This window comes from Arthrobacter pityocampae (assembly GCF_002927275.1).
In the GTDB taxonomy this organism is placed as follows: domain Bacteria; phylum Actinomycetota; class Actinomycetes; order Actinomycetales; family Micrococcaceae; genus Arthrobacter_D; species Arthrobacter_D pityocampae.
Genome location: NZ_PRKW01000002.1, coordinates 53,750 through 110,876, shown reverse-complemented (window position 1 = coordinate 110,876; position 57,127 = coordinate 53,750). Strand labels below are relative to the sequence as shown.

General features: G+C 70.0%; 51 protein-coding genes (2 of these 51 cut by a window edge). 20 read left to right on the top strand and 31 right to left on the bottom strand.

The genetic code is table 11. The annotated features are described in order from the left end of the window. Positions 1-211 carry the 5' portion of a DUF998 domain-containing protein gene (locus C4K88_RS04410; RefSeq protein ID WP_104120432.1) on the bottom strand. It extends 1,013 nt beyond the left edge of the window, so only the first 211 of its 1,224 coding nucleotides appear in the window; its start codon is at positions 209-211; its stop codon lies beyond the left edge, outside the window. 307 nt (positions 212-518) lie between these two features. Here C4K88_RS04410 and glsA point away from each other — a divergent pair, with 307 nt between their 5' ends. From glsA to C4K88_RS04395, 3 genes are all read left to right on the top strand, one after another. After that, the gene (glsA, locus tag C4K88_RS04405; protein ID WP_104120431.1) at positions 519-1,625 is read left to right on the top strand and encodes a glutaminase A; all 1,107 of its coding nucleotides are present in this window, start codon (positions 519-521) and stop codon (positions 1,623-1,625) included. Between the two features lie 265 nt (positions 1,626-1,890). Further along, positions 1,891-2,349, top strand: coding sequence for a DUF3054 domain-containing protein (locus C4K88_RS04400; RefSeq protein WP_104120430.1), 459 nt, complete (start codon positions 1,891-1,893; stop codon positions 2,347-2,349). 30 nt (positions 2,350-2,379) lie between these two features. Then, positions 2,380-2,661, top strand: a complete 282-nt coding sequence (locus C4K88_RS04395; protein WP_104120429.1) for an Lrp/AsnC family transcriptional regulator — start codon at positions 2,380-2,382, stop codon at positions 2,659-2,661. 27 nt (positions 2,662-2,688) lie between these two features. Here C4K88_RS04395 and trpD read toward each other — a convergent pair whose 3' ends face one another. Further along, the gene (gene trpD / locus C4K88_RS04390; RefSeq protein WP_104120428.1) at positions 2,689-3,750 is read right to left on the bottom strand and encodes an anthranilate phosphoribosyltransferase; all 1,062 of its coding nucleotides are present in this window, start codon (positions 3,748-3,750) and stop codon (positions 2,689-2,691) included. A 147-nt stretch (positions 3,751-3,897) separates the two neighbouring features. Here trpD and ctaE point away from each other — a divergent pair, with 147 nt between their 5' ends. The 5 genes from ctaE (at position 3,898) to C4K88_RS04365 (ending at position 8,918) form a co-directional block, all read left to right on the top strand. Beyond that, on the top strand, positions 3,898-4,536 hold the full coding sequence (gene ctaE / locus C4K88_RS04385; protein WP_104120427.1) for an aa3-type cytochrome oxidase subunit III: 639 nt from the start codon (positions 3,898-3,900) through the stop codon (positions 4,534-4,536). Between the two features lie 84 nt (positions 4,537-4,620). Continuing rightward, a complete protein-coding gene (qcrC, locus tag C4K88_RS04380; protein ID WP_104120426.1) occupies positions 4,621-5,412 on the top strand; it encodes a cytochrome bc1 complex diheme cytochrome c subunit in 792 nt (263 codons plus the stop codon). Between the two features lie 69 nt (positions 5,413-5,481). Beyond that, a complete protein-coding gene (gene qcrA, locus C4K88_RS04375) occupies positions 5,482-6,504 on the top strand; it encodes a cytochrome bc1 complex Rieske iron-sulfur subunit (protein ID WP_104120425.1) in 1,023 nt (340 codons plus the stop codon). Position 6,505: 1 nt separating this feature from the next. Then, entirely contained in the window at positions 6,506-8,191 is a 1,686-nt protein-coding gene (gene qcrB, locus C4K88_RS04370; RefSeq protein ID WP_104120424.1) for a cytochrome bc1 complex cytochrome b subunit, read from the top strand. A 109-nt stretch (positions 8,192-8,300) separates the two neighbouring features. Then, positions 8,301-8,918, top strand: a complete 618-nt coding sequence (locus tag C4K88_RS04365) for a phosphatase PAP2 family protein (protein ID WP_241521704.1) — start codon at positions 8,301-8,303, stop codon at positions 8,916-8,918. A gap of 98 nt (positions 8,919-9,016) precedes the next feature. On the opposite strand, the gene C4K88_RS04360 is transcribed toward C4K88_RS04365, so the two are convergent. The 6 genes from C4K88_RS04360 to C4K88_RS04335 form a co-directional block, all read right to left on the bottom strand. Further along, positions 9,017-9,808, bottom strand: a complete 792-nt coding sequence (locus C4K88_RS04360; RefSeq protein ID WP_104120789.1) for a GntR family transcriptional regulator — start codon at positions 9,806-9,808, stop codon at positions 9,017-9,019. A gap of 121 nt (positions 9,809-9,929) precedes the next feature. Next, complete coding sequence (locus C4K88_RS04355; protein ID WP_104120423.1) at positions 9,930-10,331, bottom strand: cytochrome c oxidase subunit 4; 402 nt, start codon at positions 10,329-10,331, stop codon at positions 9,930-9,932. Then, positions 10,328-12,055: an aa3-type cytochrome oxidase subunit I gene (gene ctaD / locus C4K88_RS04350; protein WP_104120422.1), complete on the bottom strand. Its 1,728-nt coding sequence runs from the start codon at positions 12,053-12,055 to the stop codon at positions 10,328-10,330. The genes C4K88_RS04355 and ctaD overlap by 4 nt, the downstream gene beginning before the upstream one ends. Next, positions 12,055-12,927, bottom strand: a complete 873-nt coding sequence (gene ctaC / locus C4K88_RS04345) for an aa3-type cytochrome oxidase subunit II (RefSeq protein ID WP_104120421.1) — start codon at positions 12,925-12,927, stop codon at positions 12,055-12,057. The genes ctaD and ctaC overlap by 1 nt, the downstream gene beginning before the upstream one ends. Positions 12,928-13,108: 181 nt before the next feature. Then, positions 13,109-13,489 carry a HesB/IscA family protein gene (locus C4K88_RS04340; protein ID WP_104120420.1) on the bottom strand — a complete coding sequence of 127 codons (381 nt, stop codon included), beginning with the start codon at positions 13,487-13,489 and terminating at the stop codon, positions 13,109-13,111. A 148-nt stretch (positions 13,490-13,637) separates the two neighbouring features. After that, positions 13,638-15,062 carry a dipeptidase gene (locus C4K88_RS04335; protein WP_104120419.1) on the bottom strand — a complete coding sequence of 475 codons (1,425 nt, stop codon included), beginning with the start codon at positions 15,060-15,062 and terminating at the stop codon, positions 13,638-13,640. A gap of 103 nt (positions 15,063-15,165) precedes the next feature. Here C4K88_RS04335 and C4K88_RS04330 point away from each other — a divergent pair, with 103 nt between their 5' ends. Then, the gene (locus C4K88_RS04330) at positions 15,166-15,756 is read left to right on the top strand and encodes a DUF3043 domain-containing protein (protein WP_104120788.1); all 591 of its coding nucleotides are present in this window, start codon (positions 15,166-15,168) and stop codon (positions 15,754-15,756) included. Between the two features lie 87 nt (positions 15,757-15,843). Here the strand turns inward: C4K88_RS04330 and C4K88_RS04325 are convergent, their stop codons facing one another. After that, the gene (locus C4K88_RS04325) at positions 15,844-16,926 is read right to left on the bottom strand and encodes a quinone-dependent dihydroorotate dehydrogenase (RefSeq protein WP_104120418.1); all 1,083 of its coding nucleotides are present in this window, start codon (positions 16,924-16,926) and stop codon (positions 15,844-15,846) included. A gap of 102 nt (positions 16,927-17,028) precedes the next feature. Between C4K88_RS04325 and C4K88_RS04320 the strand changes: the two genes are divergently transcribed. Continuing rightward, entirely contained in the window at positions 17,029-18,078 is a 1,050-nt protein-coding gene (locus C4K88_RS04320; RefSeq protein ID WP_104120417.1) for an alpha/beta hydrolase, read from the top strand. On the opposite strand, the gene C4K88_RS04315 is transcribed toward C4K88_RS04320, so the two are convergent. From C4K88_RS04315 to leuA, 3 genes are all read right to left on the bottom strand, one after another. Next, positions 18,075-18,875, bottom strand: a complete 801-nt coding sequence (locus C4K88_RS04315) for an isoprenyl transferase (RefSeq protein ID WP_104120416.1) — start codon at positions 18,873-18,875, stop codon at positions 18,075-18,077. The genes C4K88_RS04320 and C4K88_RS04315 overlap by 4 nt on opposite strands. After that, a complete protein-coding gene (gene recO, locus C4K88_RS04310; protein ID WP_104120415.1) occupies positions 18,872-19,618 on the bottom strand; it encodes a DNA repair protein RecO in 747 nt (248 codons plus the stop codon). Before recO ends, C4K88_RS04315 begins: the two co-directional genes overlap by 4 nt. Before the next feature lie 74 nt (positions 19,619-19,692). Continuing rightward, on the bottom strand, positions 19,693-21,435 hold the full coding sequence (gene leuA, locus C4K88_RS04305; protein ID WP_104120414.1) for a 2-isopropylmalate synthase: 1,743 nt from the start codon (positions 21,433-21,435) through the stop codon (positions 19,693-19,695). 230 nt (positions 21,436-21,665) lie between these two features. On the opposite strand from leuA, the gene C4K88_RS04300 reads away from it, so the two are divergent. After that, complete coding sequence (locus C4K88_RS04300; protein ID WP_104120413.1) at positions 21,666-23,624, top strand: M13 family metallopeptidase; 1,959 nt, start codon at positions 21,666-21,668, stop codon at positions 23,622-23,624. Between the two features lie 25 nt (positions 23,625-23,649). Here C4K88_RS04300 and C4K88_RS04295 read toward each other — a convergent pair whose 3' ends face one another. From C4K88_RS04295 to C4K88_RS04275, 5 genes are all read right to left on the bottom strand, one after another. Next, positions 23,650-25,251 (bottom strand): LCP family protein, encoded by a 1,602-nt coding sequence (locus tag C4K88_RS04295; protein ID WP_104120412.1) that lies wholly within the window; start codon positions 25,249-25,251, stop codon positions 23,650-23,652. Positions 25,252-25,418: 167 nt separating this feature from the next. Then, positions 25,419-26,348, bottom strand: coding sequence for a GTPase Era (gene era, locus C4K88_RS04290; RefSeq protein WP_104120411.1), 930 nt, complete (start codon positions 26,346-26,348; stop codon positions 25,419-25,421). Next, positions 26,335-27,645 (bottom strand): hemolysin family protein, encoded by a 1,311-nt coding sequence (locus C4K88_RS04285; RefSeq protein WP_104120410.1) that lies wholly within the window; start codon positions 27,643-27,645, stop codon positions 26,335-26,337. The genes era and C4K88_RS04285 overlap by 14 nt, the downstream gene beginning before the upstream one ends. After that, positions 27,642-28,115 carry an rRNA maturation RNase YbeY gene (ybeY, locus tag C4K88_RS04280; RefSeq protein ID WP_104120409.1) on the bottom strand — a complete coding sequence of 158 codons (474 nt, stop codon included), beginning with the start codon at positions 28,113-28,115 and terminating at the stop codon, positions 27,642-27,644. Before ybeY ends, C4K88_RS04285 begins: the two co-directional genes overlap by 4 nt. Further along, positions 28,112-29,146 carry a PhoH family protein gene (locus C4K88_RS04275; protein ID WP_104120408.1) on the bottom strand — a complete coding sequence of 345 codons (1,035 nt, stop codon included), beginning with the start codon at positions 29,144-29,146 and terminating at the stop codon, positions 28,112-28,114. Before C4K88_RS04275 ends, ybeY begins: the two co-directional genes overlap by 4 nt. Positions 29,147-29,600: 454 nt before the next feature. On the opposite strand from C4K88_RS04275, the gene C4K88_RS04270 reads away from it, so the two are divergent. Next, positions 29,601-30,599: a GerMN domain-containing protein gene (locus C4K88_RS04270; RefSeq protein WP_104120407.1), complete on the top strand. Its 999-nt coding sequence runs from the start codon at positions 29,601-29,603 to the stop codon at positions 30,597-30,599. A 26-nt stretch (positions 30,600-30,625) separates the two neighbouring features. On the opposite strand, the gene C4K88_RS04265 is transcribed toward C4K88_RS04270, so the two are convergent. The 3 genes from C4K88_RS04265 to hrcA all read right to left on the bottom strand — a co-directional run bounded on the left by C4K88_RS04265 (position 30,626) and on the right by hrcA (position 33,658). Then, positions 30,626-31,390 (bottom strand): 16S rRNA (uracil(1498)-N(3))-methyltransferase, encoded by a 765-nt coding sequence (locus tag C4K88_RS04265; RefSeq protein WP_104120406.1) that lies wholly within the window; start codon positions 31,388-31,390, stop codon positions 30,626-30,628. A 2-nt stretch (positions 31,391-31,392) separates the two neighbouring features. Further along, positions 31,393-32,526: a molecular chaperone DnaJ gene (gene dnaJ / locus C4K88_RS04260; RefSeq protein WP_104120405.1), complete on the bottom strand. Its 1,134-nt coding sequence runs from the start codon at positions 32,524-32,526 to the stop codon at positions 31,393-31,395. Positions 32,527-32,644: 118 nt separating this feature from the next. Beyond that, a complete protein-coding gene (gene hrcA / locus C4K88_RS04255; protein ID WP_104120404.1) occupies positions 32,645-33,658 on the bottom strand; it encodes a heat-inducible transcriptional repressor HrcA in 1,014 nt (337 codons plus the stop codon). Positions 33,659-33,832: 174 nt separating this feature from the next. Between hrcA and C4K88_RS04250 the strand changes: the two genes are divergently transcribed. Together C4K88_RS04250 and C4K88_RS04245 are read left to right on the top strand one after the other, a co-directional pair. Then, positions 33,833-34,687: a DUF3097 family protein gene (locus C4K88_RS04250; RefSeq protein ID WP_104120403.1), complete on the top strand. Its 855-nt coding sequence runs from the start codon at positions 33,833-33,835 to the stop codon at positions 34,685-34,687. A 79-nt stretch (positions 34,688-34,766) separates the two neighbouring features. Beyond that, a complete protein-coding gene (locus C4K88_RS04245; protein WP_241521703.1) occupies positions 34,767-35,183 on the top strand; it encodes a DUF4870 domain-containing protein in 417 nt (138 codons plus the stop codon). Between the two features lie 39 nt (positions 35,184-35,222). Here C4K88_RS04245 and hemW read toward each other — a convergent pair whose 3' ends face one another. Continuing rightward, complete coding sequence (hemW, locus tag C4K88_RS04240; protein ID WP_104120401.1) at positions 35,223-36,452, bottom strand: radical SAM family heme chaperone HemW; 1,230 nt, start codon at positions 36,450-36,452, stop codon at positions 35,223-35,225. Between the two features lie 21 nt (positions 36,453-36,473). After that, on the bottom strand, positions 36,474-38,327 hold the full coding sequence (gene lepA / locus C4K88_RS04235; protein ID WP_174705208.1) for a translation elongation factor 4: 1,854 nt from the start codon (positions 38,325-38,327) through the stop codon (positions 36,474-36,476). A 221-nt stretch (positions 38,328-38,548) separates the two neighbouring features. On the opposite strand from lepA, the gene C4K88_RS04230 reads away from it, so the two are divergent. Next, positions 38,549-39,079, top strand: coding sequence for a type II toxin-antitoxin system PemK/MazF family toxin (locus tag C4K88_RS04230; protein ID WP_104120399.1), 531 nt, complete (start codon positions 38,549-38,551; stop codon positions 39,077-39,079). Between the two features lie 211 nt (positions 39,080-39,290). Beyond that, entirely contained in the window at positions 39,291-39,551 is a 261-nt protein-coding gene (rpsT, locus tag C4K88_RS04225) for a 30S ribosomal protein S20 (RefSeq protein WP_104120398.1), read from the top strand. Between the two features lie 269 nt (positions 39,552-39,820). On the opposite strand, the gene holA is transcribed toward rpsT, so the two are convergent. The 8 genes from holA to C4K88_RS04185 all read right to left on the bottom strand — a co-directional run bounded on the left by holA (position 39,821) and on the right by C4K88_RS04185 (position 52,509). Continuing rightward, positions 39,821-40,834, bottom strand: a complete 1,014-nt coding sequence (gene holA, locus C4K88_RS04220) for a DNA polymerase III subunit delta (RefSeq protein WP_241521702.1) — start codon at positions 40,832-40,834, stop codon at positions 39,821-39,823. Positions 40,835-40,922: 88 nt separating this feature from the next. After that, positions 40,923-43,427, bottom strand: a complete 2,505-nt coding sequence (locus C4K88_RS04215) for a ComEC/Rec2 family competence protein (RefSeq protein ID WP_104120397.1) — start codon at positions 43,425-43,427, stop codon at positions 40,923-40,925. 116 nt (positions 43,428-43,543) lie between these two features. Beyond that, positions 43,544-44,503, bottom strand: coding sequence for a ComEA family DNA-binding protein (locus tag C4K88_RS04210; protein WP_104120396.1), 960 nt, complete (start codon positions 44,501-44,503; stop codon positions 43,544-43,546). Positions 44,504-44,567: 64 nt separating this feature from the next. Next, positions 44,568-45,437: a DegV family protein gene (locus C4K88_RS04205; RefSeq protein WP_104120395.1), complete on the bottom strand. Its 870-nt coding sequence runs from the start codon at positions 45,435-45,437 to the stop codon at positions 44,568-44,570. Positions 45,438-45,491: 54 nt separating this feature from the next. Further along, complete coding sequence (leuS, locus tag C4K88_RS04200) at positions 45,492-47,990, bottom strand: leucine--tRNA ligase (protein WP_104120394.1); 2,499 nt, start codon at positions 47,988-47,990, stop codon at positions 45,492-45,494. A 301-nt stretch (positions 47,991-48,291) separates the two neighbouring features. Beyond that, positions 48,292-49,809 (bottom strand): glycerol kinase GlpK, encoded by a 1,518-nt coding sequence (gene glpK, locus C4K88_RS04195; RefSeq protein ID WP_104120393.1) that lies wholly within the window; start codon positions 49,807-49,809, stop codon positions 48,292-48,294. 68 nt (positions 49,810-49,877) lie between these two features. Continuing rightward, complete coding sequence (locus tag C4K88_RS04190) at positions 49,878-50,630, bottom strand: MIP/aquaporin family protein (RefSeq protein WP_104120392.1); 753 nt, start codon at positions 50,628-50,630, stop codon at positions 49,878-49,880. Between the two features lie 139 nt (positions 50,631-50,769). Further along, positions 50,770-52,509, bottom strand: a complete 1,740-nt coding sequence (locus C4K88_RS04185; protein ID WP_104120786.1) for a glycerol-3-phosphate dehydrogenase/oxidase — start codon at positions 52,507-52,509, stop codon at positions 50,770-50,772. Positions 52,510-52,631: 122 nt separating this feature from the next. Between C4K88_RS04185 and C4K88_RS04180 the strand changes: the two genes are divergently transcribed. Further along, positions 52,632-53,633, top strand: coding sequence for a sugar-binding transcriptional regulator (locus C4K88_RS04180; RefSeq protein ID WP_104120391.1), 1,002 nt, complete (start codon positions 52,632-52,634; stop codon positions 53,631-53,633). Between the two features lie 36 nt (positions 53,634-53,669). Here C4K88_RS04180 and C4K88_RS04175 read toward each other — a convergent pair whose 3' ends face one another. After that, the gene (locus tag C4K88_RS04175) at positions 53,670-54,701 is read right to left on the bottom strand and encodes an NAD(P)-dependent alcohol dehydrogenase (protein ID WP_241521701.1); all 1,032 of its coding nucleotides are present in this window, start codon (positions 54,699-54,701) and stop codon (positions 53,670-53,672) included. Positions 54,702-54,786: 85 nt separating this feature from the next. Between C4K88_RS04175 and C4K88_RS04170 the strand changes: the two genes are divergently transcribed. The 3 genes in view from C4K88_RS04170 to C4K88_RS04160 are tightly spaced (at most 22 nt apart) and all read left to right on the top strand, a layout consistent with a single transcriptional unit that may run on beyond the window. Then, positions 54,787-55,443, top strand: a complete 657-nt coding sequence (locus tag C4K88_RS04170; RefSeq protein ID WP_104120390.1) for a TetR/AcrR family transcriptional regulator — start codon at positions 54,787-54,789, stop codon at positions 55,441-55,443. 22 nt (positions 55,444-55,465) lie between these two features. Beyond that, positions 55,466-56,293, top strand: coding sequence for an aldo/keto reductase (locus C4K88_RS04165; RefSeq protein WP_104120389.1), 828 nt, complete (start codon positions 55,466-55,468; stop codon positions 56,291-56,293). Then, positions 56,293-57,127 carry the 5' portion of an alpha/beta fold hydrolase gene (locus C4K88_RS04160; protein ID WP_104120388.1) on the top strand. Its footprint extends 38 nt past the window's final position, so the window shows 835 of its 873 coding nt (coding positions 1-835); its start codon is at positions 56,293-56,295; its stop codon lies beyond the right edge, outside the window. Before C4K88_RS04165 ends, C4K88_RS04160 begins: the two co-directional genes overlap by 1 nt.

Here is a 57,127-nt window from a genome sequence, read left to right as displayed (position 1 = left end):
CGACGAGTCCGGCTCCGAAGGCTGCCGCGGCCGTGGCGGCACCGATCGAGTTGCCGCCCCAGAGCGGGGCGGGGCTGCCGTCGAAGAAGACCGCTGCCGCGAGGGTGCCGACCACCGTCACCGCTGCTGCGACGACGGCGGCTTCCGTCTCGACGCCCACGGGCGACACCGGCACGGCAGGCGCCCGTCCGGAGGTACTGCCGACATCCATGGGAGTGCTCCTGACCTCGCGCGGGACGCCGTCCGTGGTCCACACCCCCGCCAGTGAGCCGCACGACGACTCCGGCCAGCTTCGGCCACCGGGTCGGCAGGTCCCACACCCGGCACGGGTGATTCACGCCGGTACGAGGCATGATCTGCGTCCGGAGGGGACCGGCGCACCACGCGACGGGACATACTGGGAGCCGGTCGGCCCGGCGAGCCGACGAGGCCACGACCCGTCAGGACGAGGGATCCGGCCGCCGGAGGCGGCGCAGCACGGACTGCACGGCAGACGCCGGAGAGCCCGAAGGAGAACGATGGACCGCAACGCAAGCATCCTGGCGCACTCCGCCGGCGGCCGGGACAGCGGCGACCTCGACCTGCTCAGCCCGGGGCGCGCCGCCGACCCGTCCGGGGATGCGCCGTTCACCTCGACGGGGCACCTCCCGCCCCGCCGCACGGTGAGCGGCCTGCTGCGCAGCGCCCATGCAACCTACGCCACGCTCGACGACGGCACCGTGGCCGACTACATCCCCTCGCTCGCGGCCGCCGACCCGGGCCGGTTCGGGATCAGTGTCTGCGGGGTGGACGGCAACTCGTTCTCGATAGGCGACGCACAGGACGCCTTCTCCCTCCAGTCGATCTCGAAGGCCTTCACCTTCGCGCTGGTGTGCGACGCCATCGGTCACACCACTGTGCGGCAGGCCGTCGGGGTCAACAACACGGGACTGGCCTTCGATTCCGTCATGGCGCTCGAGCTCAACGGGGGCAGCCCCAGGAACCCGATGGTGAACGCAGGGGCGCTCGTCATGATCAGCCTCACCCCCGGGGACTCCGCCGCCGCCAAGTGGCAGTACCTGCAGGAGGGCATGTCCCGTTTCGCCGGCCGGAGGCTCCAGCTCGACGCGCAGGTCTATGACTCGGAGGCTGCTACCAACCACCGGAACCGTGCGCTCGCCGCACTGCTCAGGAGCTACGGGCACATGTCCTACGATCCCCTGCTCACCACGGACATCTACACCCGGCAGTGCTCGCTCCTCGTCACTGCCAGGGGCCTCGCGGTGATGGGCGCCACCCTGGCCGACGGCGGGGTCAACCCCCTGACCCACGAGCGGGTCGTCGGTCCGTCCGTCTGCCGGGACACCCTCGCCGTCATGGCCACCTCCGGCATGTACCAGCGCTCGGGCGACTGGCTCTACGAGGTCGGGCTGCCGGGCAAGAGCGGGGTGTCCGGGGGCATCGTCACTGTGGCCCCGGGCAAGGGCGCGATGGCCACCTACTCGCCCCGGCTCGACGCCGCGGGTACCAGCGTCCGCGGGCAGCACGCCACGCGGAGCCTGTCCCGGAGTCTCGGCCTCGATCTCTTCGCCTCCGCCCCGGAACCCGATGCAGCAAGCCCGGGCACACCGGAGCACGCCACCTGAGCGCGGGGCCGGGATGTCGGCCCCACCCGATGAAAGGCTTCCGTACCCCACCACCACCGTGACGGACCCGCGTGTGGCACGGCTTCCCCGAGGCTGTGCGTGCGCTGTGCGGTCCGGAACCGGAGGTAGGGTCCCGATCCCGGTGGACCGTGCACCACCGGTGCCGCGCTCCCTTGCGCAGTGGATCACCCGCCCCCCGGTCCACGGGCACGACGACGGGCACGACGACGGCATCCACCTGGTCCGGGGCAACTAGGCTGGTGCCATGCCCAGCAGCACCTCCCCCCATCCCGCCCGTGCGACGTCGTCCCCGGCAGGTCGAGCAGTGTCGGGCCGCGCAGTGTCGGGTCGCGCCCCGGCGGCCCCGGTCGGCTGGGGTTTCGCCGACGTCGTCCTGATCCTCGTGTTCGCCGCCTCTGGGCGGCGCACGCACGAGCACGGCGTCACCGTCGCCGGCGTGGCCGAGACCGCCTGGCCGTTCCTCCTCGCCTACACCGCCGCGGCCCTGGCCGTACGCGCCTGGCGGTCCCCCGGCACACCCTGGCCCACCGGGGTGGTCCTGTGGCTGGGGACCGTCGCCGGCGGCCTGGCCGTGCGCGCGCTGTCCGGCGCCGGGGTCGCACTCAGCTTCCAGGTCGTCACGCTGATCGTCCTCGGTGTGTTCCTGCTGCTCCCGCGCGTCGTCCACCACGTGGTCCGGCGGCGACGCCGGCCGGTAGCGTAGGTCCGAATCCACCTTCCCGAAAGGCATGCCATGATCACAGCATTCGTCCTCATCCAGACCGACGCCTCCCGCATCCCCGAGAGCGCGCAGGCAATTTCCGAGATCGCCGGAATCAGCGAGGTGTACTCGGTGACGGGCGAGTGGGATCTCATCGCCGTCGCCCGCGTGAGCCGCCACGAGGACCTGGCCGACGTCATCGCCGACCGCCTCTCGAAGATCGAGGGCATCCGCTCGACGACGACGCAGATCGCCTTCCGCTCCTACTCGCAGCACGACCTCGACGCGGCCTTCTCCCTGGGCTTCGAGAGCTGAGAGCCCCCGCGGCGCCCGCAGGAACGGTCAGTAGGAGCGGCTGACCTCGACCCAGCGCTCCAGGACGGCCGCAGCGGCGCCGGAATCGATCGACGTGCGCGCGCGCTGCATGGCCGCCGTGATGCGGTCCACGAGGCTTCCCTCCGCGGCCGGCTCCAGTGCCACGAGGCCCGCGGCGGCGTTGAGGACGACGGCGTCCCGTACGGGTCCGGTCCCGCCGCCCAGCACGGAGCGGACCACGGCCGCGTTGCCGGCGGCGTCGGTACCGCGCAGCGCATCGACGGGCACGACGTCGAGCCCGAAGTCCCCGGGGTGCACCTCCTGGGTCCGCACCTGCCCGTCGCGGACCTCCCATACCGTGGAGGAGCCGCTGGTGGTCAGCTTGTCCCGACCGTCGTCGCCCCGGAAGACGAGGGCGCGGATCCCCCGGGCCGCGAGGACGCCGGCCATCAGGGGCGCCATCCTCGCATCGGCGCAGCCGAGCGCCTGCGCTCCGACCCCGGCCGGGTTGCTCAACGGCCCCAGGAAGTTGAAGGCCGTGGGGATCCCGAGTTCACGGCGCGGCACGGCGACGTGCTTCATGGACGGGTGGAAGACCTGCGCGAAGCAGAACGTGATCCCGGCCCGTTCGGCCGTCCGGGCGACGTCGGCCGGCAGCAGATCGAGCCGCACCCCGAGCTCCTCGATCACGTCCGCGGCGCCGGAGGCGGAGGAGGCCCCCCGATTGCCGTGCTTGACGACCCTCGCACCCGCACCCACGGCCACCAGCGAGGCCATGGTGGAGATGTTGAGCGTGCCCAGCCCGTCGCCGCCGGTCCCGACGATGTCGAGCGTGGGACCGGCCACCCGGATGCGGTGTGCCCTGCCGAGCATCGCCTCGACCAGTCCTGTGAGCTCGTCGACGGACTCCCCCTTGGCCCGCAGGGCGACCAGGAAGCCTGCGATCTGGGCGTGGCTCGCCTCGCCCGCCATGATCGTGTCCATCGCCCAGCGGCTCTGCTCCACGCTCAGATCGGTGCCCGCGAGGAGGGACGAGAAGATCGACGGCCAGGTGGGCTGCACCGTGGCAGGGCTTGTTGTCAGGCTCACCGTCCAAGATTATCTACGAATTGTAGAAAGTCATCTCGGGGAAGTTCCGCGGAATCACGGGCGTCACACCCCTCCCGGCGCGCAACCGCCCGTGCAACGGCGGTTTCGCGTTGGTGGTCGCGCTGATCTTGGGGACATAATGAGTCTGTGACATCCGCGACCCAAGCCCCCAGCGCCGCCCCGCATCCCGCCCTGAACCGCCCCAACATGGTCTCCGTCGGAACCGTGGTGTGGCTGTCCAGCGAGTTGATGTTCTTCGCCGGCCTCTTTGCCATGTACTTCACCCTGCGCTCCACTTCGGGCGAGCTGTGGGCGATGGAGACCGAGAAGCTGAACGTGCCCTTCGCGCTCGTGAACACCGTCATCCTGGTGTCGAGCTCGTTCAGCTGCCAGTTCGGCGTCTTCGCCGCCGAGCGCCTCCAGCCCCGCAGGACGGGCGGCCTCTTCCAGCTCGCACGCTGGGGCATGGTCGAGTGGTTCCTGCTCACCTTCGTCATGGGCGCGATCTTCGTGTCCGTGCAGGCCTACGAGTACGCGGAGCTCGTCGCCGAGGGCATCGCGCTGAACTCCAACGCCTTCGGCTCGGCCTTCTACATAACCACCGGCTTCCACGGGCTCCACGTGATCGGCGGTCTCGTCGCGTTCCTGCTCATCATCGGGCGCGCCTTCATCGCCCGTCAGTTCGGGCACTTCGAAGCCACCTCGGCCATCGTGACGTCCTACTACTGGCACTTCGTCGACGTCGTCTGGATCGGCCTGTTCATCATCATCTACTTCCTCAAGTGACTCCTCCTGTAGTCTCTTCTACTAGAGGTAGAATTCAGTGAAGAATCTCCGCAGCGCTCGCATCGAAAAGGCAGGAACCACCCCGTGAAGGCACTCTCCCAGAGGCGGCGTCACCCCCTCGCAGCGCTGGCGCTGCTGCTGATGGCGCTCCTCTTTACCGGCAGTCTCTACGCTGCCGCCAGTTCCGCCAACCAGGCGCAGGCACAGACCACCACCGCCAGCGAGGACGAGGTCGAAGAGGGCAACAAGCTCTTCGTGGCCAACTGCGCCTCGTGCCACGGCATCGGGGCCACGGGCTCGGACGCCGCGCCGTCGCTGGTCGGCGTCGGAGCAGCCTCCGTCGACTTCCAGGTCGGCACCGGCCGCATGCCCATGCAGATGGACGGCCCGCAGGCGCAGGCCAAGCCCGTCCAGTTCACCGACGAGCAGGTCGGCCAGCTGGCGGCGTACGTCGCGTCGCTCGGCGCCGGTCCCGCCATCCCCTCCGAGGAGATCACCGACGCCTCCCAGGGCGATCCGGCCCACGGCGGCGAGCTGTTCCGGGTCAACTGCGCCATGTGCCACAACGCGGCAGCAGCCGGCGGCGCCCTCACCCGCGGCAAGTACGCCCCGGGCCTGGCCGACGTGAGCGAGAAGCACATCTACGAAGCCATGGTCACCGGCCCGCAGAACATGCCCGTCTTCAACGACGCGAACGTCACCCCCGAGGACAAGCAGGACATCATCGCCTTCCTGAAGACGATCGAGGAGCAGGGTTCCCCCGGCGGAGCCGATCTCGGTTCGCTCGGCCCCGTCTCGGAGGGCCTGTTCATCTGGGTCGCCGGCCTCGGTGTCATCATCGCCTTCACCGTGTGGCTCACGTCGCGGTCCTCCTGACCATCCGGGAGCGCCTCGTGAACGAATCACTTACAGACTCGCAGTACCTAATGAAAGATATGAGGGATCATGGCCGACTCTAGCCACGGCGCTCCCGGAAGCTCGGTCACCGTTGCAACGCCGGGGCGGACTCCGGAGCAGTTCGAGAACCCGGGCCTCCCGCCCCACCGCCCGCGTCTCGCCGACCGTGACCCGCGCGCCGAGAAGCGTGCCGAGCGCCAGGTCGCCCTGCTGTTCTTCATCTCGATCCTCGGCACCCTGCTCTTCTTCGCGGGCTACTTCTTCGTGGAGCTCGATCAGACGATCGCACGGCTTCGTCTCCAGAACCTGCTGCTCGGTCTCGGTACGGCGTTCGCCATGCTGGGCATCGGCGTCGGCATCGTCCACTGGGCCAAGACGCTCATGCCAGACCACGAGGTCACCGAGAGTCGCCACGAGATCCGCCCGGAGCAGGACCGCCGCGACGCCGAGAAGATCGTCAACGACATCCTCGACGAGTCCGGGATCAAGCGCCGCCCGCTGATCCGGAACACCCTCCTCGGGGCCGCACTCCTCGCTCCGCTCCCGGCGATCGCCATCTTCCGCGACCTGGGCCCCCTGCCCGGCGACGTGCTGAGGCAGACCATGTGGGACACCGGCGTCCGCCTGACCCGGGACCCGAGCGGTACGCCCATCCGCGCCTCGGACGTTACCATCGGGTCGGCGTTCCACGTCATCCCCGAGGGGCTGAACGAGGCGGAGCACAAGCTCGAGGAGAAGGCCAAGGCCGTCGTCCTCCTCATGCGGCTGGACCCCGAGGAGCTCAACCCCTCCCCCGGCCGCGAGGACTGGGCATACGACGGCATCGTCGCGTACTCGAAGATCTGCACGCACGTCGGCTGCCCGGTGGCACTGTACGAGCAGCAGACGCATCACCTGCTGTGCCCGTGCCACCAGTCCACGTTCGACCTCGAGCAGGAGTGCAAGGTGATCTTCGGGCCGGCCGCACGTCCCCTGCCGCAGCTGCCCATCGAGGTCGACAGCGAAGGCTACCTGGTCGCGTCGAGCGATTTCCAAGAACCCGTAGGACCTAGTTTCTGGGAGCGAGGCTGACATGAGCAGTACCACTGCAGCAAAACCCTACGTGCCGAAGACGCGCGTGGGTAAGGTCACCGACTATGTCGACTCCCGGGTCGGCGGCTCGGGGATCGTCAAGGAGTTCGGCCGGAAGATCTTCCCCGACCACTGGACGTTCATGTTCGGCGAGGTGGCACTGTACACCTTCGTCATCCTGCTGATCTCCGGGACGTTCCTCACCTTCTTCTACGACCCCTCGATGGCCGAGACGAACTACGACGGCAGCTACCTGCCGCTGCGTGGCGTCGAGATGTCCGTCGCCTACGCCTCGTCGCTGGACATCTCCTTCGACATCCGCGGCGGCCTGTTCATGCGGCAGATCCACCACTGGGCGGCCCTCCTGTTCGTGGCCTCCGTGGCCGTGCACATGCTCCGAGTCTTCTTCACCGGCGCCTTCCGCCGCCCCCGCGAGTTCAACTGGGTCGTCGGCTGCGTCCTCCTCATCCTGAGCCTGGCCGCCGGCTTCACCGGCTACTCGCTCCCCGACGACCTGCTCTCCGGCAACGGACTGCGCATCATCGACGGCGTCATGAAGGCCATCCCCGTGGTGGGCACGTACCTGAGCTTCTTCCTCTTCGGCGGCGAGTTCCCGGGCACGATGATCATCGGTCGCCTGTACGTGCTGCACATCCTCCTGATCCCCGCGGTGATCCTGCTGCTGATCGGTATCCACCTGTTCATGGTCGTGCTGCACAAGCACTCCCAGTTCCCCGGCCCCGGCCGGACCAACACGAACGTCGTCGGCTACCCCGTCGGCCCCGTGTACGCGGCGAAGGCCGGTGGCTTCTTCTTCATCGTGTTCGGTGTCCTGGCCGCGATCGCCGCCGCCTTCACCATCAACCCGATCTGGAACTACGGCCCGTACGATCCCTCGCCCGTGTCCGCCGGCACCCAGCCGGACTGGTACATCGGCTGGGTCGACGGCGCCCTCCGCCTGATGCCCGGGACGCTCGGCGACAACTTCACCTTCGAGTTCCTGCTCCCCTTCCCCTGGGGTGTCAACACGCTCTCGCTGAACGTCCTGATCCCTGCGCTGGTCCCCGCGATGATCGTGTTCACCGCGATGTTCGCCTGGCCCTGGATCGAAGCCTGGGTCACGAAGGACAAGCGGGAGCACCACCTGCTCAACCGCCCCCGCAACGCGCCGACCCGCACGGCGATCGGCGTCGCAGGCGTCACGTTCTACTGCGTGATGTGGGCAGCCGCCAGCTCCGACCTCATCGCGACCCACTTCATGGTGTCGCTGAACGACGTCACCTACTGGCTGCGCTTCCTGGTGATCTTCGGTCCGATCGCCGCGTTCATGGTGTCGCGCCGCATCTCCCTGGCCCTGCAGCGCAAGGACCGTGAGATCGCCCTCCACGGCCGCGAGACCGGACGCATCGTCCGCCTGCCGCACGGTGAGTTCATCGAGGTCCACGAGCAGGTCGACGACTACAGCCGCTACAAGCTGGTGGCCTTCGAGTCGCCCGAGGTCATGGTCCCGAAGCCCGATGCGGACGGCAAGGTCTCGCGTCTGGACAAGGTCCACGGCCGCGTCTCACGGTTCTTCTTCGAGGACCGCGTCGCACCTGTCACGCCGCGGGAGATCGAGGCATCGCACGGTGACCACCACGAAGAGGTCGCCGGTGCGAAGGACCGCGAGGCCATCACCAGCCGCTAGGGACGAACTCCCGATCAGCTGACCAGGAGGGGCCCGGACGGACAGTCCGGGCCCCTCCTGCATCCCCGTGCAGGTCGAGGACCCGCACCCATCGACGAAGGAGCCCACCATGACCGCCACGCGCACCGCGCCCACGCGCCGCTCCCGGGCGCACAGGATTGCCGCCGCGATCAGTGAGCTCTGCGCCCCTGCCGTGCTGGTCACCCTCTTCCTCGTCGCTACGGCCATCGGCGCCGCCGGCTGGCCCGGGGGCGCCCTCCAGGCGGGAGTCGCGGCGACCTTCACGACCGTCCTCCCCCTCGCGGCGGTGCTCGTGCTCGTGCGCGCCGGACGCCTGACCGACCACCACATCAGTGAACGACGCCAGCGCGCCCCGGTGCTGGCGGGAACACTCCTCTCCATCGGCGTCGGACTCTGCATCCTCGCGCTCCTCGACGCCCCGTGGGCGCTCGTCGCGGCCGTCTGGTGCACCGTGGCCGGCGTGGCCCTCGTGCTCGTCGTGAATCTCTGGTGGAAGCTCTCCGCCCATTCCGCCGTCGCCGTGTTCGTCACGTGCGGGGCCGTCACCATCGCCGGACCGGCCGCCCTCCTGCTGCTGCCCATGCCGGTGGCCGTCGGCTGGTCGCGGGTCCGCCTCGGCGCCCACACGGCGGGGCAGGTGGCGGCCGGTTTCCTCGTCGGGGGCGTGATCGGCCTCGCCTTCGCCGCGGTCGTCGGAAACCGCTGACGACCCACACCCCGCGGCGGCGATCCGCGCCTACGACCGGTCGCCGGGCACCCTGGCGCCCTGAGGAGTACCCGGAGGCGCCAAGAGGGCGCCTGAGCCTAGCGGAGGCGTGTGGCGCTGTACGCGCGGGGGGTCCGGACGCCGGGCCGCTGCAGGGGCACCCACAGCTTGTAGCGGTCGGCGCGATAGTAGGAGACGGAGTAGTCGATCATGCTGCGGGCCACGTACGCGTGCCGCTGGATCTTGAGCAGGGGCGCGTTCATCTCCACATTGAGCAGGCGCGCGATCGACGGCGACGCCGCGGTCGCCTCGATGGTGTCCTCGCCCCATTCCATGACCAGGCCGTACTTCTCGCTCAGCACGTTGTAGAGCGACGTCGGCGGCGGCTCGTCGAGGATGCCGGGAACGCGGTGCGCCGGGATGAAGTTCTCGTCGACGCTCATGGGCTCACCGTCGGCGAGGAGCTGGCGGCGGAACCGCACCACGGGCTGGCCGAGGTCTATCTGGAGTTCCCGAGCGACAAGGGGTGAGGCCCCCTGCTGCTCGAAGCTGAGAACCCGCGCGTCGGGGACCATTCCCCGGCGGATCATCTCCTCGGTGTAGGACGTCATCTTCATGTGGAGATCCATCTTGCTCCGTGCGACAAAGGTTCCCAGGCCCACGATGCGCTCGAGCACCTCCTCCGCCACGAGGGCGTCGATGGCATGGCGGACGGTCATGCGGGCCACGCCGTAGTAGCCGCCCAGCTGCCGCTCGGACGGTATCCCGGCCCCGGGCTCACCGAACTGGCGGATGTAGCGGCGCAGGCTCTCGCGGAGCTGCACGTGCTTCGGTGTCGCCGATGCGTCGTCGAGCGGTTCGGCATCGAAGCGACGGGGCACCACGGTCATCGATTCCATCTCCTGCGATCGGGGCGTCGGAGGACACCGGGTCTCCCGATCGTACGGCGCCGGACGAACGACAGGGAGCCCGCACGCGGCGGACTCCCTGTCGGATGGTGGGCAGTTCGGATCAGTGGGCGTGGTACCCGCGGCTGTACTCGTAGACCCAGCCGATCAGGGCGATCGCGGCAAGCCCGACGCCGATATAGGTGATCCAGAAGCCGACCGCCAGACCCGCGAAGCAGGTCGCGGCCGAGAGGCCGAGCACCAGGGGCCACCAGCTCCAGGGGCTGAAGTGCCCCTGCTCGCCGGATCCCTCGTGGATCTCCGCATCGAGGCGATCCTCGGGGCGGTCGCCCACGCGCTTCCCGGTGAAGCCGAGGTAGAACCCGATCATCCCCGAGAGGCCGGCCGTGAGGTAGAGCGCCAGGAACCCGACGGGTTCCATCCAGTCCACGAGGAACCCGTAGACGGTTCCCACCAGCAGGAAGAACGGCGTCAGATAGGTGAAGAGCTTCGTCTCGATCCTCATGCGTTGGCGTCCTTCCGGTCTGCGGCACCCATGAAGCTGGCGGCACTGTCATCGGGCGTGTGGGTCTGCTGCAGCTCGGGGTGGTGCAGGTCGAGTGCGGGGCGCTCGGACCGGATGCGCGGCAGGGAGGTGAAGTTGTGCCGCGGCGGCGGGCAGGACGTCGCCCACTCGAGCGAGGCGCCGAAGCCCCACGGGTCGTCGACCTCCACCTTCTTGCCGGTACGCCACGTGATGTACACGTTCCAGAAGAAGGGGATCAGCGAGGCACCGAGCACGAAGGACCCGATGGTGGAGAACTGGTTCATGGCCGTGAAACCGTCCTCCGGCAGGTAGTCCGCGTAACGGCGGGGCATGCCCTCGACGCCGAGCCAGTGCTGGATGAGGAAGGTGGCGTGGAAGCCGAGGAACAGCATCCAGAAGTGGATCTTGCCCAGGCGCTCGTTGAGCATCTTGCCCGTGAACTTGGGCCACCAGAAGTAAAACCCGGCGAACATCGCGAAGACGACGGTCCCGAAGACCACGTAGTGGAAGTGCGCCACCACGAAGTAGGTGTCGGAGACATGGAAGTCGAGCGGGGGCGATGCCAGGATGATGCCCGTCAGGCCTCCGAACAGGAACGTCACGAGGAAGCCGAGACTCCACAGCATCGGGGTCTCGAAGGTGAGCGATCCCCGCCACATGGTCCCGATCCAGTTGAAGAACTTCACGCCGGTGGGGACCGCGATGAGCATGGTCATGAAGGCGAAGAACGGGAGCAGAACCGCGCCGGTGACGTACATGTGGTGCGCCCACACGGTCACGGAGAGGGCTGCGATGGCGATCGTCGCGTAGACGATGCCCTTGTAGCCGAAGATCGGCTTGCGGCTGAAGACAGGGAAGATCTCGGAGACGATGCCGAAGAACGGCAGCGCGATGATGTACACCTCGGGGTGGCCGAAGAACCAGAAGAGGTGCTGCCAGAGGATGGCACCCCCGGCTTCGGGGTCGAAGATGTGGGCACCGAACCGGCGATCGGCGCCGAGCGCGAAGAGCGCGGCGGCCAGCGGCGGGAACGCCATCAGGACCAGGATCGCCGTGATCAGCGTGTTCCAGGTGAAGATCGGCATGCGCCACATGGTCATGCCCGGGGCGCGCATGCAGATGATCGTGGTGATGAAGTTGACGGCGCCGAGGATGGTGCCGAAGCCCGACAGCGCGAGCCCGAAGACCCAGAGGTCCCCACCCACGCCCGGCGAGAACGTCGTACTGGACAGCGGGGCGTAGGCGAACCAGCCGAACGACGCCGCGCCCTGCGGGGTGATGAACCCCGAGACGGCGATCGTGCTGCCGAAGAGGAAGAACCAGAACGCCAGTGCATTCAGCCGGGGGAAGGCAACGTCGGGGGCGCCGATCTGGAGCGGCATGATGACGTTGGCGAAGCCTGCGAACAGCGGGGTCGCGAACATCAGGAGCATCACGGTGCCGTGCATCGTGAACAGCTGGTTGTACTGCTCCTTCGTCTGCAGGACCTGCATGCCGGGCTCGAACAGCTCCGCCCGGATGATGAGGGCCATGACGCCGGCGAAGCAGAAGAAGACGAACGAGGCGATCAGGTACATGTACCCGATGGTCTTGTGATCGGTCGAGGTGATCCAGTTGACGACGATGCGTCCCTTGGACCTCGGAACCACACGCGGAGCCGCGACGGTGCCGGCTTCCTCAAGGGTGTATTCGAAGGTGGACATCAGCTGCTGCTCCTGGCTGGGTCGGTATCGGGATCGTCCTCGGGGTAGGAGTCGCGGTCGTACTCGTCGCCGAGCTGGCCCACCTCGAGCTGTGCCATCTGGGCGTCGAACTCGGCCTGCGAGACGACCTCCACGTTGAAGAGCATCTCCGAGTGGTACTGGCCGCAGAGTTCGGCGCATTTGCCTACGAACACGCCCTCCTTCGTCGGAGTGAGGTTGATGTAGTTGGTGCGGCCCGGATAGAGGTCACGCTTCATCAGGAAGCCGGGAACGAAGAAGGAGTGCTGTACGTCGCGTGCGTTGAGCTGGAACTCGACGCTCCGGTTCACGGGCAGGTAGAGCGTCGGCAGGTTCTCCGGGACGCCCTCTTCACCGTTCAGGCTGCCCTGGACGCCGACGGAGTACCTGTTCTCGTTGACGTAGTTGAAGTCCCACGACCACTGCTTGCCGCGGACGTCCACGATGACGTCCGGGTTCTCGACGCGGGCGTCGATCTTCGCGATATCGCGTTCCGTGAAGTAGAAGAACACGAGCACCATGAACAGCGGGATGGTCAGGTAGAAGATCTCGAGCGGCAGGTTGTAGCTGATCTGCCGGGGGTAGCCGGTGTCGTTCCGGCGGCGACGGTACGCGACCATGCACCAGATGATCAGGCCCCACGTGATGATGCCGACGATCATGGCAGCGATCCACGAGTTGACCCACAGATCGGTGATGGCCCCGGTGTGGTTGGTGTTGTCCCGATCTGCCGGCAGCCAGCCCCTTTGGGCTTCTGCCGTACAGCCGGTCAGTAGGAGGGCGCCAGCCAGCGAGATGCTGGAGATCTTGGTGATCCTGACGCGCTTGCTACCGGTTCGGTCCTGCGAACTCACAGACGGACCTTCCTTTTCTACGTGCGTTGCCACCCGCCCGTGAAGCGGCCCGGGGTGCACATCCAGTTTTACTACTCACTGTAGAGCTTACCCGGAAGACCCGCGATCCGGTGACACGCAAAAGGCCCGGAACACACCTTGTCGGTGGTGTTCCGGGCCCTCGCGGCGTGCTATTGAACTCCTAGTGGAAGGAGTCCCCGCAGGCGCAGGATCCGCCCGCATTGGGGTTGTCGATGGTGAAGCCCTGCTTCGAGATGGTGTCCTCGAAATCGATGGACGCGCCGGACAGGTACGGGACGCTCATCTTGTCCACGATGACCTCGACGCCGTCGAAGTCCCGGACGGCATCGCCGTCGAGGACGCGCTCGTCGAAGTACAGCTGGTAGATGAGGCCCGAGCAGCCGCCGGGCTGGACGGCGACGCGCAGCCGGAGGTCGGTGCGGCCCTCCTGCTCGAGGAGGCTACGCACCTTGCCTGCCGCGACGTCGGACAGGATGACCTCGTGCGCGGCCAGTTCCACGGAATCCTGGGCGGATCCGGTCTCGGTGGTCGATGTGCTCATGGTGTTTCTCCTCGCTCGGACCCCACCGTGGTGTGTCCGCTCTCAGTGCCGTCCGCGGTTCGGCGCGCACGGCTTTCCTTCATCGTACGCCGGGCCCGCACCAGTCATAACGGGCCGAGGGGCTGAAACATTTCCGCACCGGTGCCGGTCAGTCCCGGTCGAGCCCGCCGTCGTTGATGCCGGCGAGGAGGATGGCCTCGGCGAGGACAGCCTTGCGGAACTCGTCGAGGTGCAGGGATTCGTTCGCGCTGTGGGCGCGGGAGTCCGGGTCCTCCACGCCGGTGATGAGGATCTGCGCGGACGGGAAGAGCTCGGTGAGGTCCGCGATGAAGGGGATGGAGCCGCCCATGCCGGCTTCCACGGGCCGGACGCCCCAGGCCTCCTCGAGGGCCGACAGGGCGAGCCGGGAGGCGGGTTCCGTGGTGTCCGTCAGGAAGGGGCTCCCCGTCTCCCCCGGCGTGAACGTGACCCGGGCGCCGAACGGGGCATGGGCCTCGACGTGCGCCCGGACGGCGTCCATCGCAGCCCCGGGGTCCTGCCCGGGGGCCAACCGCAGGCTGAACTTGGCACGGGCCCGCGGGATCAGCGTGTTGGAGGACAGCGCGACGGACGGGATGTCCATGCCGATGACGGACAGCGCCGGCTTGTGCCAGAGGCGGGAGGCGATGGACCCGGTGCCGGCCAGGCGTACCCCGTCGAGCACGGAGGCATCGGCCCGGAAATCGTCCTCGTCGTAGTCGACGCTCGCGTGGTCCCCGCCGTGCAGGCCGGCGATGGCGACGTCGCCGGCGTCGTCGTGCAGGGTGGCGATCAGGCGGGCCAGGAGCGTCGGGGCGTCCAGCACGGGACCGCCGAACATGCCCGAGTGCACGGCGTGATCGAGGACCTGGACCTCGATGGTGCCGTCCACGAGTCCGCGCAGGCTCGTGGTCAGGGCGGGCACGCCCACCTTCCAGTTGCTGGAATCGGCGACGACGATGACGTCGGCCCGGAGGTCCTCCCGGTAGGTCTCGAGGAAGGAGCGGAACGTCGGCGACCCGGCCTCCTCCTCGCCCTCGATGAACAGGGTCACGCCGACGCCGAACGTCTCGCCGAGCACCTCGGTGATGGCCGCGACGGCGCCGACGTGCGCCATGATGCCCGCCTTGTCGTCGGCGGCGCCGCGGCCGTACAGCCGGCCGTTGCGCTCCGTCGCGACGAACGGCTCGGACTCCCAGAGCGCCGGGTCCCCCGGCGGCTGCACGTCGTGGTGGGCGTAGAGGAGGACGGTCGGCTGCCCCTCGGCGGCGGCACGGCGGGCGACGACGGCGGGGCCGCCGGGCGTGCCGTCGTTGTCGATGCGGAGGATCCGGACGTCGTCGAACCCGACACCGCGGATCAGGTCCGCGACCGCCTCCGCGCTGCGGTCGAGTTCGCGGGCGTCGAAGGCGTCCCAGGCGATGCCCTGGATGCCGACGAGGCTGGAGAGCTGCTCGACGATGCGGGGGAAGGACGCGTCGACGGTGGCGCGCAGTCGGTCGCCGACTCGCGGGGGATGGTGCGGGCGGTCGGTCGAGGGGTTCAGGGAAGTCATGCCAGAACCCTACACACGCCGTACCCCCGGGGACCGGCGCACCGTCGGGAACCGGTGGGTCGGATCGGGCATCCGGCAGGCACGGACCCGGTATCCTGAGAGGGTGTTCGGACGAAACAAAGATGCCCCCTCTGCCCAGGAAGTCGTTGACAGCGCTTCACGCACCCCCGAAGCGCCGCGCGCGCCGGGCAAGGGCGCGCCCACGCCCAAGCGCAGCGTGCAGGAGGCCGCCCGCAGGCGCCCCCTCGTGCCGAACGACCGCAAGGCGGCGCGCGACCAGAGCCGCTCGACGGTCCGCGACGAGCGCGCCAGGATGCGGCGGGCCCTCGACACCGACGACGAACGCTACCTCCCCCTGCGCGACAAGGGGCCGAACCGCCGGTACGTCCGCCAGTTCGTCGACGCCCGGATCAACGTCGGCGAGTTCCTCATGATCGCCGCCCTCGTGTTCGTGATCCTCAGCTTCTTCCAGTCCCTCGCCGTGCAGAGTGCCGTGCTGATGGCGTTCTGGGTCCTGATCGTCGCGGTGATCGTGGACTGCATCCTGCTGCGCCGCACGCTGAAGAAGAGGCTGACCGAGAAGTTCGGCGCCCCCAACCAGGGCGACCTCTGGTACGGCGTCACCCGTGCCCTGCAGCTCCGCCGGCTCCGCCTGCCCAAGCCGCAGGTCCGCCGGGGCCAGTACCCCGTCTGACGGCCCTCCGGCACCCGGCGGGTGCCGTGCAACGCAGAAGAGCCGGGCCCACGGGCCCGGCTCTTCTGCATCCGGCGATTCCAGGTGTCAGCCCGTCGGGGTCCGCCGGGCCCGCAGGAGGCCGCGGTTGATGCGGCGGGCCCAGAACGGCCCCTCGTAGAGGAACGCGGTGTAGCCCTGGACGAGGGTGGCGCCGGCGTCGAGCCGCTCGAGGACGTCCTCCGGCGTCTCGACACCGCCGACGGAGACGATGGCCAGCCGGTCCCCGACCGCCGCCCGCAGCCGCACCAGGACCTCCAGCGCGCGGGCCTTCAACGGCGCCCCGCTCAGCCCTCCGACGCCCTTCGCGATGACGTCCGCCGGGTCCGTGACGAGGTTCTCGCGCGTGATGGTGGTGTTGGTGGCGACGATGCCGTCCAGGCCGAGGTCGAGGGCGAGGGCGCCGACGTCGTCGATGTCCTGGTCGGTCAGGTCCGGTGCGATCTTCACCAGGAGCGGCACGTGCCGGCCCGCCGCCGCGTCCGCGGTCCGGCGGACGGCCTCGAGGAGCGGACGGAGCGACTCGACGCCCTGGAGCAGCCGGAGATTCGGTGTGTTCGGGGAGGACACATTGACCACGAGGTAGTCCGCCACGGGTGCCAGCTGCTCGGCACTGACGAGGTAGTCGGCGACGGCGTCGACGAGGTCCACCTTCTTCGTCTTGCCGATGTTGACGCCGACCACGGGGAGGGGCCGGGAGGCGTAGCGGCGCGCGAGCCTGCGGCGCGCCGCCCGGAGGCGGGGAGCGACGGCCGCGGCGCCGTCGTTGTTGAAGCCCATGCGGTTGATCACGGCCCGGTCCTCGACGAGGCGGAACAGGCGCGGAGCTGGGTTGCCCGGCTGCGCCTGGCCCGTGACGGTGCCGATCTCGACGTGGCCGAAACCCAGGGCGGTGAGGGCCAGGATGCCCGTGCCGCCCTTGTCGAAGCCCGCAGCGAGTCCGAACGGGGAGGGGAAGTCCACACCGAAGGCGGTGGTGGCGAGCCGCGGGTCGGGAGCGCAGACGCGGCGCAGCGCCCAGCCGACCGGCGTGGGGTCGACCGCCCGGATCAGGGCGAAACCGATCCTGTGGGCCCGTTCGGCGTCCATCCCGGAGAAGACGATCCGGAAGAAGGTCGGGTAGAAGCGCATGCCATCAGCGTTCCACGCTCCTGTCACGGGCGCCAACTCGAGGCACCAACCCGACGGTGCCGCGTCCGGGCACCCGGCGGCGTGCGCCGGTAGGGTCGGGGCATGGACGAGAGCTGGTCGGAGGACATCCTGGGGGTACCGTTCCGTGCCCTGACCCTCCCGCTGGACCCCGACGACGAGGGCCCACGGGTGGCGACCCTCGTGGCGTACGAACCCGCCGGAGCCCGGGGTCCCGGACCGTCCCGGGCGGTGCTCTACATCCACGGGTTCAGTGACTACTTCTTCCAAACGGAGCTCGCCGAGGCGCTGTCCGCTCAGGGCTGGGCGTTCTTCGCCCTGGACCTGCACAAGTACGGCCGCAGCCTGCTGCCCGGACAGACCCCCGGCTTCGCGACCTCCCTCGAGGAGTACGACGCCGACCTCGAAGCGGGACTGGCCGCGCTGCGGGCGCGGCTGGCCGCACGGACGGGAACGGAGGCCGACCCGGAGATCGTCCTGATGGCGCACTCGACGGGCGGACTCACCGCGACGCTGTGGGCCGCCCGCAACCCCGGGCGGATCGCGGCGCTCGTCCTCAACAGTCCGTGGCTCGACATCCAGGGCAGCGCCCTGCTGCGCAGCGCCGCGCAGGGCATCCTCGACACCCTCTCACGCCGTCGGCCGAGGGCACGGCTGCGCTTCCCCGCCCTCGGGTTCTACTTCAGGAGCATCAGTGACACGCTCGACGGCGAATGGCCGGTCGACCCGGCGTGGCGGCCCGAGACCGGGTTCCCCGTCCGGGCCGGGTGGCTCGCGGCGGTCCTTGCGGGCCATGCGGCCCTCGCTCGCGGGGTGACGGTCGACGTGCCGGTGCTCGTCCTATGCTCCGCGGCGTCGGCGATCGGCCCCACGTGGAACGAGGCGATGCTGGAGTCCGACATCATCCTCGACGTTGGGCCGATGGTGCGCCGCGCGGCCGAGCTCGGCCACGACGTCACCATCCGGCGCCTGCCGGGCGCCCTGCACGACGTCTTCCTGTCCCGGCCCGAGGTCCGTCGCGCCGCGGTGAGGGCGGCGACGGCGTGGATGGACGTGCAGGTCCCCGCCGGTTCCGGCGCCGGTCCTCCCGACGCGTGGCCTGGCGGGGACCTGCCAACACCGCAGGGCGGCTAGGAGGACAGGCGGTCCGCCGCCTGGTCCACCGCTCCCCCGTATCGGCGGTCGCGTGAGGCGTACTCCTCGATGGCCCGCCACAGGGTGCGGCGGTCGACGTCCGGCCACAGCGTGTCCATGAAGACCATCTCCGCGTAGGCGGACTGCCAGAGCATGAAGTTGGACAGGCGCTGCTCGCCGGAGGTGCGCAGGAACAGGTCGACGTCGGGCAGGTCCGGCTCGTCGAGGTAGCGCTGCACGGTCTTCTCGCTGACCGAGGACGCCTTCAGGGTGCCGGCCGCCACGTCCTCGGCGATGGCCCGCGCGGCGTCGGCGATCTCCGCACGCCCGCCGTAGTTGACGCACATCGTCAGGGTGCAGGTCGTGTTGCGCGCGGTGTGACGCTCGGCGTCCTCCAGCTCGCGGATGACCGACTGCCACAGCTTCGGCCGGCGCCCCGACCAGCGGATCCGCACCCCCCAGGCGTCGAGCTGGTCCCGCTGGCGCCTCAGCACCTCCTTGTTGAACCCCATCAGGAAGCGCACCTCTTCGGGGGACCGCTTCCAGTTCTCCGTGCTGAAGGCGTAGACGGACACGTGCCGGACGCCGATCTCGATCGCACCGGCCATGACGTCCAGCAGCGCCGCCTCACCGGCCCGGTGCCCTTCCGTCCGGGGCAGGCCGCGCTCGTTGGCCCAGCGGCCGTTGCCGTCCATCACGATCGCGACGTGTCGGGGCACGAACTGGCGCGGGATGGACGGGGCGAGCTCGCCGCTCGGGTGGGGCCAGGGCGCCGCGGGTCGGACGGGGTTGTTCATACACGCTCCACATGTTTGAGGGAGGCGACCCCGCGTTCGAGGTGCCATTGGAGGAAGGCGGCGACGAGGCCGGCCGCCTCGCGCCGGGCTCCGGACTCCGACGCGTCCGCCGTGACCCAGTCGCCCGTGAGCAGCGCGCCGAGGAGTTCCATGGTCGCGACCGACGGCGACGCCGAGCCGGGCGGCCGGCAGCCCGGGCAGACCGCGCCGCCGAGCGGCGCGGAGAAGGCGGAATGGGGGCCGGGGGCACCGCAGCGGGCGCAGGCGGTGAAGCTCGGGGCCCACCCCGCCGTGGCCAGGGCGCGCAGCAGATAGGAGTCGAGGATGAGCTCCGAGGGGTGCAGGTTACGGCTGAGGGCGGAGAACGCCCCGGCGACAAGACCGTACTGCGCTCCCCCGGCCTCCCCGAGGTCCGTGAGGCGCTCGGCGGTCTCGGCGATGGCGGTCGCGGCGGTGTAGCGGCCGTAGTCCGAGGCGATGCCGTGACCGTAGGCGCCCCTGGTCTGCGCCTGCGTGACGACGTCGAGGGTCCGCCCGTGGGCGAGCAGGAGATCCACGGCCATGAACGGTTCCAGGCGGGACCCGAACTTGCTGCTGGTCCGGCGGACGCCCTTCGCGACGGCACGGACCTGCCCGTGCTCCCGGGTCAGGAAGACGATGATGCGGTCCGCCTCACCGAGCTTGTAGGTGCGCAGGACCACACCTTCGGCGCGATAGGTGCGGGACGCTGATGAGGAGGGCACGGAATTATTCTCCCACCTGCCACCCCCACCGGCCCGCGTGCGCGGGACGGCCGGGGTGGTCGGTGCGACACGGCTCAGGCGGCGTCGCGGATGGCCCGGTTGACCGCGGAGACGACGGCCTTCAGCGCGGCCATGGTGGTGTTCGCGTCGATGCCGACACCCCAGAGCACGCGCTCGCCGACCGCGCACTCGACGTAGGCCGCGGCGCGCGCGTTGCCGCCGGAGGACAGGGCGTGCTCGGTGTAGTCGAGGACGCGCACGTCCACGCCGTCCTGGCCGAGGATGGTCAGCAGGGCGTCGATCGGGCCGTTGCCCCGGGATGCCTTGCGCTGCTGGACGCCGTCCACCAGGAGCGTCGCGACCAGCTTGAACGAGCCGTCCTCGGCCGTGTCCGTGTTGACCGAGGTGAGCTCGTAGTGGCCCCAGGTGTCCTCGCCGCCCTCGGTACGGGTGGGCAGGTACTCGTCCTGGAAGACCGACCACAGCTGCGCACCACTGACCTCACCGCCCTGGGTCTCGGTGCGGCGCTGGACGACGCCGGAGAACTCGATCTGCGCACGGCGCGGGAGGTCGAGGCTGTGCTCGTTCTTGAGCAGGTACGCCACACCGCCCTTGCCGGACTGCGAGTTCACCCGGATGACGGCCTCGTAGGAGCGGCCGATGTCCTTCGGATCGATCGGCAGGTACGGGACGGCCCACGGGAGGTCGTCGACACCGACGCCGGCCGCCGCGGCGTCGCGCTCCATGCTCTCGAAGCCCTTCTTGATGGCGTCCTGGTGGGAGCCGGAGAAGGCGGTGAAGACCAGGTCTCCGCCGTAGGGGGACCGCTCCGGCACGCTGAGCTGGTTGCAGTACTCGGCGGTGCGGCGGATGGAGTCCATGTCGGAGAAGTCGATCTGCGGGTCGATGCCTTGGCTGAAGAGGTTCATGCCGAGCGTCACCAGGTCCACGTTGCCGGTGCGTTCGCCGTTGCCGAAGAGGCATCCCTCGATGCGGTCGGCGCCGGCGAGGTAGCCGAGCTCCGCCGCAGCCACCCCGGTCCCGCGATCGTTGTGGGGATGCAGCGAGAGGATGATGCTGTCCCGGTTCGTCAGGTTCCGGCTCATCCACTCGATCGAGTCCGCGTACACGTTCGGCGTCGCCATCTCGACGGTGGCCGGCAGGTTGAGGATCATCTGGCGGTCGGTGGAGGCCTCGAACACCGCCGACACCTCGTTGCTGATGCGGGCGGCGAACTCGAGCTCCGTCCCCGTGAACGATTCCGGGGAGTACTCGTAGGTGATCATGGTGCTGCCCATGTTCTCCTCGAACTTGCGGCACAGCCGGGCGCCCTGGAGGGCGAGGTCGATGATGCCGTCCTGGTCCTGGTTGAACACCACGCGCCGCTGCAGCACGGACGTCGAGTTGTAGAGGTGCACGATCGCGCGGTCCGCCCCCTCGAGGGACGCGTAGGTCCGCTCGATCAGGTGTTCCCGCGACTGCGTCAGGACCTGGATGGTGACGTCGTCCGGGATGCGGTCACCCTCGACGAGCTGGCGGACGAATTCGAAGTCGGTCTGCGACGCCGACGGGAAGCCGACCTCGATCTCCTTGAACCCCATCCCGACGAGCAGGTCGAACATCTTGTGCTTGCGCTCGGGATTCATCGGGTCGATCAGGGCCTGGTTCCCGTCCCGGAGGTCGACGGCACACCAGCGCGGCGCCTTCGAGATCACGCGGTCCGGCCAGGTGCGGTCGGGGAGTTCGACGGTGATCTGGTCCTGGAAGGGACGGTACTTGCCGAACGGCATACCGGAGGTCGTCTGTGCGTTTCGCATGGGGGGATCGGCCTTGTCTATGGGAACTGTGTGTGCCGGCGGCCGGGCGACGCGAACACCGCGGCGAGGGGTGGCCAGTGGCTCTGAGTCCTAGATGGCCTCGCCGCGGCACCGAAGAAGAGTTCTCTGTGCACGCACAATTCCACGATAGCACGGCACATAGGATGGCTTTCGGGGGCGCTCGGACGAGTGCATGCCCTGGACGCACCACGAGGAATCAGGAAGCGACAATGACGATCAGCACCTTCGATCCGACCACTCTCGACACGACCGTCCGACCCCAGGACGATCTCTTCCGGTACGCGAACGGCGTCTGGCTGAAGGAGACGGTGATCCCCGACGACAGGCCGCTGACCGGCTCGTTCACCGCCCTGCGGGACGCCTCGGAGCTCGCCGTCCGGACCATCATCGAGGAGGCTGCGGCGCGGGTGGCCGGCGGCTCCACCGACGAACTCGACACGAAGATCGGCACCCTCTACGCAGACTTCATGGACACGGCGCGCATCGAGGCCGAGGGCTCCGCGCCGGTCCGTCCCCTGCTCGACCGCATCGGGGCGGTGTCCACGATCGAGGACCTCGTCGAGCTCAGCGCCGGCCTCACCCGCTCGGGCGTCCAGGGTTTCGCGGCGCCCTATGTCAGCAACGACGCCGGGAACCCCGAGCGCTACCTCCTGCACCTGTACCAGTCGGGCCTCGGCCTGCCGGACGAGTCCTACTACCGCGAGGACGGCTTCGCGGAGACGCGCGAGCGGTACGCGGAGCTCCTGACGCGGCTCTTCGATCTCGTCGGCACCGCCGACCCGGCCGGGGCTGCGGCCCGCGTCGTCGGCCTCGAGACGCGCCTCGCGGCGTCGTCGATGGGCTCCGTGGAGCGCAGGGATCCGCAGAAGACGTACAACCTGGTGCAGCACGACGCCGTCGCCGGGCTGTCGGACCACCTCGTCCCCTGGCTGCGCATCGTCACCGACACCCCCGGTCAGGCCGCGGAGCTCGTGGTCAACCAGCCGGACTTCGTCCGCGGGCTCGACGCCGCGCTGCGCACCGAGGACCTCGCCACGTGGCGGGAGTGGCTCGCGAGCCGCGTCCTGCTGCACGCCGCCGACTACCTCGACGACCGGTTCGTGGATGCCGCCTTCGCGTTCTACGGCACGCACCTCGCGGGCACCCCCCGTATCAAGGACCGCTGGAAGCGCGGCGTCGCCCTGGTCGAGGGAGCGATCGGCGAGGCGATCGGGCAGCGGTACGTCGAGCGGCATTTCCCGGCGACGCACAAGGCCGCCATGCTCGACCTCGTCGGCAACCTCATCGCCGCGTACGAAGCGAGCATCACGTCCCTGGCGTGGATGACGGACGAGACCCGGGACCGCGCCCTGGAGAAGCTCTCGCAGTTCACCACGAAGATCGGCTACCCGGAGACGTGGATCGACTACGGCCCGTTCGAGGTGCGGGCGTCCGACCTCCACGGCAACGTGCTCCGCGCCGCCGAGTTCGAGCACCGCCGGCAGCTCGACAAGCTGGGCGGGCCGATCGACCGCGGCACATGGCTCATGACGCCGCAGACCGTCAACGCGTACTACATGCCCACCATGAACGAGATCGTCTTCCCCGCGGCCATCCTGCAGCCGCCGTTCTTCGACATCGACGCCGACGATGCCGTCAACTACGGGGCGATCGGGGCGGTCATCGGCCACGAGATCGGCCACGGCTTCGACGACAAGGGGTCCCAGTTCGATGGCACGGGGCGCCTGCTCAACTGGTGGAGCGAGGCGGACAGGACGGCGTTCGACGCCCTCACCGGGCGCCTCGTCGCACAGTACGCGGCCCTGGAGCCGTCCGAGGTGGCGGGACGGACCGTCAACGGCGAACTGACCCTCGGCGAGAACATCGGCGACCTCGGCGGGCTCGGCATCAGCTACCGCGCCTACCTGCTGAGCCTCGGCGGCGCGGAGGCGCCGGTGGTCGACGGTCTGACCGGGACCCAGCGCTTCTTCCTCTCCTGGGCCACGTGCTGGCAGCAGAAGATCCGCCCCGAGGAGGCGAAGCGGCGTCTGACCGTGGACCCGCACTCCCCCAACGAGTTCCGCTGCAACCAGGTGGTCCGCAACCTGGACGAGTTCCACGCGGCCTTCGGCCTCGGCGCGGAGGACCGGCTGTGGCTCGAGCCCGAGGACCGCGTGCGGATCTGGTAGGTCGCGGAGTCCCCTGCCGCTCCGCCTAGAAGCCCGACGACGACTGGCAGGTCACTTCGTCGGCCGTCTGGCCGTCCAGCGCGCTGCCCAGCGGCGGTACGACGACCTTCGAGCTGGTGGCGAGATCCGCGCCGACGAGCAGCTGGACGCCGGCGGCCGACTCGTCGAGGGTGACCCGGCTCGCGGGCACACCGAGGCGGGCGGCGAGATCCGCGGCGGCGTCCTCGTAGCCGGTGCTGAAGTAGACCTGCGTCAGTTCCGCGGGAACGGACGCGTAGGTCGCTGCCTGCGTGTAGCCGGCGGCGACGAGGAGCTTCTGCACCGCGGTCGCCCGCTCCGGGTTCGAGGTTCCGTTCACGACGAGGACGGGGACCGAGCCGGGGTCGACCGCCGGGACCTCCGGCGTGGCGGACGCCGAGGGTTCCGGCGTGGCGGACGCCGAGGGTGAGGCGGGTGGAGCGGAAGCCGACGGGGTGGGGCCTTCCGAGGCCGTCGCGGACGGTTCGGGCTCGTCCTCGGTGAGGCCGCGGTCCTCGCGCAGCGCGTCGAAGAGCGGCGACGCGGCCTCCTCGTCGAGCACGAGGCGGTTGGGGTCCTCGACCCACTGCTCGGTGGGTACCGTCACGAAGGCGATGTTGGAGAGGTCGACGTCCTTCATGCGGTCGGCGATCCTCAGCAGCTCCGCGGGCTTCGACAGGTCCTCGTCCACGGTGAGGTTCCGGGTCACGGTGTCGGCGATGGCGTAGAGCCTGGGGAGGTTCGTGAGGGTCCCCTCGGCCTGTACCTTCCGGGCCATGGACGCCATGAACGACTGCTGCGCCGCGATCCGCCCGGCGTCGCCGCCGTCACCGAAGCTGTGACGCGTGCGCAGGAAGGCCAGGGCCTGGTCGCCCTCGACCTCGCTGGTCCCCGCGGGCAGGGACAGACCGGAGTACTCGTCCTCCACCGGCCCCTCGACGCAGACCTCGACACCGCCGAGGGTGGAGGTCAGCTCCTTGACCGCGTTGAAATCGGCCATCATGAAGTGGTCCACCGACAGACCGGTGAGATTGTTGATCGCCGCGACCGTGCAGCCCGGACCGCCGGCCTTGAGGGCACCGTTCAACTGGCCCAGATCCATCGCCTGGGAGGACTCGCCGGTCTCGGGGTCGAGGCAGCTGGGCAGCGGGACGAGCAGGTCGCGGGGGAAGGAGACGACGGTGACGTCCTCCCTGTCGGCCGAGAGCGTCAGCAGCATCATGACGTCCGAGTTGCCCTCCCCGGTCGAGTCGTCCTCACTGCCGAAGAAGTCGCCCGTGTTGCCCCTCCGCGTGTCCGTGCCGAGGATGAGGATCTGCAGCGGGTCGGTGCTGGAGTCGACGGGAATCGCCGATTCCCCGTTCTCGCCCAGGTTCAGGGGGGAGGTCAGGACGTTCGACTGCAGGCGGAACACCTGGACCGCGACGAACGCTCCCGCGGCGACCAGCACGGTGGCCACGACGATGGCAGTGGCCGCGAGCCCCCGATGCCGTCCCCCGCGGCCGAGATGGCGTCCGGCCGGCGCAGCGCCGGTGGACGCATCACCGGGGTCGGCCCCAGCGGCATCGCCGGCGCTCTGGGCGCCGTCAGCGGACGGTCGGCGGGTCATGCCCGGGCTCCTTCGTGTGGTTGAACCTGAATCCTAGCGGTGGCGGGTCCCGACGACGGCGCAGTGTGGCGGTTGCCGGCGTCGGCCCGCTGCCCGGAAGGCTGGTGGGCAGAGTCTTGGTGGCGGATCCCGGCGGTCCAACGAGCGGCGCCGGGAACTGGTGCCCGCTAGAACCCTAGCTTGACCAGCTGCTTGGGGTCGCGCTGCCAGTCCTTCGCCACCTTGACGTGGAGGTCGAGGTAGATCCGGGTGCCGAGCAGGGCCTCGATGCCCCGGCGGGCGTTCGTACCCACTTCCCGGAGCCGCGCCCCACCCTTGCCGATGATGATGGCCTTCTGCGACGGACGCTCGACGTACAGGTTGACGTGGACGTCGAGCATGGGATTGTCCTCGCTGCGCCCCTCCCGGGGGATCATCTCCTCCACGACGACCGCGAGGGAGTGCGGGAGCTCGTCGCGGACACCCTCCAGGGCGGCCTCGCGGACCAGCTCGGCCACCATGACGGCCTCCGGCTCGTCCGTCAGCTGTCCGTCCGGGTACAGCACGGGCGATTCGGGCATGAAACGGCTGAAGACCTCGCCGACGGTGGCCACCTGGAACCCGTCCGCCGCGGAGACGGGCACGATGTCGGCCCAGCCGTCCGCGCCCGCCACCTCGGTGCCGAGCTTCGCGACGGCCAGGAGCTGCTCCGTGAGGGCCTGCCGGTCCACGAGGTCGGTCTTCGTGACCACCGCGATCAGGGGCTTGCGGTTCAGCCGGGCGAGCTGCTCGGCGATGAAGCGGTCTCCGGGACCGATCTTCTCGTTGGCGGGCAGGCAGAACCCGACGGCGTCCACCTCGGAGAGCGTGTCCGCGACGAGGTCGTTGAGCCGCTGACCGAGCAGGGTGCGCGGACGGTGGAGCCCGGGGGTGTCGACGAGGACGATCTGCGAGTCCTCGCGGTTCACGATGCCCCGGATGGTGTGGCGGGTGGTCTGCGGCTTGGCCGAGGTGATCGCGACCTTCTGCCCCACGAGGGCGTTCGTGAGGGTGGACTTCCCCGCGTTCGGCCGTCCGACGAGCGAGACGAATCCGGCCCTGTGCTTAGCGTCGCTCATTGTCAGCCTCTATCGTCTCTCGTTCGTCCTGTGCAGTGTGCTCGGGTGGCAGGCGGTAGGTGATCACGTGGGAGACCCTGTTCCGTCGCCCCTCCACGCGTTCGGCCCGCAGACCGATACCGTCAATTGTGACCTCTGATCCGACGATCGGCACCCTGCCCAGGGTCTTGGCCAGCAGGCCGCCGACCGTGTCCACCTCCTCGTCGTCGAGGTCCAGGCCGAACAGCTCACCGAGGTCGTCGATCCCCATGCGGGCGCTCACCCGGTACTCGCCGCCGTCGAGCTGTTCCTGCTCCGGGACCTCGGAGTCGTACTCGTCCACGATCTCGCCGACGATCTCCTCGATGAGGTCCTCGAGGGTGACGAGGCCGGCCGTGCCGCCGTACTCGTCGATGACGATGGCCACGTGGGTCGATTCGCGCTGCAGTTCCCGCAGCAGGTCGCCGACCGGTTTCGATTCCGGGACGTAGCGTGCGGGCCGGCAGTCGGCGTCGACCGGGCGGGCCAGGTTCGACGCCGGCCTGCCGTGGAGGTTGGCCACGACGTCCTTCAGATACAGCAGCCCCCGGATGTCGTCCGAGCTCTCCCCGATGACGGGGATCCGGGAGTAACCCGAGCGGAGGAAGAGGGACATGGCCTGGCTGAGCGTGGAGCCGGACTCGATCGTGACCATGTCGGTGCGCGGGACCATGACCGAGCGGACCTTGGTGTCGCCGAGCTCGAACACCGAGTGGATCAGCTCCGCCTCGTTGTCCTCGATCATCTCGGCGTCGGAGGCTCGGGAGAGGAGCTCGCGGAACTCCTCCTGCGTGAAGAACGCGGCCTCGTCGCGGTCCGCACCCGGCGTGATGGAGCTGCCGATGCGCACGAGCCACCGGGGAATCGGGCCGAGGACGGCGCACAGGAAGGACACCAGCCCGGCGGTGAGGCGCACGACGGCCGGGGCGTGGGTGCGCCCGAGCTGCCGGGGCGACACGCCGACGATCACGAAGCCGATGCCGGCCATCACCGCGGTGGCGAGGAGGCCGGCCAGCCAGACGTTGTCGAGCACGTCGTGGAAGAGGATCGCGACGGCGACGGCCCCGGCCATCTCGAACCACACGCGCCAGAACCGGAGGGCGTGCATGTGGGCGACCGGCGCGTCGAGGATCCGGCGGATCGACGGCGTCCGGGCTTCCGCCACGAGGGCCTCGCCCTCCTGGCGCGGCAGATAGCTGAACGCCGCCTCGGCGGACGTGACGAGGGCAGCCGTGAGCGCGAACAGCAATCCCATCACTGCGAGGAGCCAGATGGTCAAGCGCGTGTCTCCCGGGGTGCGTCGCCGCCGAGGAAGTCGGACAGGAGCTGGCGCTGCAGGCCGAACATCTCCTTCTCCTCCTCGGGCTCCGCGTGGTCGTAGCCGAGGAGGTGGAGGACCCCGTGCGTGGTGAGCAGCAGCAGTTCGTCCCGGGTGCTGTGCCCTGCGGCGGCACCCTGCGACGCCGCGACGTCCGGACACAGCACGATGTCACCGAGGAGACCGGCGGGCGTCACCCGGCCGGGCGTGCCCGGCCGCAGCTCGTCCATGGGGAAGGAGAGCACGTCGGTGGGGCCTGGTTCGTCCATCCACTCGATGTGCAGCTTCTCCATCGCGGCCGTGTCCACGAGGATGATGGACAGCTCCGCCTCGGGATGGACGAAGAGCGATTCGAGCAGGAAGTTCGTCAGGCGGACGAGGGACGCCTCGTCGACGTCGTGCCCGGATTCGTTGTTGACCTCGACGCTCATCGGGTGGCCGCCGGTCGCCCGAGGGGTGGCTGGGCCGCACGCTGGGTCTCGTCCCAGGCCCCGTAGGCGCTGACGATGTCCCCGACGAGCCGGTGCCGGACCACGTCGGAGGCGTCGAGCTCACTGAAGTAGACGTCGTCGACGTCCCGGAGGATGTCGCTGACCACGCGCAGGCCCGAGCTGGTACCGCCGGGCAGGTCCACCTGCGTGATGTCGCCCGTCACGACCATCTTCGAACCGAAGCCGAGGCGGGTGAGGAACATCTTCATCTGCTCCGGAGTGGTGTTCTGGGCCTCGTCGAGGATGATGAACGCGTCGTTGAGTGTCCGGCCGCGCATGTAGGCGAGCGGGGCCACCTCGATGGTGCCGGCCGCCATCAGGCGGGGGATGGAGTCCGGGTCCATCATGTCGTGCAGCGCGTCGTAGAGGGGACGCAGGTAGGGGTCGATCTTGTCGTTCAGCGTCCCGGGAAGGAACCCGAGGCGCTCCCCCGCTTCGACGGCGGGCCGGGTCAGGATGATCCGGTTGACCTCCTTGTGCTGCAGCGCCTGCACGGCCTTGGCCATCGCGAGGTAGGTCTTGCCGGTGCCGGCCGGACCGATCCCGAACACGATGGTGTTGCGGTCGATCGCGTCCACGTACGTGCTCTGGTTGAGGGTCTTGGGGCGGATCGTCCTGCCGCGCGAGGAGAGGATGTTGACGGACAGGACCTCTGCCGGACGGGCCGCGCTCTGCGTCTTGAGCATGCTGACGAGCTGCTCGAGGACCTGGGGGGAGACCGGTGCGTTGTTCGCGGCCATCGAGCGGATCTCGGCGACGAGCCGCTCGGTCCGCAGCACGTCGGCGGAGGGTCCGGTGATGGTGAGCTCGTTGCCGCGGGCGTGGAGGCCGACACCGGGGAAGGATTCTTCGATCAGCCGCAGTGCCTCGTCATTGGAGCCCAGTGCCTGGACCATCTGTTCCGTCGAGTCGAAGAGGAACACCCTGGTGTCGAGTCCTGCCGCGTTGATGCCTGTTGAAGTGTCGCTCATACGTCGGCCGTCCGGCCTTCGATCGCCCCTCATCCGAATTGTCGTGCCTGTGGTGTCGTCCTGCGTCCGCCCGGGAGGCAGGGATGCCAATGTTACGCCATCCCGACTGCCTCGGCCCTGTTCACAACGAACCGCACGCACGCCCCATTCCCCGCACCGGGCCGTAGTGCAGGCGGCTTCCGGAGCGCTTCCTCGGCGGCCCGGGATGCCCCGGATTCATAGCGAATCGGCCACGGCTTCGTATCGATCAGGTTTCAGTCGTCCGCGACGTCGATTTTGGGCCGGATAGCGTCACCGCGCTATGCCAAGCTGTAGCACGTCCGCCCCGGGCGTCCCGGCCCGCGGCCGCCTCGCTGCCGGCACCATCGGTGCCGCGCCCGGGAGGACCACACGACACCACTCATGACCGGGACGCACTGATCGTCCCGTGCGCACGCGACGGAAGGAGGCACGCATGAACCAGCAGGACCCCTTGAAGAAGAACCGGTTGGGGCTCGGCGGCATCCTCCTGGTCTCCGGGGGCGTGCTCGTGGCCAGCGGCGCCTTCCTCCTGCCCGATCCGGGGCGGTTGGCGGGCAACGCGCAGATGGCTCCCCTGCCGGATGCCCGCGCGACGACGGCGACCGACGGCGCCGCCACGGGATCCCCCTCCGATGCGTCGGCGGAGCGCCCCACGAGCCCGCCGGACGCCGTCCGGCCGCTGGTACCCGTCTACTGGCTGGGCGGGGACGGCGGCACGGAGCGGCTCTTCCGCGAGTATCTGGCCACCCCGGAGGACAGTGCGGGTGATCCGATCGCCGATGCCGTGCGACTGATGACCTCGGGGCGGCCGCTCGATCCCGACTACCACTCGGCCTGGCGGCCGGCGTCGAGCGTCAGTTCGTCCATCTCCACGAAGAACGTCATCACCCTCGACATCTCCTCCGATGCCTTCCCACAGCGCCTCGGCGAGGACCAGGGACGCCTCGCCCTGCAGCAGCTCGTCTACACGGCGACGGCGGCGGCCGCGGACGCCGGCCTCATCGCGGGCGGCGAGGCGAGTTCCGTCGTCGTGCTGGTCGACGGCGCGGCGGACCGCCGCGTCTTCGACTCCGTCGATCTCGACGGCGCATGGACCCGGGACGCCGCGACCCTCGCGCCGCTGTGGATCATCGATCCGCAGGAGGGCACGCGCAGCGATGCCGGGACCCTGACCGTCCACGGGGTCGGCCCGGCGTCGGAGGACGCCCTGGACTGGCGGATCGAGCGCAGCAGCGACGGCTCGGCGACGGACGGCTCGCGGCTCTTCGGGGACGGTTCCGTGGACGTCGTCCGGCAGGACGGCGCGCCGGGAGCCTATTCCTTCCCGGTGACGCTGCCCCCGGGACGGTACGAGATCACCGTGTCGGTGCCGTCCGGGGATACCTCCGGCGAGGTTGCGTCCGAGGACTCGAAGACCGTCGTCGTCCGCTGACCGGACGGCTCGGGGACGACGGAGCGCTACCAGCGCCCGAGCAGGTGGTTCAGCAGTGCCAGGGCAGCCGGTCCTGCCGTCGAGGAGCGCAGGACGTACGGGCCCAGACGGGCGGTGTCGGCGCCGGCGGCGCGCAGCTTCCCGAGTTCCGCCGCGCTGATCCCGCCCTCCGGTCCGACGACGACGGCCGTCGACGTCGCGCCGGACGAGCCGTCCGCGAGCAGGGCGGACACCCGGTCGGCGAGCGGGAGGTCGGCGTCCTCGTGGAGGACGATCATGCGGTCCACGGTCTCCGCCCAGGCGGCCAGCCGCGGAGTGTCCATCACCGCGTGGACCTCGGGGACGAACGAGCGGCGCGACTGCTTCGCGGCGGCAGAGACGAGCGACGCCCACTTCAGCCGGCCCTTCTCGGCCTTCTCGCCGCGCCAGCGCACGATGCTCCGCTCCGCGTGCCAGGGCACGACGGCATCGATCCCGAGTTCGGTGGCCGACTCCACGGCCTGCTCGTCGCGGCCGCCCTTGGCGAGGGCCTGGACGAGGATCAGCCGGTGCCGTGGCGCGGGCTCCTGGCCGGCCGTCTCGACGGCGACCTCGACGGTGCCGTGCCCGACCGCCGTGATGACGCCGCCGAGCCGGTAGCCGGCTCCGTCGGAGACGTCGAGACGCTCGCCCTCACCGAGGCGGCGGACGGTGGCGGCGTGGCGCCCCTCGTCCCCTCCGAGTACGAAGACACTGCCGGGGCTCGCCGCTCGGACCGCCTCGCCCGGCCCGAAGAACAGGGGACGCGTCATGGTCAGCGGTTTCCGAGCCGCTCCCGCAGGCGGGCGAACACGCCGGAACCGCTGCTGGCCAGCTGGCCGTCGGTGTACTCCTCGTTGCGCAGCTCGGCCAGCTTGCGCAGGAGCTCCTCCTGCTGGGGGTCCACGTTGCGGGGGGTCTCGACGTTGAGGTGGACCCGCAGGTCCCCCCTGCCCTGGCTCCGCAGATGCGTGACCCCGAGGCCTCGCAGGGTCAGGATCTCGCCGGGCTGCGTGCCGGGCTTGATGTCGAGCTCCTGGTCGCCGTCGTAGGTGTCCAGGTGCACCGTGGTGCCGAGCGCAGCCGCTGTCATCGGGACGCTCAGCGTCACGTGCAGGTCGTCGCCGTCGCGCAGGAACGTGGAGTCCGTGGCGACCCGGATCTCGACGTACAGGTCGCCCTGCGGTCCGCCGGCCGTGCCGGCCTCGCCCTGGCCGGCCAGCTGGATGCGCGTGCCGGTGCTGACGCCGGCGGGGACCTTGATGGTGAGGGTGCGGCGGGCACGGACCCGGCCCTCGCCGCTGCACTCGTGGCAGGGGCTGGGGATGACGGTGCCGAAACCCTGGCAGGTACCGCAGGGGGCGCTCGTCATGACCTGGCCGAGGATCGAGCGGACCGCCCGCTGGACCTGACCGGAGCCGCCGCAGATGTCGCAGGTCCGGGGGGAGGTGCCGGGCTGGCAGCAGCTGCCGTCGCACGTGGGGCACAGCTCCGCGGTGTCCACCTCGATCTTCTTGTTGGTGCCGAAGACGGCGTCCTTCAGGTCGATGCGCACGTTGATGAGTGCGTCCTGTCCCCGGCGTGTCCGCGACGGTGCGCCGGCCTGCTGGCCGCCGCCCCCGCCGAAGAAGGTCTCGAAGATGTCCTGGAAGGCGAAGCCCGAGCCGGAGTACCCTCCGCCGTAGCCGCTGTCGGTCCCGTTCTCGTTGCCGGTGGTGTCGTAGACCCGCCGCTTCTGGGGATCGGACAGGACCTCGTAGGCGTGGCTGACACGCTTGAACTCCTCCGACGCATCCGGGCCCGGGTTCACGTCGGGGTGGAGCTTCCGGGCGAGTCTGCGGTACGCCTTCTTGATTTCCTCCCCGGTCGCACCCTGTGCCACACCGAGGACCTCATAGTGATTACTCACTCCTGCACATCGCTTCCTGTTGAAGGTTCTGTCATCTGCTCGCCGGCGGTACCGGCGGAAACTTCCGGGGCAGCCCCGGGCGGCCGTCGACCACCCAGAACCCCTGCCCGCTCCCCCGTTATTCCTCGAGGATCCGGGAGAGGTAGCGGGCGACGGCGCGGACCGCCGCCATGGTCGTCGGATAATCCATGCGGGTGGGGCCGAGGATCCCGAGCTTCGCTCCGGCATCCGGTCCGTACCCCGTCGCCACGACGGAGGCCTCCGACAGCCCTCCGTAGGGGTTCTCGCTCCCGATCCGCACCGAGATGCCGCGGGCGTCGTATTCCATCTCCGACAGCAGCCGCAGCATGACCACCTGCTCCTCGAGAGCCTCCAGGACGGGGCCGATGCTCAGTGGGAAATCCCCCGTCGAGCGGGCCAGGTTCGCCGTCCCCGCGAGCAGGATGCGGTCGTCCCGCCCGAGCCCGGCAAGCTGCTCGAGCGCCTTGACGATGGTACCCCCGTGGGCACGCAGCCCCGGGGGGAGCTGCGAGAGGGTCACACCGAGCTCGCCCGGGAGCGCTGCGAGCTTCACGCCGGACACCGCGGCGAGGATCCGCTGCTTGAGCTCGGCGAGCTCGGACTCCCCGATGTCCGCGGAGGTCCGCACGATGCGCTGCTGCACGGCGCCGTTCGACGCGATCAGGACCACGAGGACCTGCTGCGGACCCAGCAGCACGCACTCGATGTGCCGTACGGACGCCCCGCCGACGCGGGGGAACTGGACGACGGCCACCTGGTTGGTGATCTGCGCGAGCAGCCGCACCGTGCGGTCCATGACGTCGTCGAGGTCCTCGGCGCCCTCCAGGAGGGTCTGGATGGCCTTCTTCTCCGGCGCGGACAACGGCTTCACCTCGGAGATGCGGTCCACGAATAGGCGGTAGCCCTTGTCCGTCGGGATGCGTCCGGAGCTCGTGTGCGGCGCGGTGATCAGGCCCTCCTCCTCGAGGACGGCCATGTCGTTGCGGATGGTCGCCGAGGAGACACCGAGCCGGTGTCGGTCCACCAGGGCCTTCGACCCGACGGGCTCGCGGGAATGGACGTAGTCCTCGACGATGGCCCGGAGCACCTCCAGGCGTCGCGGTTCACTCAATCCTCTGTCACCTCCGGATCCGTTCCTCTCCCGCGGGTCCCGTAGCGGGCGGCCCCAGCGGTTAGCACTCGACATGACCAAGTGCCAAGTCTAATACGTCCGCTTCGATTGTTAGCATTGGCATCCCGGGCTGCGGCAGACCGCCGGAGCCCCCGTGGGAAGGACACACCCGGGATGGATTACGGCTGGGGAGCCCACGACATATCGGCTCCGAAGCGGGTGCAGCTCGCCGACGTCCCCGTGGAGAAGGACATGGTCCTCGAGGACGTCCAGAGCGGATTCGTCGGTGCGGTGGTCCGGGTGGAGAAGTCCGGCGGACTGCACGTGATGGTGCTCGAGGACCGACGCGGCAGGACCCGGACGTTCCGGCTCGGCCACGGCTTCCTCCTCGACGGTCGCCCGGTCCACGTCGTCGCGCCCCTCCCTGCTGCCCGCGCCGCCGCCTCCTCCCCCGCACGGACCGCCTCCGGCTCCGTGCGGGTCGAGAACGCGCGGGCGAGGACCGCCCGCGCGAGCAGGATCTGGGTCGAGGGCCAGCACGACGCCGAACTCGTCGAGAAGGTGTGGGGTGACGACCTGCGCCTGGAGGGGATCGTCGTCGAACCGCTGCATGGCGTGGATGACCTCGAAGGCGCCATCCGCGCCTTCGGGCCCGGTCCGCAGCGCAGGCTCGGCATCCTCGTCGACCACCTGCTCCCCGGCACCAAGGAGTCCAGGATCGCGCAGCACGCGATGACCGCGCCCGGGGCCCGGGGCAACGTGCTGATCGTCGGGCACCCGTACGTGGACGTCTGGCAGGCCGTGAAGCCGGCGGCGCTGGGCCTGGCGGCCTGGCCCGTGGTCCCCCGCGGCCAGGACTGGAAGACGGGCATCCTGGCCGGCCTCGGCTGGCCGCACCACGACCAGGCCGCCGTGGCCAACGGGTGGAAGCGCATCCTGGGCCGGGTCGGTACCTACGCGGACCTGGAGCCGTCGCTGCTGGGCCGGGTCGAGGAAGTGATCGACTTCCTCACCGTCGGCGCTCCCTGAGCCGGAGATGCCGGCCACCCAGTATCCTTGGAGCACACTCCACGGGGGAGGATCCACGACCGCAGCAAAGGAATTGACGTTGTCCAACACCGCCGACCGGCAGCACCACGGACGGGGCGAATCGCCGTCCGCCTTTGAAGGCACCCCGGCCAACGCCCTTCCCCTGACGGCGTCGGAGGATCGCCAGTACGCCACGCTCGCCCATTTCGGGGGGATCCTCGGCTTCGTCCCGGCGCTGCTGATCTTCCTCATCTTCAAGAACCGGGGCCCCTTCACGGCGCAGGAGTCCAAGGAGGCGCTGAATTTCACGCTTCCTCCCACGATCCTCGCGCTGGCCGCCTGGCTGCTCTCGATGCTGCCCGTCATCGGCGGGGCGTTCGCGGTCGTGAACGCCCTCATCTGGCTGACGATCACCGTCTTCTCGGTGAACGCCGGCATCCAGGTCAACCGCGGCCGGCCCTACCGCTACCCCCTGAACCTCCGCCTCATCCGCTGAGCGCCCCGACCCGCGCCCGAGGTGCTCTCGGGCGGCGCATCAGTCGGGCAGCAGCCTCCGCACCACGGCGTCGGCGAGCAACCGGCCCCTGAACGTCAGGACCACGCGGCCCGCGAAGGCGGCGGCGGGCTCGACGAGGCCGTCCGCGATGAGGCCGGCGACGGCCCGGCGGCCCGACGTCGTCAGGGTGTCCGTGGCGAGCCCCTCCCGCAGGCGCACCCGCAGCATCACGTCCTCGACGTAGCGGTCCTCGTCCGACAGGACCTCGCGCCCGGCCGCCGGGGACCGGCCCGCCGCCAGGGCGTCCGCATAGGGACGTGGATGCTTCACGTTCCACCAGCGGGTCCCGCCGACGTGCGAGTGGGCCCCCGGTCCGGCCCCCCACCAGTCGCTTCCGCGCCAGTAGGCCAGGTTGTGCTGGCATGCATCGGCGGGCGTGCGCGCCCAGTTGCTCACCTCGTACCACTGCAGGCCGCCGGCGGTCAGCAGCTCGTCCGCCAGGGCGTACTTGTCGGCGTGGTCGTCGTCGTCGATGGGAGGCACCTGCCCTCGCCGGATGCGCGAGGCGAGCTTCGTCCCGTCCTCGATGATGAGGGCGTAGGCGGAGATGTGGTCGGGCCCGTAGGACAGCGCCGTGGTCAAGGACGTCCGCCAGTCCTCCAGCGACTCCCCCGGTGTGCCGTAGATCAGATCGAGGCTGACCTTCAGCCCGGCCTCCCGCGCCCACTGCACGGCCTGCGGGACGCGCTCCGGCGAGTGGGTGCGGTCGAGGACGGCCAGGACGTGGGGTACCGCGGACTGCATGCCGAAGGAGATCCGGGTGAACCCGGCATCCCGGAGGACGCGCAGGGATTCCGGTGTGACCGAGTCCGGGTTCGCCTCGGTGGTCACCTCGGCGTCGGGCGCGAGCGACCACTGGTCCCGCGCAGCCCGGAGGATGGCCGCGAGGTCCTCGGCGGGGAGCAGCGTGGGCGTGCCGCCGCCGAAGAAGACCGTCGAAAGTGGCCGGGACGGTACGCCGGAGGCCTCCAGCGCCTGGGCGCCGAGGGCGAGCTCCGCGAGGACGGAGCCGGCGTAGGCGTCCTGTGAGGCGCCGCCGCCGAGCTCGGTCGCCGTGTAGGTGTTGAAGTCGCAGTAGCCGCAGCGCACGGCGCAGAACGGGATGTGCACGTACAGGCAGAAGGCGCGGTCGGACGCCCCCTCGGCGGCGGAGGGCGGCAGGACGCCGTCCTCCGGCGCCGGCAGGCCGAGCGGCAGGGCGCTAGGCATGACTCCCCGAACCGTGGTGCGTCACTTCTTGGCTTTGTCCTTGGACTCGTCGGAGGACAGGGCGGCGATGAAGGCTTCCTGGGGCACTTCGACGCGCCCCACCATCTTCATGCGCTTCTTGCCCTCCTTCTGCTTCTCCAGCAGCTTGCGCTTACGCGTGATGTCGCCGCCGTAGCACTTGGCGAGGACGTCCTTGCGGATCGCGCGGATGCTCTCGCGGGCGATGATGCGCGCCCCGATCGCGGCCTGGATGGGCACCTCGAACTGCTGGCGCGGGATCAGCTCGCGGAGCTTGCCCGTCATCATCACGCCGTAGGCGTAGGCCTTGTCGCGGTGGGTGATGGCGGAGAACGCGTCCACCTGGTCGCCCTGCAGGAGGATGTCGACCTTCACGAGGTCGGACACCTGGTCGCCGTCGGCCTTCCAGTCGAGGGACCCGTACCCCCGGGTCTTGGACTTCAGCAGGTCGAAGAAGTCGAAGACGATCTCCGCCAGCGGCAGCCGGTACCGGATCTCGACGCGGTCCTCGGACAGGTAGTCCATGCCGCCGAGGACACCGCGGCGCTGCTGGCAGAGTTCCATGATCGCGCCCACGAACTCCGACGGCGCGAGGATGGTCGCGGACACCATGGGCTCGCGCACCTCGGCGATCTTGCCGACCGGGTACTCGCTGGGATTGGTCACCTTCAGCACGTGCTTGTCCTCGAGGGTGACCTCGTACTCGACGTTCGGCGCGGTGGAGATGAGGTCGAGGTTGTATTCACGCTCGAGGCGTTCGCGGGTGATCTCGAGGTGCAGGAGACCGAGGAAGCCGACGCGGAAGCCGAAGCCGAGCGCCGCCGAGGTCTCGGGCTCGTAGACCAGCGCGGCATCGTTCAGGGTGAACTTCGCGAGGGCGTCGCGCAGCACGGGGTAATCGGTGCCGTCCAGCGGGTACAGACCGGAGAAGACCATGGGCTTCGGGTCCTGGTAGCCGCCCAGGGACTCCGTGGCGGGCTTCGCGAGGGTGGTGACGGTATCGCCGACCTTGGACTGGCGGACGTCCTTGACGCCCGTGATGAGATAGCCCACCTCGCCGACGCCCAGACCCTTGCTGGGCTTGGGTTCGGGGGAGCTCACACCGATTTCCAGGAGCTCGTGAGTGGCACGGGTGGACATCATCTGGATGCGCTCACGCGGGCTGAGGTGGCCGTCGACGACCCGAACGTAGGTGACCACGCCGCGATAGGTGTCGTAGACGGAGTCGAAGATCATGGCCCGGGCCGGGGCGTTCGGGTCGCCGGTCGGCGCCGGGAGGTCCCGCACGATCTTGTCCATGAGGGCCTCGACGCCGACGCCGGTCTTCCCGGAGACCATCAGCACGTCCTCGGGTTCGCCGCCGATGAGGCTCGCGAGCTCCGCGGCGTACTTCTCCGGCTGGGCCGCGGGCAGGTCGATCTTGTTGAGGACCGGGATGATCGTGAGGTTGTTCTCCATTGCGAGATACAGGTTCGCGAGCGTCTGGGCCTCGATGCCCTGGGCTGCGTCCACAAGCAGGATCGCGCCCTCACAGGCGGCGAGGGACCGCGACACCTCGTAGGTGAAGTCCACGTGGCCCGGCGTGTCGATCATGTTGAGGGCGTAGGCGGTGCCGTCGACCTCCCAGGGCAGCCGGACAGCCTGCGACTTGATCGTGATGCCGCGCTCGCGCTCGATATCCATCCGGTCGAGGTACTGCGCCTTCATGTCCCGCTGCTCGACGGCTCCCGTGAGCTGCAGCATGCGGTCCGCCAGCGTGGACTTCCCGTGATCGATGTGGGCGATGATGCAGAAGTTCCTGATGATCGCCGGATCGGTGGCGGCGGGCACCGGGGCGGTGCGGGCCATGGGTGACACGTAGCTTCCTCACTCTTGCTGAACAGGGACTCGTCATGGAACGGGGTCTGGCATGGAACACGGTCCGCCGGCTGGTCGGCCGGACCGCGGGTCCGACGTCGCCGGTCCGCAGCGGCCTCCCCTAGTGTCCCATGACGCCTCACCGCTGCGGCAATCGTCCGCCTCGGTGGCGCCGCGCCGGCCCACCGGTCGCGAGGCCGGAGTCTCGCTAGGATGCGGGCATGGCAATCACCCTCCGTTCCGTCCTGTCCCTGGCGAATCAGGTCGTCCGCGCCGTGGCCGGCTCCGCGCCCGCCGGACGGGCGGGGGCCCCGGCACGACGTCGGCCGCCCGGCTCGGCGGGCACCGCCCCGTCCCGGACCGTCCTGGGCCGTCGGCAGGCGGCCCTGCTCGCGTACTCCCCCAGCGCGGACGGCAAGCCCGATCCCGGGGAGGTCGTGTGGACGTGGGTACCGTACGAGGACGACCCGTCCCAGGGGAAGGACCGCCCGGTGCTGCTGGTGGGCCGCGAGGGCCGCACCCTCCTCGGCCTGATGCTCACGAGCCGGGACCGCAACAACGCCGATGACCACGACGACCGCTACGTCGACATCGGGACAGGGGCCTGGGATCGGCAGGGACGCCCGAGCGAAGTGAAGGTTGACCGGGTGCTCCGGATCCGGCCGGACGACATCCGCAGGGAGGGCGCCGTCCTCCCGCGCCAGCGCTACGAGCGGGTGGTGGCCCGGGTTCCGGAGCACCTGCTCGGCTGATGGGCGCGCGGCCGGGAGGCCGTCGGTGCCCGGGGGGCTGCGCCGGTCCGCTCGGGTCGGGGGAAGGTTTCTGCTAACCTGTATAGCTGTGTGTCCGCGCAGGTCTTCGGGCACTTTGGCCGATCGCCACACGGTATCCCCACGCCGCTCAGTCTTCGGTTGGCCGAACTACCCTCACGACCAGTCCGCAATACAAAGAAAGTTCTCATACGTGGCAAATATCAAGTCCCAGAAGAAGCGCATCCTCACCAACGAAAAGGCGAGGCAGCGTAACAACTCGGTCAAGTCCGAGCTCAAGACCGCCATCCGCGCCGTGAACACGGCCGTCGAGGGTGCTGACAAGGATGCTGCCGCTACGGCGCTGCAGGCCGCCAGCCGCAAGCTCGACAAGGCCGTCACCAAGGGTGTGCTGCACAAGAACAACGCAGCGAACCGCAAGTCCGCGATCTCCAAGAAGGTCAACGCGCTCTAAGCTGCGGAACCTTCGACGAAGGGCCGGCTCCTCTGATCTGGTCCCGGGAAGTAGGAACTGAGTTTCTCAGTCCACCTTCCGGGGAGCGGTTCAACGGGGCCGGCCCTTCGGCGTTCCTGCCGTGCGCGCGGGATGCCCTGTGGCCGGCCGCCTGTCGGTCTGGCCGAACCGGCCGGCCACCCGCGGAAACCGGTCGACCACCCGCGGGACCGGCCGCGGGGCCTGCGGGAGCCGCCGTCCGGCCCGCGCGGCGCCGTCCTGCCGTGCAGTCAGCCGTCGCCGAGCGCGATGACGGTGACGGCCCGCTCGACCGCGTAGACGGGGTCCCGCGATTCGCCCTTCACCTGGGCGTCGGCCTCCGCGAGGGCCCGCACGCAGCGGGCGAGGGCGTCGGCGCTGAAGCGCTGCGCCTCCCTGCGGGCCTGGTCCACCTGCCACGGCGCCATGCCCAGGTCCTTGGCCAGCTGCATCGAGGAACCGCGGACCCCGTGCACCTTCGCCACGGCCCGGACCTTCATCGCGAGTGCGGCGACGATGGGTACCGGGTCGGCACCCGTCGCCAGGGCGTGGCGGAGCATCGACAGCGCCTGGGCCGTCCGCCCGGCGAGTGCCGCATCGGCCACCTTGAAGCCCGTCGCCTCGACCCGTCCGCCGTAGTACTTCTCCACGGTCTCGACGGTGACGTCGCCGGTCATGTCGGCCATGAGCTGCTGGCAGGCGGCCGCGAGCTCCGGCAGCTGCGATCCGACGGCAGCGACGAGGGCACGGACGGCGTCCGGGTCGATGCGCCGGCGGGCGAGGCGGAATTCGGTCGTGACGAACTCCGCCTTGTCGCCGTCCTTCTTGAGCGGCTGGCAGTCGACGACGGTGGCCCGGGCGGCCTTGATCGCGTCGAGCAGCTTCTTGCCGCGGTTACCCCCCGAGTGGCGGAGCACCAGGACGACGTCCGGTGACGGGTCGGCGAGATAGGACAGCGCGTCGACGAGGAAGGCGTCGCTCATCTGTGCCAGCCCTGCTACCTCGATGACCTTCCAGTCGCCGAAGAGCGACGGGCTGGCCTGCATCGTCAGGTGGCCCGCTTCGTAGGACCCGGCGTCGAACCGCACCAGCTCGGCGTCGGGCTGCGCCGTCCTGACCTGCTGCCGGATCGATTCCGCCGCCTTGGACGCGAGGTAGTCCTCCGGACCGCTGAGGAGGACGACTCCCGCCGGTTGCACGTCGCGCCAGGAGGCCGTCTGCTGAGAAGCGGCGCCGGTCCGGCCGGCCGGTGATCTGGTTGCCACGTGGCGGAGTTCCTTCCCTCGAAACACCTCCTACTGTTGCACGGCGCCGACGTGCCTCAAAGTCGTCGCCCGACCGGCGCGGAAGGTGTCACCGGAGCGGACGGACCTCGACCGTCGCGCCGACGACACCCACCGTGAAGGAGCCCAGCCGGTCCGTGCGGACCACCGCGATCCCTGCCTGGTCGAGCGCGTCGACGATCCCCGGATGCGGATGCCCGTACTCGTTGTCCTCCCCCACCGATATGAGCGCCAGACGCGGGCCCACCGCGTCGATGAGTGCCGTGCCTCCGTTCCTCGCCCCATGGTGCGCGATCTTGAGGACGTCCACGCCCCTGACCGCGAGACCGGGGTCGCTCCTGAGCAGCGCCGCGGCCGCGTCCTCCTCGAGGTCACCGGTCAACAGGATCCTGAGCGGTCGCTCCGGGGACGGTACCTCGACCTCCAGCACCGCGCTCGCGTTGTTCTCCTCCGTCAGGTCCGCCGTCGCCGTGGGCCATAGGACTTCGACCCGGAGCGGATCGAGGTCGAGGTCGGTGGTGGTATCCAGCCGTTCGGGCTCTACGCCGGCGGCCGCAGCCGCCTCGGCCACCGCGGACGGGAGGCCGGCCTCCCCGCTGGAGTAGTAGACGCCGGTGAGGGCCCGTCCGCGGAGGACGCCCTCGACGCCCCCGTAGTGGTCGTCGTGCAGGTGGGTGATGACGAGGGCGTCGACCACCTCCACCCGCAGGGCGTCCAGGCACCGGTCGACGGCCTCCGGATCCGGCCCCGCGTCGACCACCAGCGCGTGACCGGGAGTCGTCCCCAGCACCACGCCATCGCCCTGGCCGACGTCGCACATCGCCAGTGCCCATTCGCCGGTCACGGGTCCCGCCCTCACCCGGACGACGGCGACGGCCAGGACGCACAGGGCGAGGACCGCGAGGACGACCGCTGCCGTCCGTCGACGGCGCCCGGGAGCCGGTCGCGGTGGACGGCCGCGCGAACCCTCGTCCTGCCGGGATGCCGTCCGACGCCGCGCGGGCGACCCGGCGCGGGAGAATACCCCGGCAGCACCGATGGTCCGGGCCCAGCGTGACGTCGTGCCGATCCCGGGCGACGAAAGTCGGCCGGACGGGACAGTGCCGGGCGGGGCGGCATCGGGACGTCGCCTCCCGACCAGCACCAGCAGGACCGTCAGGGAGACCAGCGCCGCCGCGACGGCTCCGGGTATCCCCGGGAACCAGGGCACCGCCGCGCCCGGACCGGCGGACAGGGCCTCAGCAATACCGGCCACCCACCGCGTCCCCCACTGGGCGGCCCCGATCAGCGGGGGTGCCAGGACCGGGGCGCCGACGAGCGCCAGGACCGCGAGCATACCCAGCAGGGTGATCGCGGGGACGACGGGCGAGGCCAGGACATTGGCAGGCAGTGAGTACAGCGGGAGCGTGGGTTGGATGAGCACGAGGACGGGGGTGCAGAACAGCTGCGCGGTCAGGGGGATCGCCAGCAGCTGCGCTGCCGGTCGCGGCATCACCCGCTGGAGGGTCTCCGAGACCCGGGGTCCGGCGATGACGAGGCCCAGGGTCGCGGCGACCGACAGCACGAAGGCGTAGGACACGGAGAGCCACGGATCCGCAGCGAGCAGCACGATGACGGACAGCATCAGGAGGGTCAGCGACACCCTGCCGCGTCCGGACAGGACGGCCGCGACACCGATGGCACCCATCACGGCCGCGCGGAGGACACTCGGCTCCGGCCGCACCAGCATCACGAACCCGACGAGAGCGACCACCGCGCCCAGGGCCGCCGCCGGACGCGGGGCACGGACGAGACGAAGAGCCAGGAAGACGAAAGCCACCACGTAGGAGCAGTTCGCGCCGCTCACCGCCGTCAGATGCGTCAGGCCTGTCGTCTTCATGGCGTCCCCCAGGCGTGGGTCAAGACCGGTCCTGTCACCCAGCGCCATCCCCGGGAGGAGTCCTCCGTCCCGGTCGTCGCCCCGGGAGAGCTCACGGAACGCAGTCCTCAGACGGTCGGTGTAGCCCAGCCACCCGCCGGCGTCATCGATGCTCGGAGCACTCGCAGGCACGAAGACCGCCCCCGCCCGCCCGACACGATCGGACGGCTTCGCGGTCCCCAGCACGCGCACCATGTCTCCGGTCCCCACTTCACCCCACCGCTCCGACGCCAGCACGACGACGGGTGTCGTGGAGGCGAACCGCCTCCCCTGCAGGACTCCCCCGATCACCTCGGCGTCCACGAGGTACCGGTCACCGCCGCCGAACGCACCGGGCGGCAGGAGGGTCGGCTCGCCCGAGATCCGCAGGATCGCGGTGAACGGCGTACCCGCCCGCACCGCCCGGTCGACCGGCCCGGATTCTGCCCGCGCGAGGCTTCCGCCCGCGGCCAGCAGGACGAGCGCCAGTGCCGCGGCCGGGGCCAGTGCTTGCCCCGTCACGGTCACCCACGCAGGCGTCCGCCCGCGAGGGACCAGCAGGACGCACCCGATCACGAGGCCTGCGGCACCGGCGAGGAGGCCTGCCGCCGTCGCGCCCGTCGCCCCGCCGTGGATGGCGGCCGCGGCGGCGATCCAGGCTGCCACGGCGGAGGGCACGAGCCGGAGATCGCCTCTCCAGCGCGGTGGACTCCGGCGGGTTGCCGCGTCGTCCGTCGGGGCGCGTGCCGGCGCTCCACCGACGGGAGCCGGGGCCCGAGGGAGGGTTGCCCCGCTCACCGGACAGTGACGAGGGGCAGGATCCCCTCGAGCAGCGCGGGACCGATGCCGGGCACGGCGTCCACGTCGGAGGCCTGGGCGAAGGGGCCGTGCTCCTCCCGCCAATCGATGATCCGCTGTCCGAGGACGGGCCCCACCCCCGGGAGTGTCTCGATGTCAGGCAGCGCGGCGGTGTTGAGGTCGATGATTCCCGCGGATGGACCGGGAGCGCCCGCACCGGCAGCTCCGTCGGCGCCGGCAGGACCGCCGGCACCCGGTCCGGTCCAGGCTCCCGGCCCGCCGGGGGCCGAGGCGGGCAGCGGCGGCTGGGCAGTGCCGGTACGCGGCTCCTCCCCCGCTGCCAGCAGATGGATGTGCTGGCCGTCGGCCGGCATGCTGGCGAGATTGATCCCTTCGAGGTCGGCTTCCGGCAGGGGGCCGCCCGCCCGCTCGATGACGTCGACGAGGCGCGTGCCGGCGGGCACCGTGATGACACCGGGGGACGCCACCGCGCCGGTGACGTACACGACCACCGACCCCTCTCTCGGACCGGACATGGACGGCGCCCCGGACGGACCGCCCGGCAGGGTGCTGTCCCCCACCGGGTCGGGCGGAGCTCCCACCGGACCGGGGGAAGCCCCGCCGGAGCCGGACGGGGCGTCGTCAGGACCTGACTCACCGGGACCGGGACCGTCCGGCCGGGCAGGAGATTCGGCGTCGAGCTGGACGGACACCGCGGCGGCGGAGGGTTCGGAGCTCCGCACGAGGAACAGGGCCGCCCCGACCGCCAGCGCGACGCCAAGGAAGACGAGCGCCGCCGAGCGTGCGACACGCCACTGGATCCCTCCCGGTGGAGGAGGTCCACCGTCCTCCGCGAAAACGTGACGAGAATCGTCGGCGCCGTCGGGGTCGGGGGGCTGGAGGGTGCGGGGTGGTGCCCAGGCGTCCCCGGCTGTCGGCCATCGGTGCTTTCCCATGCAGCCACCCTAGGAAGGCCGCGGCACGCGCCCGGGGGCCGATGCGGCTATGTGGACATCTCCCTCAGGCGAGGCCCGGCTGCTCCGCACTGACGGTGATGGCGACGACGCCGAGGCCCGCGTGGGCGGCCAGCACCGCCGGGCAGGGGGCCAGGGAGACCAGCCCGCTCCCGATGGAGAGCTCGAGCCGTCCAACGAGGGCCGCGGCCTCCTCCTCGCTGCCGAAGTGGTGCACGGTCAGGCGGACTCCCCGGCCCCGCCGCGCGACGTCCGCCTCGGCCAGTTCCTGCAACCGCTGCAGCCCCCGGGCGGCCGTGCGCATCCTCTCCAGCGGCACCAGCCGTCCGCCCCGCACATGGAGGATCACCCGCACGGAGAGCAGCGTCCCGAGCCACCCGGCGGCGCCGGAGATCCGGCCCCCGCGCCGCAGCTGCTCGAGGCTCGGGACGTAGAAGAACAGGGCCGACCCGCGCGCCGCCATCGCGGCAGCTGCCGCCGAGGCCTGCAGGTCCGCGCCGCCGCGGGCGGCGGCGAGGGCGGCGAGGGCGGCCCTGCCCTGCGCCATGGCGGCCGTCCGGGTGTCGATCACCTCGACGGGCACCCGGGCCCGGGAGGCAGCGAGGCGCGCCGCGTCAGCCGTCCCGGACAGCAGCCCCGAGAGGTGCACGGACACGATGCCGTCGTAGCCGTCGTCGGCCAGCCGACCGTACAGCCGGTCGAACTGGCCGGGCGAGGGCCGCGAGGTGCGCACGTCCGCCCCCGCGGCGAGGGCCATCATGAGCGGTTCGGTGACGTCGTCGTATTCGCCGGTGAGGATCTCGTCGCCCACCAGCACCGGCATCGGGACCACCCCTATCCCCTCGGCAGGCCCCCCGGGCAGGCGCCAGCCGGCCGGGAAGCCTGCGGCGGAATCGGTGACCACGGCTATGCGCACAGCACCTCCCGATCCGCTCGATTGCGCGCCGGGACCCGACCCATCAGGACCCCATCAGGCCGGGACGATGTTGACCAGTTTGGGCGCACGCACGATGACCGTCCGCACGTCCCGGCCGTCCAGGACACGCTGCACCTGCTCACTGGCCAGCGCCAGCTCGCGGAGGGCGTCCTCGGCGATGTCCGGAGAGACGGTGAGGCGGTCGCGCACCTTGCCCTGCACCTGCACGACCGCGACGACGGTGTCCTGTGTCAGCAGGGCCGGGTCGACGACGGGCCAGCCCGCCGTGGCCACGGTCGCCTCGTGCCCGAGCCGCTCCCACAGGTCCTCGGCGGTGTAGGGCGCGAAGAGGCCGAGGATGACCGCGACGGCCTCCGTCGCCTCGCGGACGGCCGGATCCGCGCCGCCCGCCCCGGTGTCGATGGCCTTCCTCGTCGCGTTGACGAGTTCCATCAGCTTGGCGATGACGACGTTGAACTTGTTCGCCTCCATCAGCTCGGAGGCGTCGGCGACGGTGCGGTGGGTGATGGAGCGCAGCGCCCGGTCGCCCGCGGACGGGTCCGTCCCGACGGCGCTCGTCACGTCGCCGCCGAGCCGCCAGGCGCGGGCGAGGAACTTCGCGGAGCCCGACGGCGAGACGTCCGCCCAGTCGACGTCGTCCTCCGGCGGCGAGGCGAACACCATGGTGAGGCGGACGGCGTCGACGCCGAAGCGGTCGAGCTGCTCGCCCAGGTCCACCCCGTTGCCGAGCGACTTGCTCATGGCCTTGCCGCCGTTGAGCACCTGCCCCTGGTTGAGCAGGGCACTGAACGGTTCGGTGAAGGAGACCATGCCCAGGTCGAACAGGACCTTCGTGAAGAACCGGCTGTAGAGCAGGTGGAGGATGGCGTGCTCGACGCCGCCCACGTACTGCCCCACCGGCAGCCAGCGGTTGACGGCCTCGGTGTCGAAGGGTGCGGTGTCCAGCGTCGGGTCGATGAACCGGAGGTAGTACCAGGAGGAGTCCACGAAGGTGTCCATGGTGTCGGTGTCGCGCCGCGCGGCACCCCCGCAGGACGGGCAGGCCACGTTGACCCACTCCTCGACGGCGGCCAGCGGCGAGGTGCCCTTCGGTGCCAGCGCTTCCCCGCGGAGCCCCTCGGGCAGCGTGACGGGCAGCTGGTCGTCGGGGACCGGGACCTCCCCGCAGGTCGGGCAGTGGATGATCGGGATGGGCGTGCCCCAGAAACGCTGCCGGGACAGCAGCCAGTCGCGCAGCCGGTAGTTGATGGTGTGTTCTCCCGTGCCCTGGGCCTCGATCAGTTCGACGGCGCGGCGGATCGCGGCGGTCTTGTCCAGGCCGGTCAGCTCCCCCGAGTTGACGAGGGTTCCCTCGCCGGTCGTCGCGGTCCCGGTGGCGGCGGCATCCTCCGCGCCGGTGTCGACGACGGTGCGGACGGGCAGGTCGAAGGCCCGCGCGAAGTCGAGGTCGCGCTGGTCGTGCGCGGGGACGGCCATGATCGCGCCGGTCCCGTAATCGGCGAGCACGTAGTCAGCGGCCCAGACGGGCAGCTTCTCGCCGTTGAGCGGGTTGACAGCGTAGCGGCCGGTGAAGACGCCCGTCTTCTCCCGCTCCGTCGCCTGCCGCTCGATCTCCGACAGGCCCTTGACCTGCTCGCGGTATGCCTCGAGGGCAGCTCGGTGCTCGGGGGTGACCAGCTCGAGCGCGAGGTCGGCGTCCGCTGCGACGACGAAGAAGGTGGCCCCGTACAGGGTGTCGGGACGCGTGGTGAAGACGGCGACGTCGGTGTCCGGCAGGTCGCCGTCGGCCTCGATCCGGAAGCGGACGTGGGCGCCCTCCGACCGGCCGATCCAGTTGCGCTGCATGGCGAGCACGCGCTCCGGCCAGTGGCCCCTGAGCTGCTCCATGTCATCGAGCAGGCGGTCGGCGTAGTCCGTGATCTTGAAGTACCACTGGTTCAGGCTCTTCTTCGTGACCATGGTGCCGCAGCGGTCGCACGCCCCGTTGATGACCTGCTCGTTCGCCAGGACCGTCTGGTCCTTCGGGCACCAGTTCACCGGCGAGTCCCGGCGGTAGGCCAGGCCCTTCTGGAAGAACCGGACGAACAGCCACTGCGTCCAGCGGTAGTACTCCGGGTCCGAGGTGTGCAGCCGGCGGTCCCAGTCCGCGCTGATCGCATAGCGCCGGAAGGAGTTCGCCTGGGTCTCGATGTTCGCGTACGTCCACTCGGCCGGGTGCGCGTTGCGCTTGATCGCCGCGTTCTCGGCGGGGAGCCCGAACGAGTCCCAGCCGATCGGGTGCAGGACGTCGAAGCCCTTCTGCCGGTAGAACCGTGCGGCGACGTCACCCATGGCGAACGCCTCGGCGTGCCCCATGTGCAGGTCGCCCGACGGGTAGGGGAACATGTCCAGCACGTAGCGCCGCTCGCGCGAGCCGTCGTCGACCGGGGCGAACGCCCGGAGCCTGTCCCAGACCGCCGGCCACTTCGCCTCGATGGCGGAGAAATCGTAGGTGTTGTCGTCCGGCTGAGCGACCTCGGGGTTGCTGCTCACTGTATGTTGGCCTGTCCTGTCGGTGGAACGAAATTCTGCGGTGGTGCGTCACTGCCTCGTGCTCTGCTCCGGCGGCCGCGCGACGGCGACGGGCGCGGTCCTGCGCCGGACACACAAAAGCCCCTCGCAGACGGGAGGGGCTGGCCGCACGGCGGGAACCGTGCGGCTATGTAAGGAGCGAGGTGCGCAGCATGGGTTCACTTTAGCAGTGCGCGCGCAACCGCGCCCGGCCGTGCTGCGGGACGGGAGGGGCGTTCTGCGGCCCGGTCGGACCGCAGGACGCCCCTTCGACGCGTCGGTGCTAGCGCACGTCCTCGTCGATCCAGTCGAAGGTCTTCGTCACGGCCTTCTTCCACATGCGCAGCTGGCGCTCGCGCTCGGCGTCGTCCATCTCCGGGTTCCAGCGCTTGTCCTCGGCCCAGTTGGAGGCGAGCTCGTCGGTGTCCTTCCAGAAGCCGACGGCGAGGCCCGCCGCATAGGCGGCGCCGAGGGCCGTGGTCTCCGTGACCTTGGGGCGGATGACCGGGATACCGAGGATGTCGGCCTGGAACTGCATCAGCGCGTCATTGGCGACCATGCCGCCGTCGACCCTGAGGTCCTCCATGTTCACCCCGGAGTCGGCGTTGGCGGCGTCCAGGACCTCGCGGGTCTGGAACGCCGTCGCCTCCAGTGCGGCCCGGGCGATGTGCCCCTTGTTCACGAAACGGGTCAGCCCGACGATCGCGCCGCGGGCGTCGGAACGCCAGTAGGGCGCGAAGAGGCCGGAGAACGCCGGGACGATGTACACGCCGCCGTTGTCCTCGACCGTCGTAGCGAGCTGCTCCACTTCGGGCGCGCTCTTGATGATGCCGAGATTGTCGCGGAGCCACTGGATGAGAGAACCGGTGACGGCGATGGATCCTTCGAGCGCGTAGACGGGCTTGGCGTCCCCGAGCTTGTAGCAGACGGTCGTGAGCAGGCCGTTCTTGGAGTGGACGATCTCCTCGCCGGTGTTGACGATCATGAAGTTGCCGGTGCCGTAGGTGTTCTTCGCGCCGCCCTTCTCGAACGCAGCCTGGCCGAACGTGGCCGCCTGCTGGTCTCCGAGGATGCCGGCGACCGGCACTTCGCGGAGGAGCTGCGAGGTGTGGACCGTGCCGTAGACCTCCGATGAGGACTTGATCTGCGGCATCATCGAGAGCGGGACGCCGAAGTCGGCGAGGATCGACTCGTCCCAGGAGAGGGTCTCGAGATCCATGAAGAGGGTGCGGGATGCGTTGGTGACGTCGGTGATGTGCACGCCGCCGTCGGTGCCGCCGGTGAGGTTCCAGGTGACCCACGAGTCGGTGTTGCCGAACAGGAGGTCGCCTGCCTCGGCCTTCGCACGGGCACCCTCGACGTTGTCGAGGATCCACTTGATCTTGGTGCCGGAGAAGTAGGTGGCGAGCGGGAGGCCCACCTTGTTCTTGTAGCGTTCGACGCCGCCGTCCTTGGCGATCTCGTCGACGATGTTCTGGGTCCGGGTGTCCTGCCAGACGATGGCGTTGTACACGGCCTGGCCAGTGGTCTTGTCCCAGACCACGGCGGTCTCGCGCTGGTTGGTGATGCCGACGGCGGCGATGTCGTGGCGGGTGAGGTTCGCCTTGGACAGCGCGTTGCCGATGACCTCGCGGGTGTTGGCCCAGATCTCGGCGGGGTCGTGTTCCACCCAGCCTGCCTTGGGGAAGATCTGCTCGTGTTCCTTCTGGCCCGAGGACACGATATCGCCCTTGTGGTCGAACACGATGGCCCGGCTGGACGTGGTGCCTTGGTCGATGGCGATGACGTACTGCTGCGACATGTCTTACTCCTTCATTGGATGACGTCGTGGAGAAGCGGGCGGCCGGGGGCCGCGCGGGGCGATGCTGTCTAGCCTGCGACTGCAGGGGGCGGGAAGGTCACGAACTGCACGAGGAACCCGGCGAGGGCACCACCGATGATCGGTCCGACGACGGGGACCCAGGCGTAGCCCCAGTCGCTGCTGCCCTTGCCCTTGATGGGCAGGAGTGCGTGGGCGATGCGGGGGCCGAGGTCGCGGTTCGGGTTGATGGCGTACCCGGTGGGACCACCGAGCGAGGCGCCGATGCCGACGACGAGGAGCGCGACGGCGAGCGGGCCGAGGCCCGTGGACGTCCCGCCGAAGGACAGGATGACGAACACGAGGACGAACGTACCGATGATCTCGGTGACGACGTTCCAGCCGTAGGAACGGATGGCGGGGCCGGTCGAGAAGACACCGAGCTTGTTGGCGGGCTCCGGCTCATCGTCGAAGTGCTGCTTGTAGGCGAGCCAGCAGAAGACGGCGCCGAGGATGGAGCCGAGCATCTGTGCGGCGAGGTAGCCCATGGCATTGACGAAGTCCTTGGAGACGCCGGGAGCGAACTCGGCGGCGTCGGGGTTCACCCAGAGACCCACGGTGACGGCGAAGTTCAGGTGGGCGCCGGAGAGCGCGGCGACGTAGACGCCGGCGAAGACGGCAAGCCCCCACCCGAAGTTGACCATGAGAAAACCGCCGTTATTGCCCTTGGTCCTGGCGAGCGCGACATTCGCGACCACACCGGTACCGAGTAACAACAGCATGAAGGTGCCGAATGATTCGGCAACAAATACGTCCAGAGACATCTTTGACTCCTTTGTCTATTCACTTATCGACGGGTGCCGCCGCCTCGACGGCACCCGTTCGCTTCCCCCCGGCAACCACTGCCGTTGGCACTGCACCGCTGCTGGAAGCAGCGGGTCGACCCCGGTGCGGCGGGTGCCGCTACGGCGTCAGGTTCTTGACGTGCACACGGTGCGCGTCCGCGAGGACCTTCTCGGCGAGCTTGATCTCGGCCGCTGACCGCGCGGAATCCCATCCGAGGAGGGGCGCCAGCGTGTCGGCGAGCTCTTCGAGCAGCTCCCCGGTGACGAGTCCCCGGAAGGCGAGGGAGGTACGCCGGATCAGGACGTCGATCAGGTGGCCGACCTGCTCGTGCTCCACCATGTAGGCGAGTTCGCGCGTGCTCAGCTCCTGCGTGGAATTGAACACCCTGTCGGGGCCGTCTGTCAGGTATTCGATGACATCGGTCGCTCGTGTCCCGTAGCGGGTGAGCAGAACCCTGACGCGGGCCTCGTCGACCCCGGGGCGCACGGCCTTCGTGATCCAGGCGCGCTCCGCGGCCTCGTCGGTCGGGAAGTCGACGCCGCCGCCGATCGCCACGCCGGCGGTCGAGGTCTTGCGCGTGGCGCCGAGGGCGGCCAGCGTGTCGTTCGCGAGGTGCTCCGACAAGGCGCGGAACGTGGTCCACTTGCCGCCGACGAGGCTCAGCGTCGTGACCTTCCGGCCGCCGACCTCCTCCTCACGCTTCTCGATGCGGTAGTCCCGCGACACGAACCCGGGCTGCGTCTCGTGCCGCGGCAGGGGGCGGACGCCGGAGAAGCTGTAGACGATGTCGTCGTTGGTGACCTTGATGTCGGGGAAGACGTGCCCGATGAGCTCGAAGAAGTAGTCGATCTCCTCGTCGGTGCAGACCGCCTGCTCGTTGACGTCGACATCGATGTCCGTGGTGCCCACCAGGACGCGATCCTCCATGGGGTAGATCAGGACGATCCGGCCGTCGACGTGCTCGAAGAAGATCTCGGTGCCGTTGCAGGCCTTCAGCAGCTCGGGGTGGTCGAGCACGATGTGCGAGCCCTTGGTGCCGCCCATGAAGCGGGTCTCGGTGCCGAGGGTGGCGTTGGTGCCGTCGGTCCAGGCGCCGGTCGCGTTGACGACGACGTCGGCCTGGAAGGAGAAGGTCTCTCCGGTGAGCTCGTCGCGCAGCAGCACGCCGTCGTCGCTCGTGCCGATGGCGCTGACGTAGTTGGCGGCGCGGGCGGCCGGGTTGGCGATCTTACCGTCGCGCAGGACGTCGAGGGTCAGGCGCTCGGGGTTGTGCACCGAGGCGTCGAAGTAGGTCGCCGCGTACTTGATGTCCTTGCGGACGTCGGGCATGGCCGCGAGGGCCTTCTTGCGCCCCACGAAGGAGTGGCGGGGCACATTGCCGCCGTCGCGCGAGAAGAAGTCGTACATGGTGAGGCCGGCCTTGATGAGCACGGCGCCGCGCTCCACCTGCTTGCCCTGGCGGTGGGTCAGGAAGCGCATGGGAGCGGAGAGGATCCCGGAGAACGTGGTGTAGATCGGGATGGTGGTCTGCAGGGGCTTCACGTAGTGGGGGGCGATGCGCAGGAGGGCGTTGCGCTCGACGACGGACTCCTGCACGAGGCGGAACTCGCCGTTCTCCAGGTAGCGGATACCGCCGTGGATCATGTGCGAGGACGCCCCGGATGCGCCCTGGCAGTAGTCGCCGCGCTCGACGAGCGCGACATCGATCCCCTGGAGTGCGAGGTCGCGGAACGTGCCGACCCCGTTGATGCCGCCACCGATGACCAGGACTGACGCCCGGGGGTTGTCCCGGAGCTCCTGCACCACCTCGCGGGTCGATGTCGTCGTGCCTTCTCCGGCGATCCGGTCGGCTGGAATGCTCAAGGTACTACTCCGTAACGTCAATGTCGGGATTGGTTACTGCACTCCTCATTCTTCGAGGACTGGGAATAACAGTCAACCGGATTGCACAAACGTGCACTCCGGTCCACACTGACAGGATGACGGGTATAAGGGTCGGCACCGACGCGGACGAGCAGGCGCCGGAACGGTCGCCGGGGTCCCGGTCCAGGGACGCCCTGCGGGCTGCCCAGATGTACTACCTGCAGGATCTGACCATGAACGCGATCGCCCGGGAGCTGCGGACGTCGCGGTCCACCGTCTCCCGGTTGCTCTCGATGGCACGGGAGACGGGACTCGTGCAGATCCAGGTCAACAATCCGTCCGAGCGTGCGCCTGCGCTGGAGCAGCAGATCCGCCGCCGGTTCGCGGTGGAGGCCCACGTGGTCCCGGTCGCCGACTCGGTGAACGACTCCGAGGTGCTCGACCGCGTCGCCATCCAGGCGGCCAGGACCATCACTCCGCTCGTGGACTCCAACGCGATCATCGGCGTCGCCTGGGGGTCGACGCTGAGCGCGGTCAGCCACCACCTCACGCGCAAGCAGACCCACGACAGCACGTTCGTCCAGCTCAACGGAGCGGGCAATACCCAGACCACCGGCATCACCTACGCGAGCGAGATCCTGCGCCGCTTCGGGCAGGCCTATGGGGCGCGTGTCGAGCAGTTCCCCGTGCCGGCGTTCTTCGACCACGCGGAGACGAAGACGGCGATGTGGGAGGAGCGCAGCGTGCGGCGCATCCTCGATCTGCAGCGCCGGATGACCATGGCGATCTTCGGCGTCGGCTCCATCGGTGCGGGGGTGCCCAGCCACGTGTACAGCGGCGGGTACCTCGACCGCGAGGATCTGGAGACGCTGGATCGGGACGAGGTGGTCGGGGACGTGGCCACCATGTTCTTCCGTGCCGACGGCAGCCACCGCGACATCCTCCTGAACAGGCGCAGCACAGGACCGGACCTCGACGTCCTGAGCCGCGTCCGGCGGCGCATCTGCGTGGTCTCCGGCGAGTCGAAGATCGACGGGCTGCGGGGCGCCCTGGCCGCAGGCCTCGCGACGGACCTCATCCTCGACGAGGGCTCGGCCCGCCGTCTGCTCCACACCTGACGTCCGCACGCCGCGCCGTCCGTCCCGGACGGACACCTATGGGTGGACCGTGAGGACGACCTTCCCGCGGACCTTTCCCGACGCGAGCAGGTCCAGCGCCCGGGCGGCCTCCTCGAGCGGGAACGTCCGGTCGATGCTGGGCACGATCGCGCCGGCGTCGAGGAGCGGCAGGAGACGCTCAAGACTGTCCGCACGGACGAGCGCCAACAGCGTCGTCAGCTTCTGCGGGACGAACGGGGACACGGCGAGCGCGAGAAGCTGCCGGTGCAGCCCGCCCGCGAACCGGCCGCCGCCCTCCCCTCCGACGATGACGGCGGTGCCGCCGGCCGTGAGGGATCGGCGGAGGGCGGCCACCGGAGGGTTCCCGCCGATGTCGAGGACCACGTCGTAGACCTCCCGCCCGCCCGTCGCGTTCGTGGTGGCGTAGTCGACGGCGCGGTCCGCGCCCAGCGAGAGCACGTAGTCGGTCTTCGCGCCGCTGCAGACGGCCGTGACGTGCGCGCCCGCCGCCTTCGCGAGCTGGACCGCGTAACTGCCGACGCCCCCGGACGCACCGAGAACCAGGACGCGGGAGCCTTCCGTCACACGCCCGGCGTCGCACACCGCCTTCAGTGCGGTGACCGCGGAGACGGGGACAGCGGCCGCCTGGGTGAAGGACAGGTTCTCGGGCTTGTGCGCCAGGGACCGCTCCCCCGCGGCGGCGTACTCCGCGAAGGTGCTCCGCCCGGCGCCGAACACCGCGTCGCCGACGGCGAAGCGCGTGACCTCGGCGCCGACCGCCACGACGACGCCGGCGAGATCCATGCCGGGGACGCGGTTCCGGGGGCGGCGCAGGCCGAACGCGAGTCGGCCGAGGTAGGGCAGGCCGGTCATGGTGTGCCACACGCCCCGGTCCACACCCGCGGCGTGCACCTGCACCAGTACCTCCTCCGCCGCGATGTCCGGGACGGGGACCTCGCCGAGGTGGAGCACATCCGGCCCGCCGAACCTCTCCTGCTCGACGGCGCGCATGATCCCCGGCGCTGCCGTGGTCGCCGTGGTCGTCTTCCTGGCTGATCGCTGTCGCATGACTGCCTCCTCGGAGCCGCACGCGGTGCGCGGCCGCTGATGCCTAGTAGCGTATCGTACAATGTACGAAACGACGAGGGGTGCCATGGGTACGACGAACGACGACGGCCCCCGGACCGCGCTGACCCGGGACCGCGTCCTGCGGGCAGCCCTCGCCCTGGCCGACCGCGACGGCCTCGCCGGACTGACCATCCGCACGCTCGCGCAGGAGCTCGACAGCAAGCCGATGAGCCTCTACTACTACGTGGCCACGAAGGACCAGATCCTCGACGGCATCGTGGACCTGGTGTTCGCGGAGGTGCATCTGCCCGTCGTCGGGAATCCCTGGCGCCAGGAGATGGAACACCGCGCACGATCGATGCGCGCCGTGCTGGCCCGCCACCGCTGGGCCGTCGGGCTCCTCGAATCCCGGGCAGCCCCGGGCCCCGCGACACTGCGTCACCACGATGCCACCCTGGGCACGCTCCGCCGTGCCGGGTTCTCCCTCCGGGCGACCGCGCACGCCTATGCGCTGCTCGACAGCTACATCTACGGCTTCGCCCTCCAGGAGGCAGCCCTACCGCTCGCCGGGGTCGACTCCGTGGCGGAGGTCGCCGCCCCGATCATGGAGCGGTTCGCGGACGGCCAGTACCCCTGGATGGTGGAGATCGCGGAAGGCGTGGTGATGCAGCCCGGCTACGACTTCGCGGAGGAGTTCGAGCACGGACTGGAGCTGATCCTCGATGCGATCACCCCGCACTGACCGGCCTCGGTAGAGTTCACCCATGGACTCCTCCGTTCCCCGTACGCCGCTCGCCGACGGCCACTCGATCGATGTGCTCGGGTACGGCGTCTACAAGGTGCCGCCCGAGGACACCGAGGATCTGTGCTCGACGGCGCTCGAGGCGGGGTACCGTCTCCTCGACACGGCGGCCCTCTACGGCAACGAGGCCGGCGTCGGCGCAGCCGCGCGGTCCTATACCGGCGAGCGCGAGGACCTCTTCATCACCTCCAAGGTGTGGAACGACGACCACGGGTACGACGCCACCCTGCGGGCCTTCGACGCCGGCATGGAGCGGTTGGGCCTCGAGTACCTCGACCTGTACCTGATCCACTGGCCCTGCCCGTCCCGGGACCTGTACGTCGAATCCTGGCGTGCCCTCGAGCGGCTCCGGGCGGACGGTCGCGTCCGCTCCATCGGCGTCTCCAACTTCCAGCAGGACCACCTCGAGCGCCTGCTCGCCGAAACGGGGGCGGTCCCGGTCCTCAACCAGGTCGAACTGCACCCCTACCTGCAGCAGCACGCGCTGCGCTCGTTCCACGCGCAGCACGGGATCGTGACGCAGGCCTGGAGCCCGCTCGGACGCGGGAATGTCCTCACCGACCCGGTCATCGCCGGGATCGCGGCGCATCTGGGACGCACTCCCGCGCAGGTGATCCTGCGGTGGCACCTGCAGCACGGCATCCTGACCATCCCGAAGGCCAGTTCGCGCGAGCGGATCAGTTCCAACCTGGACATCTTCGGGTTCCGGCTCGACGACGACCAGGTCGCGGAGATCGACGCGCTCGAGCGCGACCAGCGCTTCGGCTCGCACCCCGACAGGGTGGGCTGATGCGTCAGGCCGTCGTCCGCACCCTGCCGTGGGAGGGGACCCTCCAGCGCGTCTGGGACTTCCCGGCCGTGGAGGCGCCCGGTGCCCGGCCGGGCCCGCCCGTGGTCATGGTGCACGGATTCCGCGGTGACCACCACGGACTGCTGCGCCTCGTGGAGGAACTGCCCGGCCACCGCGTCCTCCTGCCGGACCTCCCCGGCTTCGGCCAGGGCGAGGCACTGCCGGGCACGCACGACGTCGCCTCCTATGCACGCTTCATCACCGACTGCTCCCGGCGGCTCGCGCCGGCTCCCCGCGTGCTGCTCGGGCACTCGTTCGGTTCGATCGTCGCAGCAGAGGCCGTTGCGCTCGCCCCGGACCTCGCCGCGGCCCTGGTGCTCGTCAACCCCATCAGTGCCCCCGCCCTCGAAGGGCCGAGCCGCACCGCCTCACGCGTCGCGGAGGCCTACTACGTAGCGGCGGATCGGCTGCCCGAGGCCGCGGGTCGGGCGCTCCTGTCCAACCCCGCGATCGTCCGCGCCATGAGCGTGTTCATGGCCAAGACGACGGACCGCGCGCTCCGTCGCTGGATCCACGGCCAGCACCGCGCCTACTTCAGCTCCTTCGCCAGCCGCCGGGTGGTGCTCGAGGCCTTCCGCGCCTCGATCTCCGGGACCGTCAGGGACCGTGCCGGCGACCTGCGGCTGCCCGTCCTCCTCGTGGCCGCGGCGGAGGACGACATCGGGTCGGTCGAGAGCCAGCGTGAGCTCGCAGCCCTCATGCCGACGGCGACGCTCGAGATCCTGCCCGCCGTCGGCCATCTCGTCCACTACGAGAAGCCAGGCGAGGCGGCAC

What these genes read in the sequence shown, in the direction of transcription:
- qcrA (WP_104120425.1), top strand. Translation starts at nt 5,482, where the DNA reads ATGGCCGACTCTAGCCACGGCGCTCCCGGAAGCTCGGTCACCGTTGCA.
- hemW (WP_104120401.1), bottom strand. Translation starts at nt 36,452, where the DNA reads ATGCCTAGCGCCCTGCCGCTCGGCCTGCCGGCGCCGGAGGACGGCGTC.
- glsA (WP_104120431.1), top strand. Translation starts at nt 519, where the DNA reads ATGGACCGCAACGCAAGCATCCTGGCGCACTCCGCCGGCGGCCGGGAC.
- C4K88_RS04210 (WP_104120396.1), bottom strand. Translation starts at nt 44,503, where the DNA reads ATGGGAAAGCACCGATGGCCGACAGCCGGGGACGCCTGGGCACCACCC.
- C4K88_RS04270 (WP_104120407.1), top strand. Translation starts at nt 29,601, where the DNA reads ATGAACCAGCAGGACCCCTTGAAGAAGAACCGGTTGGGGCTCGGCGGC.
- ybeY (WP_104120409.1), bottom strand. Translation starts at nt 28,115, where the DNA reads ATGAGCGTCGAGGTCAACAACGAATCCGGGCACGACGTCGACGAGGCG.
- ctaD (WP_104120422.1), bottom strand. Translation starts at nt 12,055, where the DNA reads ATGTCCACCTTCGAATACACCCTTGAGGAAGCCGGCACCGTCGCGGCT.
- C4K88_RS04335 (WP_104120419.1), bottom strand. Translation starts at nt 15,062, where the DNA reads ATGACTTCCCTGAACCCCTCGACCGACCGCCCGCACCATCCCCCGCGA.
- leuA (WP_104120414.1), bottom strand. Translation starts at nt 21,435, where the DNA reads ATGCGAAACGCACAGACGACCTCCGGTATGCCGTTCGGCAAGTACCGT.
- C4K88_RS04395 (WP_104120429.1), top strand. Translation starts at nt 2,380, where the DNA reads ATGATCACAGCATTCGTCCTCATCCAGACCGACGCCTCCCGCATCCCC.
- C4K88_RS04230 (WP_104120399.1), top strand. Translation starts at nt 38,549, where the DNA reads ATGGCAATCACCCTCCGTTCCGTCCTGTCCCTGGCGAATCAGGTCGTC.
- C4K88_RS04275 (WP_104120408.1), bottom strand. Translation starts at nt 29,146, where the DNA reads ATGAGCGACACTTCAACAGGCATCAACGCGGCAGGACTCGACACCAGG.
- C4K88_RS04355 (WP_104120423.1), bottom strand. Translation starts at nt 10,331, where the DNA reads ATGAGGATCGAGACGAAGCTCTTCACCTATCTGACGCCGTTCTTCCTG.
- C4K88_RS04340 (WP_104120420.1), bottom strand. Translation starts at nt 13,489, where the DNA reads ATGAGCACATCGACCACCGAGACCGGATCCGCCCAGGATTCCGTGGAA.
- C4K88_RS04400 (WP_104120430.1), top strand. Translation starts at nt 1,891, where the DNA reads ATGCCCAGCAGCACCTCCCCCCATCCCGCCCGTGCGACGTCGTCCCCG.
- C4K88_RS04265 (WP_104120406.1), bottom strand. Translation starts at nt 31,390, where the DNA reads ATGACGCGTCCCCTGTTCTTCGGGCCGGGCGAGGCGGTCCGAGCGGCG.
- C4K88_RS04175 (WP_241521701.1), bottom strand. Translation starts at nt 54,701, where the DNA reads ATGCGACAGCGATCAGCCAGGAAGACGACCACGGCGACCACGGCAGCG.
- C4K88_RS04315 (WP_104120416.1), bottom strand. Translation starts at nt 18,875, where the DNA reads ATGAACAACCCCGTCCGACCCGCGGCGCCCTGGCCCCACCCGAGCGGC.
- C4K88_RS04165 (WP_104120389.1), top strand. Translation starts at nt 55,466, where the DNA reads ATGGACTCCTCCGTTCCCCGTACGCCGCTCGCCGACGGCCACTCGATC.
- C4K88_RS04190 (WP_104120392.1), bottom strand. Translation starts at nt 50,630, where the DNA reads ATGTCTCTGGACGTATTTGTTGCCGAATCATTCGGCACCTTCATGCTG.
- C4K88_RS04325 (WP_104120418.1), bottom strand. Translation starts at nt 16,926, where the DNA reads ATGCGCTTCTACCCGACCTTCTTCCGGATCGTCTTCTCCGGGATGGAC.
- glpK (WP_104120393.1), bottom strand. Translation starts at nt 49,809, where the DNA reads ATGTCGCAGCAGTACGTCATCGCCATCGACCAAGGCACCACGTCCAGC.
- C4K88_RS04300 (WP_104120413.1), top strand. Translation starts at nt 21,666, where the DNA reads ATGACGATCAGCACCTTCGATCCGACCACTCTCGACACGACCGTCCGA.
- C4K88_RS04320 (WP_104120417.1), top strand. Translation starts at nt 17,029, where the DNA reads ATGGACGAGAGCTGGTCGGAGGACATCCTGGGGGTACCGTTCCGTGCC.
- qcrB (WP_104120424.1), top strand. Translation starts at nt 6,506, where the DNA reads ATGAGCAGTACCACTGCAGCAAAACCCTACGTGCCGAAGACGCGCGTG.
- C4K88_RS04360 (WP_104120789.1), bottom strand. Translation starts at nt 9,808, where the DNA reads ATGACCGTGGTGCCCCGTCGCTTCGATGCCGAACCGCTCGACGACGCA.
- C4K88_RS04170 (WP_104120390.1), top strand. Translation starts at nt 54,787, where the DNA reads ATGGGTACGACGAACGACGACGGCCCCCGGACCGCGCTGACCCGGGAC.
- C4K88_RS04250 (WP_104120403.1), top strand. Translation starts at nt 33,833, where the DNA reads ATGGATTACGGCTGGGGAGCCCACGACATATCGGCTCCGAAGCGGGTG.
- era (WP_104120411.1), bottom strand. Translation starts at nt 26,348, where the DNA reads ATGAGCGACGCTAAGCACAGGGCCGGATTCGTCTCGCTCGTCGGACGG.
- C4K88_RS04295 (WP_104120412.1), bottom strand. Translation starts at nt 25,251, where the DNA reads ATGACCCGCCGACCGTCCGCTGACGGCGCCCAGAGCGCCGGCGATGCC.
- C4K88_RS04365 (WP_241521704.1), top strand. Translation starts at nt 8,301, where the DNA reads ATGACCGCCACGCGCACCGCGCCCACGCGCCGCTCCCGGGCGCACAGG.
- C4K88_RS04180 (WP_104120391.1), top strand. Translation starts at nt 52,632, where the DNA reads ATGACGGGTATAAGGGTCGGCACCGACGCGGACGAGCAGGCGCCGGAA.